We start from the raw sequence: 51,851 nt of genomic DNA, 5'->3' as shown, positions 1-51,851 counted from the left end.
ACTCACCGGCTGACCCGCATCGCGGGCGCGCAGAGCAGCGAGCGCCACCTCTTCGGCCAGCATGTAAGGCACGGTGCGGGCGTGTTTCTCCGGCATCGAGAGGCTGTAGCGCAGGGCGTAGCGGGCGATTTCCAGCGCGCCGGGGAGATCACCGGCATCGAGACGCCACAGCATCACCGTCACCAGAATGTCATCCTGCGCACCGGTGCCGTTTTCCAGTACGGCAGTTACCCACGGCAGATAAAACGGCAGCAGGTCGCGTTTTTTCTCTGCCTTGAGCTCTTTCGAGTGGATTTCTTTCAGCGTTCTGCGGTCTGCGGCCAGCTTGACGAGCATCTGCTCGTAAGGCGTGGCATGACGCAGCGGGGCGTTATCCCGCTGCGCGGCCTTCATGGCCGAGACCCGCATCATGTGGCGCTGCGCGGGGCTCAACATGGTTTACGCTCCTTCGCCGGTAGAGGAGGTGGCAGGGGCGTCACCGGATGCAATTGCTTTCATGGCTTTCGCCAGTTCCTGCGCAAACACCATCGTCGAGTCCGCTTCCGGCGTCTCTTTCTCTTCCGGCTCAAGGATTTCGATGTTCTCGATCAGGCACCCGGCTTCGTAATCCTCGATAACGAAATCGACTTTAACCTGCTCGTAGTTTTCCACCTGGTCGAGCTGCGGGTTTTCGATGAGGTGGCGGCGGTGTCCGTCCTCATACAGATAGATAGAGAGGTTATCCAGCGTGGTGATCAGAATGGCGTTAGCCGGGAAGAACGGCGCGCGCACCGCCTGCAAATGGCCGATAGTCTTCTGGCCGATAATCAGCTCACCGGCGAGCTGCTCGCTGTTGGGCTGGAATTTGTTGATCATCGGGAAATATTTGTCGGTCAGAATGCGGCGACCACAAATAACGACCATATCCGGGTTTTCGCGGTGGATTTCAGCAATCAGTGACTCTTGCGCATCCATAACCAGCGCATCGAGATTTTTGTAGTATCCCTTTTTACCCACGGTGACTTTTTCAGCAAGGATTTTCCCGGCCTCATCTGTAACGTTATGCATTACGCGCTCGGGCGCGTCGTTGCGGTATTTCTGCAACCAGCCCACCGCCACATCCTGAAGAAGCGGATTCTTCTGGCGGTCAGAGGTTGCCGCACGGCTTACGCCGTTAAAGCCGATGGTGATGTAGTCCAGCGCCTGACGTTTGACGATCGCGTCGCGGATGCGGGTCTGGAAGTCCTGAAAGCGCGCCCACAAATCAAGCTTGTTATATTTCAGGTGGTAATCGAAGTTCACCGGCTTGCAGAAATAGCGATAGGCATCCATCTTCGAAAAATCGGCGGTCTGGCGCTTCACACCGTTGTCGGTGTCAGCGGTGCTGGCAATGGTGCCGTTAACATCAATGCCGACTTTCTCCTCGGTCAGCTCGCGCACCACCACCATGTTGATCTGTTGCAGAAAGGAGGACGACTGCTGGATTTTTTCAAACAGCGTCTGCGTCACTGACGGCTCAACGCTGAATTTTTTATTCAGGTCTTCAACCCCGATGCCGTTGATCTCGGCAAGGCGGGTCAGGTACTGATTAAACTTGAAACGTGTCTCTTTGCGCATGGTATTTTCCTGTTATGAAATTGGTCGGATTAGCAGTCGGTCAGGGTGACGGATGCCCCTTCGCCGCCGGTGCTGAGCGTGCGGCGCGGCTGCGTCCCGTCCGGTGTTTTGTCCAGGGTGGCGGTGATCGCACTGAGCTTCGCGCCGGTAGTGGTTGCCTGGTCAGTCAGGCGCTGATTCAGCGTGGCGATTTCGCTTTCGAGAGATGAAAAGCGCGTCTCAGCGCTGTCGGTGCTGGTCTGCACACGCTCGGCGATGGTGGTTACCGCTTCATGCACGTCGCTGAAACGCGCGTCGTCGCTGGTCTGTTTGCGGCTGAAAATGGATTTAACCGAGTCGGTCAGTTTGTTAAGGAGGGTGTCGGGCACGTCCTCAAACTCCAGTTCGGCAAGGGAGGCGACAGAGAAGAGATTCTCCGGGTTCATCTTGAATCGCTGTAGCGGGTTATGTTTCGCCTTGCTGCAGAACTCCAGATACTCCGTGCCGAGGCTTGCCGGGTCATCAGTGACGGCCAGACCGACCAGATAGCACTTGCCGCTGTTGGCAAAGTTCGGCTGAATTTCCATGGAGGTGTAAACCTTCTGGCCTTTCGCCACCATATCGACCAGGGTGTCGAGCGGCGCGATTTTGCCAAACAGCGCCAGTTTGCCGTTAAGCGCGGAGTCGTCCTCGATTGTCTCTGCTTTCAGCTCGATCACATCGCCGTAACGGGCAAGCGCGCCATCCGGCAGAAGCCCGCGCAGATGCTCAAGGTTGATGCGGCAACCGTAAACGCGCGGGTCGAATGAATCGGCCATTTCCTGAATATCCGTCGCGCTGATTACACGCCCGTCGCAGGTGTCGCCCTCTACGCCGATACGAAAGAATTTTGATACTTTTTTTGCCATCGTCAGGAGTCCTGATTGTGTGAAGGATTGCGTTTTGTCGGGGGGTAGTTTCCCGGCTCGTCCGCTGGTTCGCCATCAGTCACAGATGGCTTGCCGCCTGCACATCAGCCCCTTAGCGAATCGCTGCCCGCGCTTCAGTAGCCTTACCCTGTACTGATTACGGCGAGGCACGCATGACCATAACCACCGACACCACTCTCCTGAACGACCCGCGACGGCAGGCCGCGCTGCTTTACTGGCAGGGGTTTTCCGTGCCGCAAATCGCGGAGATGTTGCAGACCAAACGCCCGACGGTGCAGAGCTGGAAACAGCGCGACGGATGGGACGAGACCGCCCCGCTGGACCGGGTGGGGAACACGCTTGAGGCGCGCCTGATTCAGCTTTACGCCAAGCCCGAGCTGACCGCGCATGATTTCAAGGTTGCTGATTTTCTCGCGCGCCAGCTGGAGCGCCTCGCCCGCATCAACCGTTACGGCCAGACCGGCAACGAGGCGGATCTCAATCCAAACGTGGCGAACCGCAACAAGGGCGAGCGTAAGAAGCCGAAAAAGAACTATTTCAGCGAGGAGGCGATCGGGAAATTACAGGAGATTTTTTTCGACCAGTCATTTGAGTATCAGCTCAACTGGCACAGGGCGGGGCTTGAGCACCGTATTCGCCATATCCTGAAATCCCGCCAGATTGGCGCGACATTTTATTTTGCCCGCGAGGCGCTGCTGCGCGCGCTTACCACCGGCCAGAACCAGATATTTTTATCGGCATCGAAAACACAGGCGTATGTGTTCCGTAAATACATCATCGCGTTTGCGAGGCTGGTTGATGTTGACCTGAGCGGCGACCCGATTGTCATCGGCAACAACGGCGCAGAGCTGTTATTCCTCGGCACTAACAGCAATACCGCGCAGAGCCATAACGGCGACCTGTATGTCGACGAGATTTTCTGGATCCCCAACTTCCAGAAATTACGCAAAGTTGCCTCGGGCATGGCCTCACAAAAACACCTGCGCACGACCTATTTTTCGACCCCGTCCTCACTCGGTCACGGTGCTTACCCGTTCTGGTCAGGCGACCTGTTTAACCGCGGGCGCGCCAGCGCCAGCGAGCGGGTCGAGATTGATATCAGCCACGCCGCACTCGCGCGAGGTGTGGCATGCGCCGACGGTCAGTGGCGGCAGATTGTCACCATCGAGGACGCACTCGCCGGGGGCTGTACCCTGTTTGACCTGGACACGCTGCGCCGCGAAAACAGCGCGGACGACTTCCGCAACCTCTTTATGTGCGAGTTTGTCGATGACAAGGCGTCGGTATTCCCGTTCGAGGAGCTGCAACGCTGCATGGTCGACAGCATGGAGGAATGGGAGGACTACACGCCGTTTGCTGACCGGCCATTCGGGCATCGCGTGGTGTGGATTGGTTACGACCCGTCGCACCGGGGCGACAGCGCCGGGTGCGTGGTTATCGCGCCGCCGGTGGTTGCCGGGGGCAAGTTCCGCATACTGGAGCGCCATCAGTGGAAAGGCATGGACTTTGCCACCCAGGCCGAGTCCATCCGCGCCCTGACGCAGAAATATAACGTGGAATACATCGGCATCGACTCGACCGGGCTCGGTCAGGGCGTGTTCCAGCTTGTGCGCTCGTTCTACCCGGCGGCGCGCGATATCCGCTACACCCCGGAAATGAAAACCGCCATGGTGCTCAAGGCAAAAGACACCATCACGCGCGGTTGCCTGGAGTATGACGTCAGCGCAACCGACATCACGCAGTCGTTTATGTCGATTCGCAAAACCATGACCAGCAGCGGGCGCAGCGCCACCTACGAGGCCAGCCGCACCGAGGAAGCCAGCCACGCGGATTTAGCCTGGGCAACCATGCACGTACTGATTAACGAACCGCTGACCGCCGCAACCGGCCAGCCGTCATCCTCCATTCTGGACTTCAACTGATGAGCAAAAATAAAAAGAAATACACACCGAAACCGCGCCAGCAGACCGCCGCACCTGCGCAGAGTATGGAGGCATTTACCTTCGGCGAGCCGGTGCCGGTGCTGGATAAGCGCGACATTCTGGATTACGTGGAGTGCATCGATAACGGTCAGTGGTACGAGCCGCCGGTCAGCTTCTCCGGACTGGCGAAAAGCATGCGCGCCGCCGTTCACCACAGCTCGCCGATTTACGTAAAGCGTAATATCTTAGCCTCAACGTTTATTCCTCATCCCTTACTTTCACAACAAGATTTCAGTAGGTTTGTGTTAGATTTTCTCGTTTTTGGTAATGCATTTATAGAGAAACACTTCAGTGTTTCAGGGAAAATTCTAAATCTTCAAACCTCACCGGCCAAATACACGCGACGTGGGGTAAAAGACGATACTTACTGGTATATTCAGAATTTCACAAAGCCACACCAGTTTGCGCCCGGTTCGGTGTTTCATCTTTTGGAGCCAGACATTAACCAGGAGCTTTACGGAATGCCCGAATACCTGAGCGCACTTAACTCGGCGTGGCTGAACGAGAGCGCAACGTTGTTTCGCCGCAAGTATTACCAGAACGGGGCGCACGCTGGCTACATCATGTACGTCACCGACGCGGCGCAAAGCAGTACTGACGTTGAAGCACTGCGCAAGGCAATGCGCGATTCGAAAGGGCTCGGCAATTTCAAAAACCTTTTTTTCTACGCGCCGAACGGAAAGGCCGACGGCATTAAAATTGTGCCGTTGAGTGAGGTCGCCACAAAAGACGATTTTTTTAACATTAAGAAGGTCAGTGCGGCCGACCTGCTCGATGCCCACCGCATCCCGTTTCAGCTAATGGGTGGCAAGCCTGAGAATGCGGGCTCGATCGGAGATGTTGAAAAGGTTGCAAAAGTTTTTGTCCGTAATGAGTTAGCTCCATTACAAAACCGCTTTAAAGAATTGAACAACTTTCTTGGAGTTGAAGTAATAAAATTCAGCGATTACAATCTTGATTAGTGAATATAAATGGCGCGACCATTACGCGCCATTTTTTTGAGTTAAATTGTAGGTATTTTATCTTTGTATTGATTTTGTATGCTACGACAAATCCCTTGTTTGTAATTACGCAAAGAATACTCAAAAAAAATCCTTGCCAAATTTATAATGAATTTATTGTTATTTATTAGTTTGATGATCTTATCATCAGAAGTTGTTAGGTTATAATCGTCAGATAAAATTTCCTTAGTGATTAAGTTTAATTTTGAATTTGTTTTTTCTTCAAAGCACCATGCATCACCTTTAAATTGATAGTTAACCTCACCTCTAATTTCTGCTGGATTAAACTTTGCATCATTGACGGCAATGAATTTTCCATGTGATATTAATTCAATTTCCAATGCTGAATACTCTACCGTGTCTTTACTACACTCGCCAATGAGTGCTTTAACTATTTTTATCCAAATTGCCCATGCGTCCTTGTGGGAACCTCCACCTTTCTCCGCTTTTTTTATAATCGTAATTTCTTTACAATCTTGTGAGAACTCTAAGGTAGACAAGCCAGAACGTATTGAATCAGTATTAACCACAGATGAGAGTTTTATTTTTCTTAATGCTTTTTCGTCAATATTGGTCAGGCTAAACCCAGCTATTCTCATAAGATAATGAACAGAATAATAAGCGGCATAATAATGCTCGACTACTTGCCATGCCAAGTTATGCTGCTGAGATTGCCGAGATCTTTCAAGTGAAATCATAGCGGCTAGAAAAAATTTATGCGCTTCACCTGAAATATACTTCCCGAATTTAACATCATCCAACATTAGCAAATCAATCAATTGTGGCCTTGCTGGCTGGGCTGAAGTGGTTGCAGTCGGCTTGATTTTCTCAGACGCAGGAGAAAAATCCTTAACTATGAAGTCAAGATTATCTAAATTTTCGCTAAATTTAGTCACACTTTTTTTCCGTGCGCCAGCTACTAATTCTCTTGCTGAAAAGGAAAATAAGCGAAGCAATTTATCATTGTTGCTCATATAGTTAAATTAAGTTTCAATAGTTTTTTGTCAAGCATTTCAATGGATTTACCCGTTGTCCTGCTATTTAATATGCTTTCAGCGTTATTATCAATACTTCTATTTAAGTAACGCTTGTGCTCACTAATTAGTGTGAGTTTTTCTGGCGCACTATCAGAAATAACTGTAATTATCGCTTTGCTATGTCCAATTAATATTTTGAAAGATGTGGGCTTGGTTATGATGACATTAAAATCCAATGAGTAGTGTTGCATCAAATCTTTTGCGGCATATAAATAAGCATTGATTATTTCGTAAAGCTTTTCTGGGTTGTCGATATTAAAAGTTTTGATCAAAGGCTTGAATGCCTCGTAGAATGTCACTTTAGATAATTTCGACCGTTGTTTTTCAAAGCGTGAAAGCTTGTTTTTTAGACAGCTGTCATTTTGTTGTTCGAATAATGTGAAAATTACATCAAGCAGTGCTTCTTCGCTGGTTTCAGTAGCAGCCAACTTTTTAATGTCAAGTAGTAACTCTTTTGGGACTGGCTTTTGAAGCGTATTGACATCAATAAATATTTTCGCTTCTTGAATCGGTGTGAGATCAGTAAAAATAACAACAGGAACTCGGAGTTTTATTTCATCCAAGCCCATTTCACTTAACTTGCGGAAACCATAAACGCGATGCTGACCATCAATGATCAAGAAAGACGTAACATCAACATTGAAACCAAGTGTTTTATTTTTACTAACATATTCAAAGCCTGCTTTTGATTGAGCAGAAAGAATGATGCTTGAAGGAATAACATGACCTTTACGAATATATTCAGCAATACTTAATGCTCTTTTTTCATCTAAAGAGCGCTGAAAACCTGAGACAGGGTCCTGATCCCTTGGATTCGTTGAGCAACATGCGGCAACAACATCAATTGGTAAAGTAAGTGTATAAAATTTATGCTGGCCTTGTGTTACCAAAGAGGCGCTAAAGTATTCTCGTTCTGCCATAACCTTTCCTAGTTTTAGGGATTTCGATATTCAACATTGTTAATCGATTTACTAGATAAAAACAAGTTGTGAAAATCATTAGCGCGCAGTGCTTTCCCCGCCTCGCCTGCCCGCTTCACGTGTCGGTTCTCATGCAGTTGCATTGGGTCACCAGATCCTTGCCAGCGCTGGCGCTGCCCATGCTCAAAAAAATAACCTTCCGCATGCGAAATAATGCGCCTCATGCATGCGAGCGGGTTTAGTCAAGCCAAGGCGCTATTAACGGGTTTTGATCAACCACTGGAACGGGATAAATAACGGTAGATTTTTTTCGTTAAGAATATGGCAAGCACACCGAGTAAAGCAGAAGTTAAACCAAGAAAAATCAGCACTGAGAGAATATGGCTAAAGATCCCACCTAGGCTTGTGAAGTCGCTCAACCGCGCGAACTGCTCAGGTGTCAGCACACGTATCACTACTTCCGGAATAGTTAGAAAGAAAATAATTACAACTAAAACATAAATTACTCTTCTACCACCTTTTTTCATGATCTTCCTTGCTCCCTCTGACGATGATGATCAATTATTGATGGGTAATGTTACAACAAGGAGAATAGCAATGGCAGAAGGTTACGCCAAAATGCAGGCGAAGGCACAAAGAAACTTAGCTATCGCATTAACAAGAGCATTGCGGGAGATCAACAATACAACCAAGAGCACGATTGAAAGTGTGAGGCTCGGCTCTGAACGTATGATTAATTATGGTTCATGTTTGGTGCCCGATGAATACTACCGGAACACATGCCGTGAGCTCATTAATGAGGATCGCCGACTCGCACTGTCCCTTGCCGAAATTTACAATCGAAATGATGTTGCTCTGGATATGGTCGAGATTTATTTCAGGAAAACTCTTAAAAGACTCGGTGAGCAAAAGACCATAAGCCTCGTGGAATACCTCAAGAAAGCTGTAGGTGATAAGGCTTATGAATATGCTGAGAAATCCAGTAAACTTGCCATCTCCCTAACTATTGCAAAGTTGATACTCAGTAGCGGCGATTTTCATGAATCACATGTAAGAATGGTCAGTAGATTATCCTCGATGTTTGTTAATGGTGCTGTTATCTATTCTAAAGCTCAAATAGCCTCGATGGCTGCGAACAAACTCAAGTTTCAGGATGCGGCTTATTATCAAGCTCTCTATAAAGAAAATCTTGAGATGCTTTATTTTCTTATTGAACCACAAATGACAAAAATAATATATCAAATTGAATCTGGCGGGAATAATGAGGAGATAATTGGTGATGCTTTATATGAGTTATTAAAGAAATGAAGAAGCCTGCATTATGGTTTCTTCAGTCATATATTTATTTAATCCCTCTTGCATTCATAGGTGTAGGTGCTTATCTATTTGCGCGATTCATACCTGACTATTTTGGGGTTTTAACTTTTTTATGGATTATTATAGTCACTTATCTTAATGTGAAATATAACCGATGGTTCTGAACGCAAGCAAGAAAGCTGTTGATTTATAAGAGCTTTCTTGCTTGCCCTAGTCAATATAATGACAATTTTAATAAGAGTTAGAGGGGCTGTAATTCACTCTTATCTTCAATAAAGGGCGCGGCGAGATTTATTGCATAACGTTTCGTTAATACGATTTTTTTCTAGTAGTTTTAGATGGAACATTATTACCCTATTAAAGCAGACGAAAATTTCTCTTGCATCATCTGTAGAGATAATAAACGATTCGCCATTGATGTTTGGAATATTTAAGTTCATAGATAGTTCATCGAATGCCTCAGAGTTTTTTTTATTTCTGTGCATTTCTTTAATTCTATTTACTTGCTCTTGATTTACCATTTCTACGCAAATCAAATATTGATTAGATAATATTTCGCCAGTTTTTTCGAAGTAAACACCCTTGGCAAGCCAGATTCCATATTGGTAAATCTGCCTTCCATTCAAAGGTATTTTTATGCTCCAGCCTTTTGGCGAAGAGGTTTTGCTACGTTCTACTGTTATGAATCGATAGTCACCTTTATTAACTTTTTCTTCATACTCTACTTTGGCCTCATTACGACTCTGCACATTGTCACCGGCCATACGACATAACAGTCCTAATACTTCATCTATTTTGCCTTTTGTACCATTGCATTTTCTACAAGCATGATAATCTCCTTGCCCATTATTTCTTACTATTGAAACAGAGACTTGAGGAATCATATGCTCAACAGAGCGCCCATCATCATGATTTGCAATACGGTTCATTAAAACACCGCAATATACGCAATACTTGCTAGCTCGCATTTTGATGGGATCTCCCGCTAAATTAATCGTTGAATTTTTTATTTTCCATCATTGACGAAGTAAAGCCTAAATACGCAGACTTAAACAATAACTTCACTTTAAATCGCCATTGTAGGATTAATTTTTTGTTTTATTACCCCACAAACCAGCTTTTACAAGTTGGTTCCATACGCTTTTCATATGTTGTCCGGTATTTTGATTAACAAACAAAGAAGAGCGAGCACCGTGCGGAGCACCTAAAATCTGTGTTTTCATATTATCCCAGCTTTCATTAAATTCTGACCATCTCCAGGCTGGGACTTCTCTCTCAAGCATTAAGCCAAGCGCAGCTTGTAGACGAATAGTTCCATCATCTTCTAATCCATCGAACCATTTGCATCTAATTAACAGTGGTGTAGCCTGAGGATCATAAAAGACAATGTCTTCCACTGTATCAATAGTTATATGAACTATTTCTCCGTCATACAGGTTTCCACTAAAATCTTCAATAGATTTAATTAACTTATCTGCCGCGTGGTTAAACGGGCAGGTTAAGATTCCGTTCGTCATGTATATTGTATGGTCGAGTTCTTTAAAGCTAGGAGAATAATCAGGGATTCCGGAGGAAAATTTACTCGGGTCTGACTCCATCAAAAAAGGGTGCCAAGCAGGGTATTCATCAATCACCGGCCCACATTCAGAAACTATTTTTTCTAATTTCGCACGAACCTGTGCCCTTTCATCAGAGCTGGCACCGTGTGGTGTTAAACGTCTACAAGCTCTTTCGAATCCACTTTGCATACTTTCATCAGAACGAAACATAACTATTCCTCATAATCTATTATTTATATGCATAGATTATCATTTTCATGCAAGCGATCAAGTTTTTATGTTTTTTTGATTTTAATTAATTATTTCAAATGGATATAGATAAAAATAAATTCAAAAGAGCGATAGGTTAGGATCATCTTCTTGGGTTAGAACCTCCATGTACCTTGCCTCTGCTGAATTCACTGCGATCATAAATTGCATACCCTCAATAAGAGAAACTGGTCTTTCTATGCCGAAAATGAAGGCATCCGTATAGGTTCGACCGACCCAAAACCCGCCGCCGTATTCTCTCAGACGCTGGAAAAAAACCCAGCCACCATCGACAAATCGTGGCAGGCTTTCGCCACGTTTAACTACCTGATAATTACTATCTTTAACGCCCATAATTTTCTCCTGTCGCCTCGCTATGCTCGTTGCCCAATCCTGCAACACGATAAACAAGTTATCATGTTGCCGGGTTAATAATCTCAGCTTACCTTCTTAGTATTTTCAGCATCGTCCAAACATAAGTTATTCAGCATTATAAAAAATATCTTCTTCTCTTTTGCTATGTTCGTCATTAGCTAATTCAGCAATAAGAGCAAGTGCAAGCTTTAAGTCTGCCGGGCGGCAATCTGCATTTATTGCCACATCAGCGATGAATTGTACAAAAGACCATTTCAGCTCTGCCCGGCTGCTTTGCTCACTAAACATCAAACCCCCACAAAATCCTTTACTGTATGCATATACAGTATGCATGTAATCTCAAAAATTGTGAAGAAAAATTAACAATTCAATAATTCTCTAGGCACTTGAAATAGCATATTAATTCGTATTGATGCTGTTACGAGCTAATGAGTTGAAGCGTCCTAATATCTTTTTTGAGCGTTCGTTATGCGCAGGTGACGCAGGGAAAATGTCCCCATTAACAGATCCACGATACCACTTGCCACCGATTCGACTTTTTCCGTGCGCTATGAGGTGCAGCGCCTCGCCTCGATTCAAAGTGATCCCGGTTAATAGTTGAATCTCGTCAATTGTTCTGGCTATCGCTCCTTCTTGCTCTGCCGTCCCGTGTGTAAAGTGGCGGTGAACACTGGTTTTTTTGCCCTTTAAACGGTTCGTTAGCTGGCGTCGCTCATAACGGTTCAGGGGGTTAGATAAGTTCAGTACCGGTGGATCGCTTTCGCCTCCCGTACAGTTATTGACAGAACTCCGAGAGGGCGCGGCCGCGCCCTTAAGGTCAACATCCAAATCAACGGCACGCTTCGGAACAATTTTCCACTGCGTGAGGCGGGTCAGAACAGGGGAGGCAGCGCCGACCGTTGCGTCGTAGACGCCACGAATGCAGACAGTCTCCTCACCGTACTGGTTAAACTCAGCGCGTGGCTCGTAAAGCGTGCGCACCTGCAAATCGTCACGACGCACAAACGCGCCGCCCTGCGCATTGACATAGCCTGCCCAGTCACCTGCATCAGCGGCATCATGTACCGCTGCAAATTCGACACTCAGACCGTGGGCGGTCTCGGTATCAGCCAGACGCCGTAATTCACGGTATACGGTCACCGGTGCGCCACCGATAAACTGAAACTGACGAATGTGCCAGCGAGCTGCCCAGGCAGAAACTGCGGGAGCCGTCTCTTTCAGTAGCTCACCGCTTTCATCGTCTTTCTCACTGTCGAGAGCGTAACCATCAATATTTTTTGAGATGTATTTAGCAATATACCCCGTTGCGCTTCCCTTCTCCGGATCGATGGCTTCAGCATGAAAACGTGCTTTTTTCGCCTTGTCACTCCTGAGCTCACTTTCATCTTCCTGCCATGCATAATCACGGATGACCTTACGCACGCGCTCAACATCTTCCGGCAGCATAAACATCAGCATGTGCCAGTGCGGGGTGGCGTCGTGGTGTGGTTCCGCGACGCGGATGCCAAATATGCGGATATCTTCCCGATGGAGTTTTGCGCGGATGCGCGCCCAGAGTGAGGTTAAATAGCCCTGAGTGTCGGAGGGGCTCGCGCCGTTCCACTTATGGTTACGGTAGCCCGCTTTTGTTGTGGCGTGATATTTCGACGGCGCGGTCAGCGTGTAGAACTCACCCACATAGCCCAGCTCGTTGCAGATATTTTCAAAGCCACGGATGCGGGTCATCAGCTCGCAGCGGCGAATGGCCGGATTAGCCACCGAGCCGTCATATTTATCGATGAGGCTGATGCGGTTCCCGTCTTCGTCCTCAAGCTCCAGCCCTTTCAAAAATTCGCGGGTGCGGCGCTTCTGCTCGCGCCAGTCAGTCACGCAGTTTTTACTCGCGTAAACATGCTTTTTCTTGCTGACGTTACCGACGGCAATTTGCAGATGTTCACGCCATGCAGCTGCGACCCGGCGCAACCGGCCACGCCACCACGTTTCGTTAAACATGCGCATGACAGCCGGGGCGATTTCGTCCTGGCCTGCGTATTTTTTTGTCACGCGCTCCCAGTGGGGCGGCGTTACGTTGAACTGCAACGCAATCATTCCGGCGCGCATATACCAGCGATACAGCGTTTTAAGCTCACCGGCTTCGGTGTCGTCATTGTCTGCCAGTTCTGAGCGGATAAAATTGGCGATATCAGCCGACAGCAGATCGATATCGGCTTTCGACATATCCGGGAGCCGGTTGTAACGCGCGACCATATTGACCAGACGCGACGCCATATACTGCTGATCTTTTGTGTCGAAATGTCCGTTGAATACAGCGGCAGAAACGTCGCTCCTGATGCCGGAGGCCTGGTATTTTCTTGCGACCAGTTCAAGGCGCGGCAATGCTTTTTTGCAGAAGCTGATTAAAAAGGCATTGGCTCGCTGACTGTCGTGATGTTGCTCCAGCGTGGAAGCAGTGCGTATCACGTCATAGCGCACGCATTCAGGCTGGAGGGATAACGCTTTGCGCGCATGCAGCAACGCCGCAATCATGCGATCGCGGCGATGCTGTTCTGAATAGGTCAGATAAGGGCTGGCTATTGCTGAGCGAGGAGCATTCCAGGCGTAAGCGTAAGAAATTGCCACTTACACGCCCCGGTAATGTCTGGTTTTGAGCTCTGCTATCTGCTGGCAGGTCACGCAGAGTACGACGCCGTGTATCGCCATACGGCGGGCTTTCGGGATTGGTGCGTCGCAATCCTCGCAGGTAAAACGGGAAGGTGCAGAGATACGGCTGCGCGCGATGCTGATAAGGCGCTCGCGTTCTTCCTGCTCGCGTTGCTGAATGAGATCCATTGCATCGGCCATTAGTGGATCTCCATAGCCTGATGGCGATAAATTTCGCTTTCCTGCAACAACAGTTCCAGCGCTTCGTTAATGTCGAGTTGGTTGGTTTTAATATGGTTAGCAAGGTTAACCATACGGCTTGCCATAACTTCCGCACGCGCACGGCGCTCTTGCATCCGCGCGTCCCTCAGCAGCTGGTTAAGGCCAGACTTATCAAGTGTGGTTTTAGTGGTACGAGTAGTGGTATTACACATAATTGACTCTCCTGATTGCGGGCAATAAGAAGCCCGGCGGGTTTACGCCATTAATTTCGGGTTTATTTATTTAGCTAAGATGCATTCATGAATTGAAAATCGGCGTGGCAGGATGCTTCCCCAACGTGCGATTTCATTCATAGCGATAATTATCATTTTGCGGCGGTTAACATCGAAATATTCAAACGGTTTGCCGATCTCCTCAGTACGAAATGCGCAGGGATTAGCGCGATTAGCAAGCGTCATAACGACGAATTTAAAATTGTCATCAAGTTTATTAAAATTACGCAGCGCACGATTCTCAGTCATTTTTAATTTCTGATGAAAGCGGGCGAGGCATTCTTCGCCGCTCATTGCCTGCGGCTCTGCCTTTGTGCAATCAGAATTGTTAAATAACTTTGTCGCCGGAATATTTCCAGCAGTGCTATTTAATCCGTTCATTTTGACCTCTTAATAATTCTCAGCAAAATTTCAACCGCTGACGGTTTGCGCTTCGTCTGTAAACTATTTAACAGTTCTGACTGACCATGTGATGGGTGCCAGCGCTTACCGTTTTTTCCTGAGATCCAGCCATGCCCGTAATGCATGGAAGGACTTTTCTTAATCAGGAGGGACGCGAACGACGGTTCATTACTCATCATCGCCTCACATATACCCTAAAGAAGCACCGAGGCCGTTTACTGCATCAACCATGCTCGACATGGCCGGGTTAGCCTGGAGGCGCGCCTGCAATGCCAGTGCGGTCAGCGAAAGCATGCGAATGCCCGAATTAACGCTTTCTATCATGCTGTTTTTACGTGATGGAGTAAGGCGCTCTTGCGAAACCGCATTGCCGGCCAGTTGGCCGAGCTCACTCATGGCGCGCATTACATAGGTTTGCAGCTTTTCTTCAGCCAGCTCATTAACCGGCACGCATGGCAGACAATGAATCTGCGCGAGAAAACCATCAACGAGAGTTGAGTCTTCGGTCAGGTCTGTAAGCGTCCAGATTTCGCGGGGCGTTAACTGGTGCGGTTGTCCAGGGTTGAGCTTATTCCAAAGAGTGTGCGGCTTGATGCCCGCCCTGTCTGCCAGCTCTCGGACGTTATGTGATGCAGAGAATTTCCGACACGCGTCATCAAAGTGATCATGTGAGGAAACACGAAAATCTAACATGCAGTAAATCCTTTTATCTTACAAAATTAAGTTACTGAAACACGGCGTAGCGTGAATTCATTGCCTGAGCTAACAACTTTGCACGAAAGGCAATCATGTTGATGCGACCAAGGCCACCCTCGCGGGTGCGCGGCACAAGGAGCAATTCACCGCGCTTAACCATCTCTTTAACAGTGTTCAGGCTGCAACCGTATTGCTTTGCAAACTCGTCATATGAGAGGAAGTCGGGGCCTGAGGGGATTGCAATTTGAAGATTCATAGGTGACTATCTCCGGTTAACTATGTTTTTTAGTACGTTTTGGCACATTTGCGGTGTGCTGAGGCAAAGATTAATCCCATATGAGGCTTATGTAAATGCCGAAATGCGATATTTATAGGTGCTCACATGAGTAATGGTTCGGGTGATGTTAAGCAAGTCATTGAAAGGATTCTTGTTTCTTACGGAGTTAAGAGCCGCTACGCTTACTCAGAAATAACAAAAGTTCCTCTTTCGACCGTTAGTAACTGGGTTGCACGCGGAAATGTACCAGGAGATTACTTGGTACAGTGCGCCCTTGATACTGGCGTTGATCTCAAGTGGCTTGTTGAAGGAACCGATCTTACAAATGTAAGTTACTCTTCGGAGAAATATCCGTTGGCGGGTAAGAAGCTGATGGAGGTTATGAAGAGCTCAGGCGGCAAAAATATTTTGCAGCGCATTATGCAGGCATACGGATTCACTTTGCAGAAAGAACTGGGCGATCATCTTGGTATACCTTCAGCAACAATGAGCGCATGGGTTCGCCGAGATCATTTCCCTGGGGATGTAGTAGTAATTTGCGCGCTTGATACTGGTGCATCTTTGTACTGGCTTGCTACTGGAAATGGTGGTGTAAGTGAGAAAAAGACAGAAGAGGGGTCTGCTCTACCTACTGGCTTAAAGCAGCTACCAAAATACACTATCCACACCGGAAAAATGGTCGAGTCAGGATTGTGGTTTAGCGACGAATCAATAATTGAGCAAAACATCCTTAATCCTGCTCTTATCGAGAAAAACGGCTTGAGATGGCTTATTGATCTTGATGTTAAAAATGTTGCTAATGGCCGTTGGCTTATTGATGTTGACGGTACCTGCGATGTTTATGACATAGCTCGCCTGCCAGGCAATAAGTTGATTGTTAAAAACAACACCTCACAGTTTGAATGCAAGGTCGATGAGATCAATTGTGCAGGCATGGTTTTTCTAACACTGAGTAAAAATATCTAAACATGGCCGTAAAAAAACTCCCGTCAGGTGAATGGCTCTGTGATTTTCGCGTTGATGGCCGCGATAGTCGTCGAGTGCGGAAGCGCTTTGCAACCAAAGGCGAGGCCGTAGCTTATGAGCAGTACTATCGCGATGAAGCGCAGAATAAGCCCTGGCTTTCGGAGAAAGAAGACAGGCGCAAATTAAGCGAGCTGATAATGCTTTGGCATAATCTCCACGGACAAGCCCTAGTGGCTAATAGGTCGAGACTGGCAAAGCTGAAAATAGTCTGCAACGGGATGGGTGATCCTATTGCATCGCAAATTACCGCCAAGGATTGGGCGCACTATCGTGACCGGCGTTTAAGAGGTGAAATCGACAACGGTTTTCATAAAGACAAAAAAAAATGGATCGCAAAGCCGATAACGGTGAACCGTGAGCAGCACTATCTGGACGCCGTATTTAACGAGCTTAAAAGGCTAGGGGAGTGGAGTTTACCTAACCCGCTGGAGGGGATTCGCATATTTAAGGAAGCCGAAAAGGAAATGTCATGGCTCACCCTTCAACAGATCCCGCAACTCCTTGATGCCTGTAAAAGATATGGCAAAGAAGATCTGACGATGATAGTGAGGGTCTGTTTGGCTACCGGGGCGCGATGGAGTGAGGCCGAAAGGTTAACTCGCTCGCAGCTGTCGCCCTGCAAACTCACGTTCACCAAAACTAAAGGCAAAAAAAACCGCACTGTCCCTATCCCTAAATATCTATACGAGGAGCTGGTCAACCGGCAGGGTCGTATGTTCAAGCCCTGCTATCAGGATTTTAAGAAAATGCTTCTGCTGACCAATATCGAGCTCACTGAGGGGCAAAAAACTCACGTTCTACGTCACACGTTTGGCGCACATTTTATGATGCAGGGCGGGAACATTTTGGTTTTGCAAAAAATTCTTGGGCACGCCAACATCCGCGAAACTATGAAATATTCGCATTTTGCCCCTGATCATTTAGAGCAAGCTGTCGAGCTGAATCCCCTTAGCGCGGCAATGTCCACTGAATGACCACAGAGGATGTGCCAGGCTGGTCTAAAGCATATTTAGGATGTGCGTAACTTATTGAAAAATTTATAAATGATTGATTTTATTTAATGTCAATTGAAAGCGTCTTAACTAAGATAGCGCACGCGCTACATCCAAAGCGTGTTATAGAACAAGGGGTTAGCGTAATGCTAACCCCTTTTTTATTGTCTGTGGCGGCAGAGTGGCGGCAGAAAAATGGGCGATCTACAGGCATAAAAAAAGCCTGCGGATGCAGGCTTAATGAGGTGGCGACGTTAGCGCAGGCTGGCAGGCGAAGCGGTGGGCGCTGCCACAGGCCGGACAATATAACGCGCCAGCGATTCATGGGTGACAAATGTACATCCGCACTCGACGTTCTGGCACTGGTGATAACGCTCTTTGGTTTCGGTACTGAGGTAGCGGCTGGAGCGCGCATGCGCCGCCTGCTGGCATACCGGGCAATGCATCATAGTGGGGTCTCCTTCGTGTTTATGCTAGCTATGATAGCCTCCAATCTTGCAAATACAAGTTAATTAATGCATTTGTGATTTTTATTTTGCATCATACTCAACATTATTAATGCGAACCTCCAGTTCCACACTGCTGACAAAACCCTGCGTGTTCATGGTATGGGTCACTTTTTTGACGACCCACATTCTGGCGTTAATCACATTTTTGAACCCAGTCACTATCACTGGCGTTTCGGGACGCAGGTCTGCTCTGCCCTGCGCAAGGGTAATTGAAAATTTCGCCGCGTTGCGCTGGATCTCGCTCCATTGGGCTTCAGCTGCCAGCTTCGCCTCCTCTTTATTCGCGAACGTAGTGGAGAGAATCAGAACGTTATCTTTTGAACCTGCCGTGTAGTCTGTCGGCTCGCTTTTCCCATTTGAGGCTGCCTGGCTACTGACCGCCTGCGGATGGGTAATCGGTGTGGGCTTCTGTTGCGATGATTTTCTCTGCAGTTGAACCGTATTCTGGTTTTTTGGCGTGGCGGTATCTTGCCAATGTGCCGTAACGCCAGAGTAGTTGATGCGATCGGCGATCGAGAAATCATGGCTGTCGCCATCGCTACGGGTTATCGTGGCGGAGGGCATTGTTTCGCCGCCTACTACGCACATGCCTGGGACGATGAAAAACAGTTTCCCCGATTTGACGGCGATCTCGGCACCGTTACGCCGCGCCAGGCGCGTCAGAAAGTTTGCGTCGGACTCATTCGACTGATCGATATGCGCAATCTTAATCTGCGCCAGCGAGGGTGGCAGACTGGTGTCCAGCTTATTACGTTTAGCGATTTCCTCAACGATGGCGCCGAGCGTCGTATCATGCCAGGAGCTATCCTGTGGGCTGTTCAGGCTGCCACGAAAATCTGCGCTTTTAGCGGTGACGCTAACCTGATCCGGTGTGCCTTTGTGGCTTACCTGGTCGACAATAAAGGTGCCCATTTCAGTCAGCGCAGCACCCTGCCAGCCGATGGCCAGCGTGATGACATTGCTCCGCTCGGGCATCTCGATTTGCCCGTCAGCATCATCAAGTGTCAGCGTAAGCGTATCCGCTTCGAACCCCCGGTTATCCGTCACCGTCAGGGCAATCAACCGGGACTGAATATTGCCCGTAATATCCTTCTCCCCGAGCTTTAATGAAAATGCCGGCGTTTTTACCCGTGCTAAGCCGTTTGTGAATGCATTAAGCATCAGAACCTCTCCAGCATGTTGGTCGCCAGCTGCTTACCCTGGTCATAAATATCGCCAAACATCACTTTCAGCGACTCATCGACGCGAGTCAGCTTCAAGGTGAAGTTGATTTTGCGTGGCGAACCGTCCGGGTAAAAAAGAGCGCCGGTTTCGCTAACGTTATTAACAACATACATGCCGTAAATCATGCCTGTGCCATCAATCAGCGGCCAGGCCTTGCCCTGTTCCGCCATCAGACGTACCGCCGAGAGCGACAGCGTACCGCCAGTGAGCTCCGGGAAGAGTTCACCAGTAATATCAATTGTCTCGCTCCCGGGGCCGGTGAATTGATAGGCATCGCGCTTACCGACCCGCGCGTTGCTGGCCCAGCTAAAGTTGCTCTCCCTTTTCATGCTCTGGTAAGGGAGGGTCTGGCGCATAAAAACAAAAAGCCCAAGTGCCAGCATCATGAGGCAAATCCTCCTGCCGCGCTGAATTGTGAAAGGGAGTTAGTGCGTTTCTCCTGCTCATGCTGTGCCAGCAGATCTCTTAACTGGCGTGTGCCATCGCCGCCGGGTGACATATCTCCCTGCAGAGTGATGTTGTATTCGCTCTTGCTTTGATCGACATAGGATCCGCCGGTCGCAGGGCGCGCCGCCTGATAATTGTCTAAGCGTGGAGGTTGCACCATGCCAAACGCTGCACCGCCAGTGGTCGGTTGGGTTTGCTTATCCGGGCTGGCATCAGCGGATTGTTTATTAATAACGCCGAGCTTATTCAGTAACCATTCCACCCCCTCGTTCAGCAACTTTAGCGATTTAAGGGGCCACGTCAGTGCCGTAACCAGCACCTGGCCGAACATTTTCCCGGCGTTACCGCAGTTCTCCAGGGTTTGCTGGCTGGATTTGACGGGGGTGAGCAGATCGCCGAACCACCCGGCAATATTACTGATTGCTTTACCTATGCCGTCGAAAAGCGGCTGGAACGGCGCAAACAACTCGGCAATCGGGGCAAACGCCGTTTTGATACCTTCAATAACGCCGCCAAAGAAGGCGCTAATCGGCTCCCAGTATTTGTAAATCGCAAACACAATGGCGGCGACAACCGCGATAATCGGCAGGGTGAGTGAGCCAAATAGTGCCGCTATCCCGCCGAAAATAGTGGTAAATACGCTGCCGAGCGTCGTTGCGATGGTGATTAGCGTACTGATGCCGGTGAACACCGGCGCGATAACGCCCGCCACGGTGCCGACAGCGCCTGCAATGCCCACCACGACCGTGGCGATAAGCCCAAAACTCTGCACCAGGCCCTGATTATTTTGCACCCACTCCTGCAGCTTCCCGACATAGCGGGTCGCGGTCTGCACCAGCGAGCGCAGGGATGACTCCTGGGTACTGAAAATATCAACGCTCAGGGACTGATAAGCCGCCTGCAGCGCCTCAAGATCGGTACCCAGGTTGCCGACACTGCTCTGCATCGCCGCGGCGGGGCCGGCAGCGCTATTCTGCAGTGCTGCGACCACCGTTCCCGGAGCACCGGTACTGTTTTGCAGGGTAGCAACGGCTGTTCCCGAGCCATTTTGCAGCGTAGCGACCGCTGTTCCTGAAGCGGGGGTACTGTTCTGCGCACCGGGCTCTGCGTTATCGGAGGCCGCAGCCGGTGCAAGCGGGCTGTTTTTCAGCGACGCTTCATAGCCCGGCTGCATAATTTTTTTGCCGAGCTCGAACCCGGTTGTGGCAATCGACTTGCTTTTCTCGCCAATGGTCGAAATCTTTTCGCCTGCGCCCAGAATACGCTGCTGCACGGCCTGGATTTTTGCCGCACGCAGCTGGCGCTTCTGATGCTGCTCCTGTTTGAGCGCCTGGCGCTGGGTGATCAACTGTGCCGACTCATCGCTGATACGGCTATTGAGCTGGAGTCGCGCGGATAACGGCGTTCTTGCCTCAATACCGGCCGTCTTCAGGGAGGTCTTATTAGCTTTGATCGTTCTGCGCAGGGTAAGACGTTCTTTTTTGAGCGCTTTTTCCGACTTAGGTTTTCCGCTCCAGGGATCGATAATCGCTGGCGCTGCTGTGCCGTTAGCGGCATTTTGCCTGTTCTGTTTGATGTCGCTCAGCTGCGCATTGACGGAGGCAAGGGCTTTTTCCGCGCGCATGATGTCGTCGACCTGCGCAAGCTGGGTGTACAAGCCGCGCAGGTTTTTCTCCGTTCCTTTCACGCTGTCAGACAGAGAGAGACTCTCTGTCTGCAACGATTGAAACGGGCGCGTCGCCTGATCAACAGCCGTGAGCAATTCCTCTAATTTTGCGCTGTTACTCATATCTGTTTCCGCTTCGCTGTAGCGCTTTCTCGCGCCAGGTGATGAGTTCTGTCAGGCTCAGGGGGTAGAGTTCTGACGGCGGCCAGTGAAAGATCACCGCGATATCCGCCATCAGATCGTCAACCGACAGAGAGGCCGGAAAAGTTACTGTGCCGAAGCCGGTGACAAAAAACCGACCACCTTGCCCGCCAGCGCAACCATATCGACCAGGTCGAGAGCGCCCACTTCCTGCTCCGTCAGCGACGGGGAGGTGATGCGCGGCAGCACTTTGATCAGCGCGTCGACATCGGCGTTCGCCACCGACGCCAGGCTCAATCCGCGCAGCGTACCGGCGTTGGGTTTCATCAGCGTCACGCTGTTAATCAGCTGCTCACCGCGCTTAATCGGCGTTTCCAGGGTAATCACGTTGTCAGTTTCGTTGCTCATGGCATCCTCACTCTCTTCTTCGCGGGAAAAGGTACCCGGCCAGCAGGCTGACCGGGCGGTTGTTACAGGCCGATGTTACGGCGGTGCTGCTCAAGGCGATCGACGCCGTTCACTTTCTCCACCATGTTGACGGTGTCGATTTCCACCAGCTCCTTGCCATCCATCGTCAGCTTGAAGTAGCTGCAGACCACGGAGATTTTGGACTCGGTATCTTCGCCCGGCTTGTTCTCACCGGTGTCGATCTCTTTCTGACGACCACGCATCACCACTTCAACGGCAACCGTCTCGCCGGTGTCGTCGCGCTGGTAGGAACCGGCAAAGCGAATCGGAACCGCATCCGCGGTGGTGGCACCATAGAGTTCCCAGATGGCAGCATCCGGGAAGCCGCCCAGCGACCACTCCATCGACAGGGCTTCGTCATCGAGACCCATATCAATCGGCGCCACGCCGTTCATGCCTGCGCCACGGTAGTTCTCCAGCTTGCGGGTCAGCTTCGGCAGCGTGATGGATTTGGCGATCCCCTGATAGCTAAAGCCATTGAGGAACACGTTCATATATTTAAGTTTTCGCGGCATTGCCATCTATCTGTTCCTTACTTGCTGTTAACTGAGGAGACCAGGTTCGCCAGATACTTATCCGTGATGCGCTGGCGCAGGGTCAGGTTTTCCAGAGGCGGCACCGGCGTATAGTCGTAATCGATATAGAGCTTGCCCGCCTTCAGCGATGCGGCGTCGTTAGCCTCTTCATCGAACCAGCAGGTGGCATCGATGATGTAGCCATTGCTTTTCAGCTCGCGGAATTTGGCATTGATGCCGTCAATGATGTCGCGAATCAGCGATGCGGTGATCGGTTTGTCCACTGCCCACATATGCGCATCAGCCATGGTGTCGGCAATCACCTGCGCGGTACGGGTGTAGTTTTCAAACAGGAACAGCGGATCGTCGGAGCAGGTGCGGTTGCCCCAGAAACGGAAGCCATCTTTGCGAATCAGCGTGGTGACGCCCGCTTCGTTCAGCAGATCGGCATCGGTGCCCGACTCCTGCAGATCCCAGAACACCGGGGTGCTGATGCCGGTAACGCCATTGACGCCGACATTGGAGAGGGTTTTATGCCAGCCGGCGGACTGGTCGATCGCCGCACGCAGACCCAGCGCGCGAGCCGTCGAGTAAGCGACAGAAGAGCTGTTGCTGGCGGTATCCCAGGCGAGGAAATCTGGCCAGATGACCATCAGTTCGCGCTGGCTGAAGTTTTCGCGATACTTGATCGCTTCAGAAATGGTTTTACAACCCCAGGCGCTGACATAACCAAAGGCGCGCAGCTTCTGGCAAATCGGTGCCAGCGCGGTAGCGACTTCGAGGCTATCGAGACCCGGTACGCCAAGAATGCGCGGTTTCACGCCGGTCACCGCTTCGGCGGTCAGCAGCGCTTTCAGGCCGGTATATTTACCGTTTTCGTCGGTGGTGCCGATGATGTTGGAGAGGGTCTGCGCCTGCGCATCCTCACCGCTGCCTTCAGCAACGCGAACAACAATAATCACCGGTTTCGCCTGGTCAGCAATCGCCTGCAGCGATGCCGCCAGTGTGCCTTGCTTGCCCGCTTTGGCGATCGCGCTCTGCACGTTAGTGATCAGAACCGGTTCATTAAGAGGGAACATCCCTGCGTCTGCATCGCTGGCGGTACAAACCATGCCGACAATGGCCGTTGAGACTGTGGAAATGACGCGCGTGCCATCGTTGATTTCGACGACCTGAACGCCATGATGATAATCACTCATCCGTTTAACTCCGTGGTGTTGGGGTGAGTGCTATTTTCGAGTGTCTGAAGAGCGGGTGCGAGCGGAGAGGATTGGCTAAAGGATGGCACAACCGGTGATGGCCTCTGGGATGCATAATATAAAACGCCGTGGGTTTTCCACGGCGTCGTTGTCATGTAATTCACTCTTTGAGGTTAAAGGGGCGGCATTCCATCGCTCTCCGGCGCAGTAAAATTATGTCCGTCATATAACCAGCCCGGGCTTACCGGAACGCCGGGATGGATAACATCTCCCGCGTCGGGTTTCCATGCAGATTGTCCATCCCACTCGACGATATTTGTCACTACACCTTTTTCAACTACTGCATAAATTGCCATTACGCGTACTCCCAAACAATTACGTAACCTGAAGTCCCTGCATTACCGGTTTTTGCCTTCTCAGATTCATTACTTACCAGCCCATCACCACCCATACCGTATCGCCCCAGCGGCGTGGGTGTGGTCGCCGTAAAATTACTGCCCTGACCGACGGCCACTACGGTCGGCCAGGGGGAACTGATGCCATAAAGGGAGTAAAGAATACCGACCCCAGTAGGCTGGGCGGAGCCTGTTGCACCACCGTTGTTAAAGGGCGGCAAATTTGAGTACCCCACGCCGGAGCCTTTGCCGCCAGGGCAAATCACCAGCGAGCCAAATGACGTTGTTCCGCCATTGCCGCCATTGCCACCAGCGCCACCATTAGGCTGGCCACCGGAGCCGATAGTCACATTAACTGAGCTGAAACCTGCCGTAATAAGCGCTTTCGCATACGTACCGTTTGAACCTGCTGCGCTAATCGCATTCTCACCTGTGCTGGTTGCGGTTAAATTGCCGCTTGCGCCGCCCGCGCCTGTCTGTTCAACAATAATCCAGCGGGTTCCCGCCGTAGGCGTGTAGATCCCAGAAGTAGTCATTTTTCGGAAATTCAATAAACGTCCGGGGATCGCATCGAGGCCAAGGTATTCCACCATCTCACCGGCGTTATTTTTGCCAATAAGTTGGCGCCCTGCCGGGGTGGTATGTGTAAAGTCAAGAAGAGGATTCCAGCCGGAGAAATCATCACCGGAAAGCGCTGCGGTCGCGATTTTTCCCGACTTGCTTACGGCAATAAATGTCACTTCACCACCGTTGTTTTCTGAGTGCCGCATGGCCATGACATCGAAAAACTCGCTGTCAAACTCCGGCTCGTTAGTGTAAGTGCCAGGCGATGTTGCGGTATAGATCAGACCCTGCGTATTGCGGATATGAAAGGGGATGTTATATCCGGCCGGCAGTATTATCCCTGTTACGGCCTTATCCAGCTTCTTCTCCAGTTCGGCTGCCATTGCTTTCACAGATGCATACTGCGCATGTGGGTTATCGGCAGCCAGATGTTTTTTCATTACCTCATCAGTATAGACCTGTACTTCAAGCGCTCTGTCGTCGACATACTTGCGCGTCGCGAGCACCACCGCCGGATCAATTTTCAGGCTTACCGCCGAGGTTGCGGAGACCACCAGCGCCATACGCAGGGTTTGCGTGCGGGCGCTGCCCTCCAGCAGAAGCGGTTTGTAGGTCTCCGGGCAGTTGGCAACGGCAATCAGCGTGCCATCGGCGTCATAAAGGCCTATTTCGCGGATCCAGAAACCGCCTTCGTTCTCGGGGATGACCTGCTCGGCGATAATCTGGTTCGCGTCACCAGGGTCGACGAAGAGCATATTCAGTGGCGCAATACGTTTCTGGTTAACCAGCTTCGTTTGTGCAGGATCGGGAGTAGGAAGGCTACCGTTACCGTCGCCGGTAGCCATATGGGTCAGCTTCAGCTGCGTGCCGAGCGCGGTGGCGTTGGCAAGCTTCGCGGCACCCTGGTTAGTCAGAATGGCAAAATATTTCATAGTCAGGCGTTCACTCTCAGTTAGCGATTGAGTAAACGCTATTGTCGTGGTCAGTTTGGGGAAGGTGCTATCGAATGCGGTTGGCTGCCAGGCGGGACAACCCAACGGAAAAGGCCTGATGGCGACGTCGCCTTATCAGGCCTGGGGATGTTGTAGGCCGGGTAAACGCAGTGCCACCCGGCAAAACGGGCCGCAGCCCGTCATTTTTTATTGCGGCTGTTCAGGCCAGGCGATATCGGGCGCAGTCTTCGTGTCGACCTTTTGCAGCGCCTGAATATAACGCATCCAGACGATGAGCTGCGCTTTATCATCATCGCTGATGATGCCGAGTTGCAGTTCGGTCTGCCACAGGCTGATGGTATTTTTCGCCTTGTTGAGCAGATGGGTCTTAGTCTGCTCTGCCAGCGTGATTTGCGCGGCCTGCTGTGCGACCTCATCCGTTACCCAGCCGCTGCCATTCCAGACATCATAGGGTGTGGCGGGGGCAAGCGGAGTGACATCATCCGGGTAATCGCCCAGCTGCGCCAGCGTCTTTTTCTCGCCAGTGATTTTGTCATACACCTCGCTGCCGCGATGGTCAGGAGCATACTCCCAGCCATCCAGCGCTGCGTTGCGGCGCACCGCAAAACCCGGTTTCGCCGCTAAAGGCTCATCAAGCGCTGAGTTCGCCGGAATACCGACGCCGACGGCAAGATACTCGATGGTGTTGCCAAGGTACTCGCGGCTCAACGCGTCAAAGTTATAGACGGTGACAGTGCCCGTCTGGCTGGCCAGGTGGTTTTCGTTCAAAATTGCGGTGGTCATTATGCGGCTCTCACGATGTAGTTAAAGGCAATGTTGCGTGGACGGGTGCTGCCATAACCTCCGGCATACCCGTTGGCATCTATGTCGATGGCTGCCTGCGGTGTGTTAAAAAAAGCATTCATCACATTTGCATAATCGCTTTTCATCACAGGATCTAACCCGAAGTCACTCCTGGCAGTGGCTACGTTGTCATTGGCATGAATCGGGCTTGCTATGCCTACCGAAGTGATTGAAGGGTCGTTGAGGTTTATGGTTCCTTTCTGCCAGCTTAATAATGCACGTGCAGGATCCACATTACGTCCTGCATCCCAGCCGCGAATAAACTCGCCGCGCAGATCCGGCAGTAAACCCGCCGGGTAAGCTGCCGCCAGACGCGGATATTTTGTCTTATTGAACAAGGCACCATTACAGACGAACCAGCCTAGTGGTGGCTCCGCGAGCGGCCAGGCGACCGGCACACCTACCGGCAGAATGTAGACATCACTTGCCACGACATCATGCACATATTTGGTATTGGCAATCTGCTGACCGTAATTACCGATCGGCGTATCCGGAACCTTCGGGATGCCCGTGAATGCTGGGCTGGCGAGCAGCGCATATTGCGGATGTGGATTGGCGGCCTTGAGGTGGTTATCAAGTAGATCATCAGCATACTGGCGGGTGGCCAGCACCACCGACGGATCGATTTTCAGCGTCACCGCCGCCGTTGAGGAGACCACCACCACCATCCTGATGGTTTGCGTGCGTCCGCTACCCTCCTGCAGCTGCGGTTTATAGGTTTCCGGGCAGTTCGCCACCGCAATCAGCACGCCAGCATCGTCATAGAGGCCAATTTCACGGATCCAGAAGCCACCTTCGGTTTCCGGAATCACCTGTTCAGCAACAATCTGGCTGCTATTTTTTGGATCAATCGAGAGCCGGTTTAGCGGCGCGATACGCTTCTGGTTAATCAGTGTGGTCTGCGCTGGGTCGGGCGTGGGCAACTGGCCATTGGCATCGCCGACGGCCATCTGCGTCAGGTTGATTTGCGTGCCCAGCGCGGCGGCGTTGGCAAGCTTTGCTGCCCCCAGGTTAGTCAAAATAGCGAAAAATTTTGCGGTCATGCATACGCTCTCAGGTTGTTTGTTGAGAAGTGAACGATGGCGATATTTTCCGTTCAGCCGCAGGCAAACACCATTAAGGGGCGTTGGTTGCGAACTCACACAACAGGGCGGGCAAAAAAAAACGGGCGATGCCCGTTGGGATATTGAGAGGATTACTCTGCTCTGACGATGTAGTTAAAGGCGACGTTGCGCGGTCGGGTTTCCACACCGCAGGTATTGCCAACTCGTCCTTTACTATGAAGCGTTGGCGAGGGGATTAAATCGCCTACAGAAGATGATGCATCCAGGCCGCGGCCCTGCGTATAGGTCGAATTATAGATAACACCGATATCCCACTCTTCGGTTTCCTCATAGCGTGTATTAGCGACAATAAAATGGCGGTGTTTTTCTAACATCCCGAGTTGAGTACTGAGTAACGCACGCCCGCTATCCACTGCGCGCCCATCATCCCACCCGCGAATAAACTCCCCACGCAGATCGGGCAAATTGCCTGAGGGAAACAGGGCCGCCAGCTTTGGATACTGCCCTTTGTTAAAGGCCGCGCCGTTGCATTTAAGCCAGCCGGCGGGCGGAGTGGCAGACGGGTAGGGCAGCGGCACGCCCACCGGTGTGAAGGAGGCGATATCGGCAATCTGTAGATACTGCGGATGGGGGTTCGCCGCCTTCAGATGTCCGGCCAACAGATCGTCGGCGTATTTACGCGTTGCCAGCACCACCGACGGATCGATTTTCAACGTTACGGCTGCCGTTGAGGAGACGACCACCACCATGCGAATGGTCTGCGTGCGTCCACTGCCCTCCTGTAGCTGCGGTTTGTAGGTCTCCGGGCAGTTCGCCACCGCAATCAAGACCCCTTCGTCATCGAACAGACCCAGCTCGCGGATCCAGTACCCGCCCTCATTCTCCGGGATAATCTGCTCCGCTACTATCTGGCTTGGGTTCTCCGGGTCGACCGACAGGGCATTGAGCGGCGCGATGCGTGTCTGATTAATGAGCCGGGTTTGCGCCGCGTCCGGTACCGGCAGCGTGCCGTTACCATCGCCGATGGCCAGCTGCGTCAGGTTAAGCGTCGTGCCGAGCGCGGTGGCGTTCGCCAGCTTTGCCGCGCCCTGATGGGTTAAAATCGCGAAATATTTTACAGACATGGGATTCTCTCAGGTTTGTTGAGCAGTGAACGGTAGGGATATTTTCCGTTCAGCACCTGGCGGACGCCACGCGGCGGCGTTGGTCTGAGGGGTACACAACAGGGTAGATAAAAAAAACGGGCCGTAGCCCGAAGGGGAGGATTAAACCGTGATAGTGAGGCTATCAATCAGGTGGATCGCCGATGCCGCATAGCTTTCGCCGCCAACAACAATCTCTTCCGGGCTGTAAGGGTAGACCGTCAGCTCCTCGCCAAGGTAGCAGGCCGCGCCAACGTAGCACTCGCCCTGGCTGCTGAGACTGATATTCAGCTCCGTCAAATGGCGGCTTGCCGGTTTGGCATCGTTAATCAGCCGCTCCAGCTCCTGGTACGTCTCCTCGGTAATGCCGTTCTCCTGGACGCCAATCACCAGCCGGAAGGTGCCGGGTTCGGCGTTATCCTGCCACCACTCGCGCAGTTCAATCAGGAAGCCAAGCGGCTCAACCACCCGGTGAATGGCGCTGCGCGTCCCTTTATGTTGATGGACGAAAAAGGAGGAGGCGATCACCTTACGTTTGGTCGCTTCCGGCCAGTTAAAATCCCAGCGGTCAACGGAGAGCGCCCAGGCGAGGTAGGGCAGCAGCTCGGCCGGGCAGGTTAGCGGATCCCACAGCGTGCGCAGCGGCACCGGTACGCGTTCAATCTGCGCCGCCGCGTGTGCTGTCGCCACCTCAAGAACCGATGAGCCAACAGGCAACAGACGGTCGTCACTCATCGGTACCTCCGGTGGTGATTTTCCACGCTGTACACCAGGAGGCCTGGCTCTGATCGAGCACAATATCTTGCTGCGGTGCATTCAACACCACCCGCTGCACGCCCTCAACGTGGAGCGCTGCGTAGATTGCCGACAGGCGAATATCGCGCCCCAGTCGGCGCTGGGCAGTGATATAAGCTTTCAGCTTCTGCTCAGCCGCCTGGCGAATCGGCTCCGATTCAGGTCCGGGATAGAGAAAAAGCGTGGCATCAATCTGGTAGGGCACAATTTTAGCGCTCTGTACCGTCACGCGATCGCCGACCGGGCGCACATCCTCCGCGTTAAGCGCTTTATTGATAATCGCCAGCAGTTCAGGGCTGGCGGTACCGTCGCCTTCGCGGGAGAGCACAGAGATGGTGACACAGGCGGGGGATGGGCTGACGGCAGAGATATCCGCCACGCGACCATCGGCGCTGCGGCCGTGATACTCATACGCACCCACCGGCCCGGCCACGCTTAGCCCTTCAAAAGCCTGCTGCGCGCGCAGGCGTAAATCGGTATCGGACTCCATTACTGCCGGCGTGGGCGGTATCGTGCTCTCATCAGCAGGGGCGATCACCAGCCGCGCGGTGTTGCTGTTCGCCGCGATGGCATCGAGATCGCTGCGGGAGGCATACGCCAGCATCACCGCGCGGGCCGCTTCGTTGACGCGCTGGCGCCAGATCACTTCGCGGTAAGCATTCTCTTCGAGAAACTTGGTCAGCGGCTCGGACTCCAGCGCCAGCGTACGGGCGATGGCCTCCTGCTGATCGGCGGGAAAGAGTGAAACAAGGGTTGTTTTGCGCTCATCCAGGATGCGCTCATAATCCAGCGCCTCGACAACATCGGGCGCGGGCAGTTGGCTCAGATCGATAATCGGCATGGTATCAACTCACAGGAAGGGTTAAAGAGAGGGACTCGCCGGTGCTGGCAAGCTGACCGGTCAGATTGACCACCATCTTGCCGTCGAACTGACGTTCGGCCGTCACCGCGCTGAGGGTGATGCGCGGCTCCCATTGCAGCAGCGCCATATAGCAAGCCACCTGAATTTGCAGCGCCAGCGCCGGGGTTTGCGGCTGATCGAGCATATCGAACAGCAGCGAACCGTAATCGCGGCGCATCACGCGCGAGCCCACCGGCGTGCGCAGAATATCGCTGATACTCTGGCGGATATGGTCGACGTCCGTCAGGCTGCGCCCGCTGGTGCGATCGAGGCCGAAATAACGTGCTGTCATAAAGGTGCTCCTGTGGTGCCGCCGCTGTCGCCGGGGTGTTGATGGCTATGCAGCACTTTGCCGTTCGAGGTAAGCGAGCCGCCGCTGTGCGTCACATTGCCGCTCATGGTGCCGCCTTTTTGCACCTCCAGCGTGGCGGTGATCAGCTTATTGGTGCAGACCACTTCCGGCGTATCGAGGGTGATGCGCGTAGACGCTTTCACCAGCACTTGTGGCACGCTGGCGGTAATCGACTCGGAGGCGGTGATATCGGCGGTTTTAATGCCGCTTACCTTCAGCGCGCTGCTCTGCGGTTCATATTCAAACACCGCGCCATCCGGGAAGGTGACGTGCCAGGCGTCCGCCGAAGCGGAGGGGGCCGGATAATCGTTGGCATAAATCCCCGGCATCACAAAGGCGGTCTCCAGCTCGCCGCCGACGGCGAGCAATAACACCTGCTCATCGACGGAGGGCGCCCACCAGCTGCGCGAACGCCCGGCGCGGTGGGTTAACCACTGTAGCCAGTCGGTCACCATACCGCCGGTCTGCACCCGGCAGCGCCCGGCTTTCAAGTCGACCTCAACGATAATTCCGGTGCGGATCATATTGCGAAGCTGGCGGGCCAGCTCGTGAAGCGAAAGTTGTCTGTTCATAAGCGAAATGATGCTATGCGTCCCCGGTTTTGAAAATTGAACAAGGCTGTCCGGCTTTTGGCACAACGCAGCCCGTGGCGTATGGCGCAGGCGATCACGCCTGCCAGCGGCTCACCAGCTCGCCGTTGATATAGAGCTCTTTTGGGCGGGTGACGAAGGCCGGCGGCAGCGGCTCTGGCAGCGTCTCGGCGATAAGTGTCCCGTTGAGTTCTTTCACCTGGGTGCGCTCGGTCAGTTGCAGCACCATCGTCACATCCTGTGTACCGTCGGCGTTGGTCAGCAGCGTCCAGCTAAAGCCGCCTTTCTGCCCCGCCTCGATGGAGAGAATGTCGGGCTGGTTATCGCGCAGCCACGCCATCACCGGCACAAACAGCGTGTCGATATCGCCACTGAAACCGGTGATGGTGACGTTGAGGCTGAACTGTTTTTCAAACGATAAGGAGCTGGCGAGCGTGGCGATATTGCTGCCTTTATCGACCCACAGACGCAGCATCGAGGGGGTATCGTGCAGCGCCGGGACGGCGTTAATCAGGGCGCTGCGCAGAGAGTTGGGTTTTAGCATTGATCTCATCCTGGCAATGTTTAAGGGTTTCAACTTGCAGCGCGCACTGCACCAGCGCGTGCTCAAGCTGGCGGATATCGGCGCTCAAATCGCCGTTAGTTTGCGGCGCGCTTGCCGGCATCGGGCAGAGGCTGACCTGCGGGCAGCTGTTGTAGACAATGAGCGGCGGAGGGGCAGGCGGGGCGCTGGTGCACCCGGCGCACAGCATCAGGTAACTCAGTGCGATACCAGTGGCGAAAAGCCTCGTTCTCATTTAATAACCTCGCGATCGCGTTTTCTCGTTGCAGCGCCTGCGCGCTGGCGGCATCGATCTGCTGGCGCAGTGTGACCTGCGCCTGCTGGTTCTTTGCCGCCAGTTCGGCGGTGGCGTTGAGGGCGGTTTTAAGGCGCGTCAGCGTGGCGTTCTGATCCCGCGCCAGCTGCTGCGCGTTGGCTAAAGACGCACGCAGAGCGTGGTTTTGCTCAAACAACCACAGCCCGGTCAGCGTCGCCAGGAGCGCTATTACCACCACCAGGCGGGCACTCATTTCACCCCCTGCAGGCACCGGTCGCGCTCGCGCTGGCGGCGGTTTTCCAGCCCGCGGTTGCGTACGCCATCGACATAGACCCAGCGCGGCAGCTGATCGCAGGCCTGTTTCCACGCCTTCTGGCGCAGGTGCCAGGCAAGCGTTGAGGCGCACGCCGCGCCGCTGCCGACGTTAAAGGTAAAACTGACTACCGCGTCATAGACCGGTTGCGGCATCTCCACCGGCACGCAGTGCGCCAGGCGGCGCTCAACGTTCAGCACGTCGGCAACCAGGTTGACGGCGGCCTCTTTTTCGCTGATATCGCGCGCAGGGAAAACTTTCGCCGTGTGGCCAATCCCCGAGGTCCAGACTCCCGCGCTGCACTGATAGGGGCGCAGACGGCAGCCTTCGAGATCGGTAATCAGCGCCAGCCCCGCCTGCGAGGTGTGCAGCAGATGAAAATCGGGCAGCAGCAGCGCCAGCGCCAGCACGGCCGCCGCGCTACAGCGTTTAACGGGTAAGCCCATTGACCACCTCCTGGCTCACCGCACAGGATTTGAGGAACAGATAGCTTTTACGGCGGTAATACCAGTTCACGCCGACGGTCATGGCGACGCCCAGCGCGCCGAAGTAAGCAGCAAAGTCTTGCGGCGTCATGGCGCCAAAAAAGGTCAGGGCGACGCTAATCCAGTAGGCCAGCGACGAGCTGATTCTCTCGATACTTACGCCCATAGATTTACCGTCTCCTGCATGGTCTGCACCGCGACATCGGGCAGGGTGAGGGTGGTGCCATGCGGGAGCACGACGCCCAGTTCGGCAAGACCAGGATTGGCGGCCAGCACGCGTTCGACGACGCCCGCCGTTCGCCCGTAGTAGCGCAGGCAGATCAGATCGAGGGTGTCGCCCTGTTGTGTTATCGCATTCATCGTTTTGCGTCTCTTACCATCCGGAAGGTTTTTTCCATGGTTAAGTTTCCGCAACAGAGAGGCTAAGGGCTATGAATTGGTGCTGGCGCGTGGCTGGTACAACAACGGGGAGGAAAAAGCGACGCACCGGGCGAGGGAAACGCTAGCCGGTGCGTAAGAGTACGGTAAAGAGAGTGGCCGGAATGGCGTTCGGCGGGCTATTCGGCTTTGTAATAAATATCCTCATCATCGGGAGTCGTGTTCTCGCTCTCTGCCAGATCCGCGATCAGGCTTAAGGCCAGCTTCAGGTCGGAAGGCTTGCAGTTGGCGATAAGCGACACCTCGGCAATGAATTGCACGCATGCCCATTTGTGCTGAGTCTTATTTAGTCGTTCAAAGACCATGAATTCCTCTCATGAATTCTCTTACTGTATGTATATACAGTATCATAGGCTGGATATTTATGGGAAGCGAAGATTATTTTGTCTAATCACTATGTCGCTGATAAAAAAACAGTATTGTGAAGTGACAAATATTCTGACCATCTATTGCTTGCCAAAAAGTCATTATTCTTAATGATGTTGAGATCGGTTTTTAACCTCCCGTTTCGTTCACTGAGGATCCCTTCCCGCAGCCGGTGGGTGAGTTGCCGCCGCTGGTAATCCGTTAGCGGTTTACCCGGCTCGAAGGGCGTACAGTTATTGACAGAACTCCAAGCGGGCGCAGCCGCGCCCTGAAAAACCGCCGCTGCGCGCTTCGGCACAATGGTCCACTTCTTCAGGCGCGTCAGCACCGGCGAACCGCTACCGATTACCGTGTCATACACGCCGCGAATACGAACCGTCGGTTCGCCGTACTGGTTAAATTCACCCTCTGCTTCATACAGGGTGCGTACCTGCAGATCGTCACGGCGGACAAACGGGCCGCCCTGAGCATTAACGTAGCCAGCCCAGTCGCCGTTATCGGCGGCATCGTGGACGTCGGCGAACTCCACGCTCAGCCCTTTGGCCGTGGCGCTGTCGGCCATCTTGCGTAACTCCCGGTAGACGGTGACCGGTGCGCCGCCGACAAACTGAAACTGGCGGATATGCCAGCGCGCCGCCCAGGCGGAGACCGCGCAGGCGCTCTCTTTTAGCGGCGCGTCCGTTTCGTGGTCGATTTCATTCTCCAGCGCGTAGCCGTCGATATTCTTGGCGATATACTTCGCCACATACCCCGTCGCGCTCCCCTTTTGCGCATCGATCGCTTCGGCATGAAAGCGCGCTTTTCGCGCCTGGTCGTTGCGTAACTCTTCACTATCTTGCTGGTGGGCAAAATCGCGCAGGATCTCGCGCACCTTCTCTCGGTCCTGCGGCTGCATAAACAGCAGCAGATGCCAGTGCGGGGTGCCATCGTGATGCGGTTCCGCCACGCGAATGCCGAAAATGCGCAGGCCGTCACGGTGGAGCCTGGCGCGAATGCGCGCCCACAGGCGGGTGAAGTACCCCTGGGTTTGCGCCGGGCTTGCGCCGTTCCATTTCAGATTGCGATGCCCGGTATGGGAGGTGGCATGAAAGGCGGCAGGTGCGGTCAGCGTGTAAAACTCGCCAACGTAGCCAAGGGACTGGCAGATGGTTTCAAAACCGCGAATGCGCGTCATCAGCTCGCAGCGGCGGATCGCCGGGTTGGCTATCGACCCGTCATGTTTATCAATCAGGCTGATGCGGTTTCCCTCTTCATCCTCCAGCTCCATACTTTTGAGAAAGGCCCGGTGGCGGCGCTTCTGCTCGCGCCAGGTGGTGATGCAGTCCCGGCTGGCGTAGGGCTGCGTTTTCCGGCTCACCAGCCCTAGCGCGATGTGCAGATGTTCGCGCCACTGGGCGGCGGCGCGGCGAAGATGGCCACGCCACCACTGCTCGCTGAAAAGACGGATCACCGCCGGGGCGAGATCCTCCGCGCAGACGCGGTGTTGCGTCACGCGCTGCCAGTGCGGCGGGATGACATTAAATTGCAGGGCGATAAGACCAGCGTGGTGGTACCAGCGGTGCAGGGTTTTCAGCTCGGTCTGCTCATCGGCATCAATATCCGCCAGCTCGCCACGGATAAAGTGGGCGATATCTTCCGCCAGCCGGTCGACGCTGGCCCGGTTGCAGTCCGCGAGCTGGTTATAGCGGTTAACCAAATCGACCAGCCGGCCAGCCAGCGCCTGCTGGAAAGCGGTATCAAAATGGCCATTGAATACCGCCTTTGAGACGCGTGATTGCAGACCATCGATCTGGTAGCGGGCATTCACTGCTTTCAGACGTGGCAGCGTTTGCCTGGCGAAGCGCAGCAGAAAGGCGTGCGCCCGCGCCGCGCCGTGCGCCTTTTCCAGCGCTTGCTCTGTGCGGCTGATGGAGAGGCGTACGCAGGTGGGTTGCAGCGCCAGTGCGTGACGCGCCTGCAGCACCGCCGCAATATGCTGATTGCGGCGGTGCTGTTCGGCGTGGGTCAGGTAGGGGCTGGCGATAGCGCTGCGCGGCGCGTTCCAGGGGTAGGCCAGGCTAACAGCCACTTATGTTCTCCTGAAGTGCTTATCTTTTAGTTCGGCGATCTGCTGGCAGCTGACGCAGCAGGTCACGCCCGGCAGCGCCATGCGACGCGCCTCAGGGATCGGCATGTCGCAGCATTCGCAGGTTAAGCGGGAAGGGAGGAGTAAACGGCGGCGGGCGTGCAGGATATGCCGCTCGCGCTCCTCCATTTCGCGTTGTTGAACGCCATCCATTTCATCGGCCATCAGTGCAGCTCCAGCGCCTGGTTATCAATATGGGTCGCCTCCTGGCGCAACAGCTCAGCGGCGTCGCTCCAGTCGAGGCGCTGGGAGGCAATAAAGCTCGCCAGCGTAGCAAGGCGGGCAGAAACGGCACCGGCGCAGCGCAGGCGTTCGTTATTGCGGGCTTCAGCCAGCAGCAGCGTGATTTCATCGCCGCTGCGGGCGGGGGAGGGGATTGCGGTCTTTCTCATGGTACTCTCCTGATTTTGGGCAAAGGGATGCCCGACGGGTTGACGTCCTGGGTTGAAAGTTGGGGTTAAAGCGGCATGGTTAGCCGTTTCGGAAACAGGCTGACAACGACGCGAAAGTGGTTCATGGCGGCAATCAGCGCGCGCTTCTCCTCGAGGGTGAGCTGTTGCGGGGCGAGCGCCTGACGGGCAGTAGGGACGCGGGCGAGAAAGAAGATCGCCGCCAGCGCCCGGGCATTTGCCTCATACTGCTCGTCGCGTCTGTCGCGCATATCGTCGATAAAGCGCGCCACCTCGCTCCAGCTGTCGCCCCAGTGGCGACCGCGAAGTTCGCTGATGTGGTTTAACCCGGTAAGCCGCTGGCCGGCACTCAGCGGTGCGCTGGCGGCAGGTGAGGTGATCGCCATAGATCCTCCTGCGTGAGCGTGAACTCGCAAATGCAAAATTAACCGAATGAGGTGGCGGAGCGCCGGTCGATGTAACGGCAGTCGATAGCCTGCTGCGTTAATTTATCGCGCCAGGCTTTGACGTTAATCAGCGTGCGGCTGCGTTTACCGGCGTCGGTATGCTCGCGGGTCGGCGCTTTCAGCAGCACCCCTTCATCCAGCCACTGCCACACCAGACGCTCGCTGATACCGCGCATTGCGGCGAAATCCTTCACCGTCATCGCATCGGACATCGCCGAGCGGATCAGGGTTTGCAGCGCCGGTAGCAGGGCGGACATCAGCTCATCCATCTGCCCATGTGAAAAGGTGCTGAATTGCATTTGAGAGCCGGATAACGGATGCGACGGCATTGATTTTGCATCTGACATATCGCATTATCTCCTGTTGTTTGAAATGTAGTGCACTGCTGTGCATTTTGGTCGATGAACAGCAATATAAATCGCAAATGCGATTATGTAAATCACTTTTTCGATGTTGGTGTCCATGAGTGAAAACAAGATGAGTGTTCAGGATGTGGTGGATCGCATTGCGTCGTCCTACTCCGTATCCAGTCAGAAAGCGCTTGCCGAGGCGCTGGATGTGCCGGCGAACAATATCAGCAGCTGGATCCAGCGGGAAAGCGTGCCCTATAAAGCGGTGGTCAAATGCGCGCTGGATACCGGCGCGGATCTGCACTGGCTGGTAAACGGTGAGTTTGCAAATGCGAATCTGGTTGAGAAGCCGCAGGTAAAAGGCAAGGCATTGTATGAGGAGATCCTCTCGGCGGGCGGACGCCCGGTACTGCGGCGTATCCTTGATGCCTATGGCTTCCAGATGCAAAAGGATCTGGGCGATTTGCTCGATATCTCTTCAGGCACCATCAGCACCTGGGTGCGCCGCGACTTCTTCCCGGGTGATGTGGTCGTCACCTGCGCGCTGGATACCGGCGTCTCCCTGAAGTGGCTGGCAACCGGGCAGGGAGAGATGTACCCGGCACCGGCTGCTGCGCAGAACGATGCCGTTATTACCATTCCGAAATTCCGCCATGAGTCTGGCGAGCTGAAAGAGGCGGGCGTCTGGGTATTGGATCCGTCGCTGGCACCTGCCGCTACCGATAGCCTGCGCTTTATTGACGGGCTGCATGCCGGCTGGCTGGTGGATACCGCTGCGCAGAAGATTGGTAACGGGCGCTGGGTGATTGCCATTGATGATGCGCTGGATGTCTTTGATGTCGTGCGCTTGCCCGGCGGCAAAGTGCGCCTGAGCAATAACGCGGTCGATTTTGAGTGTGGCGTAGCGGAGATCGCGCCGTTCGGCGTGGTGCTCTTTACGCTGGAAAAGCATGTGTAAGCGGCAATGACGGTCAGCAAACAGAAGAGCGGGAAGTGGCTCTGCGAAGTCTATCCGCAGGGGCGCGACGGGCGGCGCATTCGCAAACAGTTCGCCACTAAAGGCGAAGCGGAAGCCTTTGAGGCGTGGGCGAAGCGGGAAGCGGAAGAGAAACCCTGGCTCGGCGAGAAGGCCGACCGCCGCCGCTTAAGCGAGCTGATTGCGCTGTGGTACAAGCTGCACGGTCAGTCGCTGGCGGCGAGCAAATCGCGGCTGGCGAAGCTGGAGATTGTCTGCCGCGGGCTGGGCGATCCCATCGCCGCGCAGCTGACGGCGAAAGCCTGGGCGCACTACCGCGATAAGCGCCTGAGCGGTGAGATCGACAATGGCTATACGCCGGACCCGGCAAAGTGGAAAGTGAAGCCCATCACCGTCAACCGCGAGCAGCACTACCTTAGCGCGGTGTTTAATGAACTCACGCGGCTGGGCGAGTGGTCGCTGCCTAATCCGCTGGAGAGCGTGCGGCCGTTTCGCGAAAAAGAGCGCGAGATGAGCTGGCTGACGCAGGCGCAGATCGCCGAACTGCTGGCGGCCTGTGTCCGTTTCGGCAATGTCGATTTAACGCGGGTGGTGAAAATTTGTCTCGCCACTGGCGCGCGCTGGCGCGAAGCTGAGTCCCTCACCCGCACGCAGCTGTCACCCAATAAGCTCACCTTTGTCAAAACCAAAGGCGGCAGGAACCGCACCGTGCCGATCCCGCAGTGGCTGTTCGACGAGCTGGCTCCGCTCGAGGGAGCGCTGTTTCAGCCCTGTTATCCCGACTTTACCCGCATGCTGGCCACCACCTCTCTTGCCCTGGCCGAGGGGCAGAAAACCCACGTTCTGCGCCACACCTTCGCCTCACACTTTATGATGAATGGCGGCAATATCCTCGTACTGCAACGCATCCTTGGCCATGCCAATATTCGTGAAACCATGCGTTATGCCCACTTCGCTCCCGATCACCTCGAAGAGGCGGTGACGCTCAACCCGCTGGCGGCGTTTAATGGCGGCAATGTGGCGGCAGAAGATGCATAACCCTGCATTTCACTGCACTTAACTTGCCTGGCGTGCCCGAAAAATAAGGGCGCAGGCCAGATGGCACGGTGGGGCCTGCAAAAGCGGCTTAACTAACTTATCTGGCCCTTTTACGCCGCGCCGTTTTGCCTCTTCGGGTAAAATGATTAACCTTCTGGTGATGTTTAATTTACAATGCCGCTTCGACCTGAAGGAGATGCGGTGAAGCACGTTTTTCATCATACGAGAGCCCAACGCTCAGCCCTGTGGCTGGCGCTGTTTGCGATCCTGCTGATCCTTGTCGCTCCCCTTATCTCTACCGCGCTGCAAAAAGATCCGATGAGCGCGATGCCCGGTATGCATCATGAGATGAGTATGCCGATGCCCGCGCAGAGCGATCATGCACGCCACGATCGTTCACACCATGCGATGTCGCCGCCAGAGAGCCCGCCGCCTGCCATGCCGCTCGATCACGCTGAAGCGTGTGGTTACTGTGTGCTGCTGGCCCATGTTCCCGGCCTGATTTTCCTGCTTGTTCTGCTGCTGCTGGGACGCGTGCTGCGCGTGACCTGCCCGCCCGCACGCACGCGCCCTCGGCTATGGCACTTTATCCCCTGGCTCTGGCCGGACACCCGCGCGCCGCCATCTTTACGCTTTTCCTGACCCCAAAATAGTGTTCCGCCTGCGCGGAATGGCACACCTTTGCGCTTTTTGAGGAAAAGTATGACTTCCTGCACCCCTCGCGCGGCGTGGCTTAATCTGCTACGACGCCTGCATTTCTATATTGGCCTGTTTGTCGGCCCCTTTATCTTTATCGCTGCGCTGAGCGGCACGCTCTACGTTGGCACGCCGCAGCTGGAGAACTGGCTCTATCACGATGCACTGTATGGCGTGGAGAGTGGCGAGCGGCAACCGCTGGCTGACCAGCTTCGCGTCGCCGAACAGGTGACGGGCGGGCATCTACGCTTGCAGGCCGTGCGGCCTGGCCTGAGCGATAGCGAGACGACGCGGGTGATGTTTGCTGACCCGCAGCTTGGCGTCTCGGAGAGCCGGGCGATTTTTGTCGATCCGGTGACGCTACAGGTGAAAGGGGATATGACCGTTTACGGCACCAGCGGTATTTTGCCGCTGCGCCAGTGGATTGATTACCTGCACCGCTCGCTGCTGCTGGGTGATACCGGAAGGCTCTACAGTGAGCTGGCGGCGTCGTGGATGTGGATCGCCGCGCTCGGCGGCATTGCGCTGTGGTTTTTTACCCGGCCGAAGCGGCGCATCAATAACCGCGTGCAGAACCATCGCCGCCTGCACGTCACGCTTGGCTGGCTGCTGCTGGCCGGGATGCTGCTCTTCTCCGCCACCGGCCTGACCTGGTCGCAGTGGGCGGGCGGCAACGTCGATAAACTGCGCGCTGCATTTAACTGGATGACGCCGCAGGTGAATACGCAGCTTCAGGGCGAAGCCGCACCGGCCGATCCACACGCTGAGCACCATATGCATCATCAAGGGATGGAGATGCCCGGCATGGCGCTCAACCCGGCGCAACTTGACGCGGTGCTCGCCCGCGCGCAGGCGGCCGGGATCGCGGCGAAGAAAATTGAAATCCGCCCGCCGCGCGATATGGAGCACGCCTGGACGGTTACGGAGATCGATCGCCGCTGGCCGACGCAGGTGGATGCGGTCGCCATTGCGGGAAGTTCGCTGGCAGTGATCGATCATGTGCACTTCGCCGATTTCCCGTTGATGGCGAAGCTGACGCGCTGGGGCGTTGATTTCCATATGGGCGTGCTGTTCGGCATCTTAAATCAGCTGGTGCTGATCACCTTTGGCAGCGCGCTGTGCGTGATGATTATCGTCGGCTATCGTTTGTGGTGGATCCGCCGCCCGGCGGCGAGCGAGACGCTGCTCCACGCCTGGCTGCAACTCCCCGTCGTGGGCCGCTGTGTGGTGCCGATCATCGCCCTGCTGCTGGGGTTGGCAATGCCGGTCATGGGCGGCAGCTTACTGCTGTTTATGCTGGTCGATGCCCTGCGCTGGCAGCGGAAAACGCACCCGGTTCGCGCGGCGTAAAGTGCCAGAGGCTGCTGCCTGTAAAGTAAATATTACATATGGCAGCCATATAAACGCTATTAAAGTTGGTTGTGTAACGATATCTGTACGATTTGTGGATTGAAATCTTTACCTGATGTGATATGGTGTCAGCTCCCTCGCTTGAGGAAACCTATCGCACACGAGCCATACAGGATTTGATCATGCAAAAAGACGCGCTGAACAACGTACACATCACCGACGAGCAGGTTCTGATCACCCCGGAACAGCTGAAAACCGCTTTCCCGCTGACCGGCGAACAAGAGGCGCAAATCACGCAATCCCGCCAGACCATCTCCAACATCATTGCCGGGCGCGATCCGCGCCTGCTGGTGGTCTGCGGTCCTTGTTCGATTCACGACCCGGAAGCCGCGCTGGAGTATGCCCGTCGATTTAAAACCCTTGCCGCAGAGGTCAGCGATAGCCTCTACCTGGTGATGCGCGTCTATTTTGAAAAACCCCGTACCACCGTTGGCTGGAAAGGGCTGATTAACGATCCGCACATGGATGGCTCGTTTGATGTGGAAGCTGGCCTGAAGATTGCGCGTCGTCTGCTGGTGGAGTTAGTCAGCATGGGTCTGCCGCTGGCGACCGAAGCGCTCGATCCGAACAGCCCGCAGTTCCTCGGCGATCTCTTTAGCTGGTCGGCGATTGGCGCGCGCACCACGGAGTCACAAACCCACCGTGAAATGGCCTCCGGTTTGTCGATGCCGGTCGGCTTCAAAAACGGTACCGACGGCAGCCTCGCTACCGCCATCAATGCGATGCGCGCGGCTGCGATGCCGCACCGCTTCGTTGGCATTAACCAGGCCGGACAGGTCTGCTTGCTGCAAACCCAGGGCAACCCGGATGGCCATGTGATCCTGCGCGGTGGCAAAGCGCCGAACTACAGCCCGGCGGATGTCGCGCAGTGTGAAAAAGAGATGCAGCAGGCGGGACTGAAACCGTCGCTGATGGTAGATTGCAGCCACGGGAATTCCAATAAAGATTACCGTCGCCAGCCTGCCGTTGCCGAATCCGTTGTCGCGCAGATCAAAGATGGCAACCGTTCGATTACCGGCCTGATGATTGAGAGCAACATTCACGAGGGCAATCAATCATCCGAGCAGCCGCGCTGTGATATGAAGTACGGTGTTTCTGTTACCGATGCCTGCATCAGCTGGGAGGCGACCGAAGCGCTGCTGCGTGAAATCGACAGCGATCTGCGCAATAGTCTGGCGGCGCGTTTTGCATAAGAGGGTGTTATGGTTGCTGAACTGACCGCGCTGCGCGATCAAATTGATGAAGTGGATAAGGCGCTGCTGGGGCTGCTGGCGCGCCGGCTGGAGCTGGTGGCGCAGGTGGGCGAAGTCAAAAGCCACTACGGGCTGCCGATTTATGTTCCCGAGCGTGAGGCTTCAATGCTGGCCTCGCGGCGTAAAGAGGCCGAGGCGCTGGGCGTGCCGCCGGATCTAATTGAGGATGTGCTGCGCCGCGTGATGCGCGAATCCTACTCCAGCGAAAACGACAAAGGATTTAAAACGCTCTGTCCTGCGCTGCGTCCGGTGGTCATTGTTGGCGGCGGCGGCCAGATGGGGAAACTGTTCAGCAAGATGTTGACGCTCTCTGGCTACCAGGTGCGTACGCTGGAGAAAGAGGATTGGGCGCAGGCAGAGACGCTGCTGGCGGATGCGGGCATGGTGATTGTCAGCGTACCGATCCACGTCACCGAAGCGGTAATTGCGAAGCTGCCACCGCTGCCGGAGGATTGCATTCTGGTCGACCTGGCGTCGGTGAAAAGCGGCCCGCTGCAGGCGATGTTGTCGGCGCATAGCGGCCCGGTGCTTGGTCTGCACCCAATGTTTGGCCCGGATAGCGGTAGCCTCGCCAAACAGGTAGTCGTGTGGTGTGATGGTCGCAAACCAGAAGCGTATCAGTGGTTCCTGGAACAGATTCAGGTCTGGGGCGCGCGGCTGCACCGTATCAGTGCCGTCGAGCACGATCAGAACATGGCCTTTATCCAGGCGCTGCGCCACTTTGCCACCTTCGCTTATGGTCTGCACCTGGCAGAAGAGAATGTGCAGCTTGAGCAGTTGCTGTCGCTCTCATCACCGATTTATCGTCTTGAGCTGGCAATGGTGGGGCGGCTGTTCGCCCAGGATCCGCAGCTCTATGCCGACATTATTATGTCCTCGCCCGATAATCTGGCGCTGATCAAGCGTTACTACCAGCGCTTCGGCGAAGCGATCGGCCTGCTGGAGCAGGGCGATAAGCAGGCGTTTATCGACAGCTTCCGCAAAGTGGAGCACTGGTTCGGCGATTATGCCCAGCGTTTCCAGAGCGAGAGCCGTACCCTGTTACGCCAGGCCAACGACAGCCGGGCGTAACTTCAAAAGCCGTTTATACTGAAAAGCCAGTGGTCACCCGCTGGCTTTTTTTATTTAAGGGATGCGCAATGGCTGAGTTGCAGAGACTGTTTGATTACACCGGACATTTACCTGAGTGTCCGACCTGGAGCGAAGCCGAACAGGCGCTCTACTGGGCTGATATTCTCGAAGGTGAAATCCACCGTTACCGACTAGAGACGGGCGAGCATACGGTGCTCTCGTTCCCGGAAGAGGTGGGCTGCTTCGCGCTGCGTGAGAAGGGCGGTTTTATCGTCGCCATGCGGCAGGCTATCTGGCTGACGGACGAGCGCGGGCTACTGCGACAGAAAGTGTGCGATAACCCCTCTAACCCGCAGCTGGCGCGTTTTAACGATGGCGGTACCGATCACCATGGTCGCTTTTATGCTGGCACCTTCTGGGCGCCAGGGGATTATAACGGCGCGCTGCTACTGCGCGTGGATAACGATCTGACGCCGAAAGTGGTGCAGTGTGATATTCACGGCGCAAACGGGCTGGCCTTCAGCCATGACAAACAGTGGATGTTCACCTCTGATACACCGCACGGCGTAATTTACCGTACGCCGCTGGATGAGCAGGGCGAGCCGGGGCGGCGCGAGCTGTTCCGTCGCTTTAACCCGGGCGAAGGTATTCCGGACGGTGCGGCAATGGATGTCGAAGGGTGCTACTGGAGCGCGATGTATGACGGCTGGCGAATTGCGCGTTTCTCACCGCAGGGCGAACAGCTGGAAGAGTACCGTTTGCCGGTGCGCTGCCCGACGATGGTCTGCTTTGGCGGGGCGGATATGCAGACGCTGTTTATTACTACTACCCGCGAAAATATGGATGAGCAGGAGATTGCTGATTATCCGCTTTCGGGGGCGATCTTCACCCTGCCTGTGTCGGTGGCAGGGATGAAGAAAGCGCTCTTTATCGAGCGTTAAACCGGGTCGACCGGCACGACGTTTTCGCTGGGGTAGCAGCCCAGCACTTTCAGCGAGCGGGTGATGCTGCCCAGCTCGCGCAGCGCTTTTTGCATCGCGCTGGCGTGCAGGTTGGCCTGAATATCCAGGTAGAACATCTCTTCCCACGGGTTGCCGTGGATCGGGCGCGACTCCAGCTTGGTCATGATCAGGTTGTGGTTGCGCAGCACCAGCAGCGCTTCTACCAGCGCACCCGCCTGTTGCCCGGTCGCCATCAGCAGCGTGGTTTTTGCCGGTACCTGCTCGGATACGTCAATCGCTTTACGCGCCAACACCACAAAACGGGTAATGTTCTGCGTCTGGTTTGCCAGGTTGCGCTCCAGCACCTGTAAACCATACAGCGCGCCACCCGGTTCATTGCCCAGCGCCGCGACGTGCGGTGAGTTCAGTTGCGCGACTTTTTCCATCGCCGCCGAGGTGCTTTCGCAATACTCAATCTTCCAGTGCGGATAGCGGTTCAGGAACTGGCTGCACTGCTGGAACGGCTGCGGATGGCTGTAGACCGTCTGGATCTGCTCAAGAGTGGTGGTACCTGATACCAGCACGCAGTGATCGATGGGAACGGTTAGCTCGCCGACAATCGACAGGCTGGTGTGCTGCAACAGATCATAGACATCGTTAATCGCGCCCGAACTGGTGTTCTCCAGCGGCACGACGGCGTAATCCGCCTGCCCGGTTTCAACCTGACTAAAAATATCCTGAAAACGTGCGCAGCCGCTCTCGATAAACTGCTCGAAATGGCGCGCGGCATACTGGCGCGCTGCAAGATGCGAATAGGAGCCTTTCGGCCCAAGAAACGCGATACGCGCAGAGCGTGGGTTGATGTTGTTGAGGTGGTGCTGGAGCAGGGCTTGCTGGGTGAGAACAGAATCTTCAATGATGAGCTGAAACAGGCGGGTGATGTAATGGGCATCTAAATGATGCGTTTTGCCAAGCTCGATTAAATGTTCCAGCAGGGCCCGCTCTCTGTCGATATCGCGTACCGGGCGGTGGGAGGCGAGTTTCGCTTTGCCAACTTCAACGGAGAGCTGGCGGCGCTCGGCCAGCAGCGTCAGCAACTGCTCGTCGAGCGCGCTGATCTTCACGCGTAAATCCAGTAAGGGGTTTTCAGCCGTCATGTTGTTGCCTTTCATTGTTATCAATAAAAAAGCCTCCCGGTTTGGGAGGCTTTATTGTTCGTCTTCGCACTTTTTCTCACAAAACGAATCGCCTCCCTAACTGGGGAAGGTAAAAAAGAGTGCGAAGAGAAACGGGGTGGTTTTCATCATTTTTCCTGTTGAGCGAGGGAGTTAAAGTAACTGCTCTCTTTTCGCTCTGTCAATAAAAAACGCGCCCGCAGGCGCGTTGGAAACTCAATGTAGAGACTACTCTTCTTCTTCTTCAACGAAGTTGGCATCTTTCACCGATGTTGCGGCGCGACGCGCTTCGCCTTTGTGCTGCACTTTATTGAGCTGCCGTTCCAGCTTGTTGATCAAATCGTTGATGGCGATATACATATCATCATGTTTAGCGCTGGCGACAAGCTGCCCGTTAGGCGTACTGATGGTCGCATCGGCGGTAAAACCCTGTGGCTCTTTAGAGAGGACGATATGGGGATTAATCAGCTGAGTTTGCCATTTATCCAGTTTGGCGAGACGGTCGGTGACATGCTGGCGGATTGCCGGAGTAATTTCCATTTGTTTACTGGTAATGTTCATTGTCATACATCTTACCTCTCTGTCTTTCCGTCTAAGTCACTTCAGCATAGCGCGCCTAATGTCAAAATGTGTGATTAAAATCACGTAATTTTGTCACTTTTTGTCAAAGGCGAGGGGTTTGTGAGGCAGGGCAGGAAGAGGGGAAATATAGCTTGTCGGATGAGAAGTTAACGGTCATAGTTGATAGGTTGCATTGGCGCGAAAGCACGACAGCCAGGCATTCAACGGATAAAAAAACGGCAGCCCGCGGGCTGCCGTTTTGCGTTTACAGGCGTTATGCGTTGCTGTTATTGGCGGCGATAATTTTCGCCACTTTGTCAGCCTGCGCATTGAGCTGCAGCTCGCGGTAAGCGTGCTCCATCAATGGCAGCGCATCGCGCGTCGCTTTGGTATCCGGGAAATCACGCAGCATGCCTTCCACGCGATTGGTCACCGCAACCCAGGCACCGCGATCGGTGTAGTACTGCGCGACGGAGTATTCATACTTCGCCAGACGATCTTTCAGGTAGACCAGACGCTTGTTGGCATCGGTCGCATACTGACTTTGCGGATAACCGCGCACCAGACGTGAGAAGTCATTGAACGCATCACGCGCATGAGCCGGATCGCGATCGCTACGGTCAACGCCGAAGAAGCCCTGCAGCGCACTGTCATCAAGCGCCATGTTGGTCAACCCGCGCATATACATCACGTAGTCGATGTTCGGATGCGTTGGGTTAAGACGAATAAAGCGATCGATAGCGGCCTGCGCCAGCGGCAGATCGGCGTTTTTGTAGTAGGCGTAGATAAGATCTAACTGCACTTGCTGGGAGTAAGGACCAAACGGATAACGATTATCCAGAGCTTCCAGTTGCGTTATTGCCGCCTTCCAGTTACCGTCTTGCAGCTTTTGCTGGGCGGTCGCGTAGATTTCGTTTGGTGGATTATCAGGTACCTCTTCCTTAGAACCGGAGCAACCTGCCAAAGCCAGACTTAACGTGGCGGCTGCCACCAGATATTTCAAGCGCGTCATAACGTTTAGACTTTCCTCAGAATGTTCATGCGGGAGATTCTTTACTCCTGCTCCCGACTAAGACCAGCTACAATAGCACACTATATTAAACGGCGAAGCCGTAAAACCCAACGTTAACGAAGAAGCTGTATATGGCACAACTGGTACAACTCACCGCAACGGTATCCGAGAATCAACTCGGTCAACGCTTAGATCAGGCTTTGGCCGAATTGTTCCCTGATTATTCACGTTCGCGTATAAAAGAATGGATTCTTGATCAGCGCGTGCTGGTCAATGATGTCGTTAGCGACAAACCGAAAGAGAAAGTGTTGGGCGGTGAGCGCATTGCTATCAATGCGGAAATTGAAGAAGAAGCGCGCTTTGAGCCGCAGGATATTCCTCTCAATATCGTCTATGAAGATGACGATATTCTCGTCATTAATAAGCCGCGCGACTTTGTCGTGCATCCCGGCGCCGGTAATCCTGACGGTACCGTGCTGAATGCGCTGCTTCACTACTATCCGCCGATTGTCGACGTACCGCGCGCTGGTATTGTGCACCGTCTGGATAAAGACACCACTGGCCTGATGGTCGTGGCGAAAACCGTTCCGGCGCAAACCCGTCTGGTTGAATCTTTGCAGCTGCGTGAAATCACCCGTGAATATGAAGCTGTTGCCATCGGTCATATGACCGCGGGCGGTACGGTGGAGGAGCCTATCAGCCGCCATCCGACCAAGCGCACCCATATGTCCGTTCACCCGATGGGCAAACCGGCCGTCACGCACTACCGCATTATGGAGCATTTCCGTATCCATACGCGCCTGCGTCTGCGTCTTGAAACTGGCCGTACGCACCAGATCCGTGTGCATATGGCGCATATCACCCATCCGCTGGTGGGCGATCAGCTCTACGGCGGTCGTCCTCGCCCGCCGAAAGGCGCATCGGATGAGTTCATTGATGCGCTGCGCAAGTTTGACCGCCAGGCACTGCACGCGACCATGCTGCGTCTCTACCATCCCATTACCGGTATTGAAATGGAGTGGCATGCGCCAATTCCACAGGATATGGTCGATCTTATTGCCGCGATGCGCGCGGATTTTGAAACCCATAAGGATGATGTCGCCTGGTTATGACCAAACTGATCGTCCCGGACTGGCCGCTGCCGAAAGGCGTGGCGGCATGCAGTTCAACGCGTATCGGCGGTGTAAGCCTGCCGCCCTATGATGCCATGAACCTCGGCGCGCACTGCGGTGACAACAGCGAGCATGTCGAAGAGAACCGCGCGCGCCTGTTTGCGGCGGCGGGTTTGCCTTCAAAACCGGTCTGGCTCGAGCAGGTGCACGGCACGGCGGTATTGAAGCTCGACGGCGAGCCCTATGCCTCAAAACGCGCGGATGCCTCATACAGCAATACGCCGGGCACGGTGTGCGCGGTGATGACTGCCGACTGCCTGCCGGTGCTGTTTTGTAACCGGGATGGCAGTGAAGTGGCGGCAGCGCACGCTGGCTGGCGCGGGTTATGCGCAGGCGTGCTGGAAGAGACGGTGGCCTGTTTTGCTGATAAGCCCGGCAATCTTCTGGCGTGGCTTGGCCCGGCGATTGGTCCGGAGGCCTTCGAAGTGGGCCCGGAAGTGCGTGAGGCATTTATGGCTCACGATGCTGAAGCCGAACGCGCATTTCGCCCGCAGGGTGAGAAATATTTTGCTGATATTTATCAGCTGGCGCGTCAGCGGCTGGCAAGCGTCGGCGTCGAGCATATCTACGGCGGCGAGCACTGCACCTTCAGCCAGCAGAGTGATTTTTTCTCATACCGTCGGGACAAGACGACCGGGCGTATGGCAAGTTTCATTTGGCTGATATAACCTAACGAATCAAGACGATCCAGTACGCGTGAGTTTTCTTCACATAAATCAGGTCAATCACCTTGAATAATTGAGGGATGACCTCATTTAATCTCCAGTAGCAAATTTGACCTGTTATGGGAGGAGTTATGCGTCTGGATCGTCTTACTAATAAATTCCAGCTTGCTCTTGCCGATGCCCAGTCGCTCGCACTGGGGCACGACAACCAATTCATCGAACCACTTCATTTAATGAGCGCCTTACTGAACCAGGAAGGCGGTTCGGTTCAACCTTTATTAACCTCTGCCGGCGTCAATGCTGGCCAGTTACGTATTGCCATTGAACAGGCGCTGAGCCGCTTACCGCAGGTAGAAGGTACCGGCGGTGATGTGCAGCCTTCGCAAGATTTGATGCGCGTGCTTAACCTTTGCGACAAGCTGGCGCAAAAACGGGGTGATAACTTTATTTCGTCAGAGCTGTTTGTTCTGGCTGCGCTGGAGTCACGCGGCACGCTGACGGATTTGCTGAAATCCGCTGGCGCAACGACTGCGAACGTGACTCAGGCTATCGAGCAAATGCGTGGGGGAGAGAACGTGAACGATCAGGGGGCTGAAGACCAACGTCAGGCCTTGAAAAAATTTACCGTCGATCTGACCGAACGTGCCGAGCAGGGCAAGCTTGACCCGGTCATCGGCCGTGACGAAGAGATCCGCCGTACCATCCAGGTGCTGCAGCGCCGTACCAAAAACAACCCGGTATTAATTGGTGAGCCGGGTGTCGGTAAAACTGCCATTGTTGAAGGGCTGGCGCAGCGCATTGTGAACGGTGAAGTGCCGGAGGGGCTGAAAGGCCGCCGCGTGCTGGCGCTGGATATGGGTGCACTGGTCGCTGGGGCAAAATATCGCGGTGAGTTTGAGGAGCGCCTGAAAGGGGTGCTCAACGATCTCTCCAAACAGGAAGGTAACGTGATCCTGTTTATCGACGAATTGCATACCATGGTCGGTGCCGGTAAAGCCGACGGCGCTATGGATGCCGGGAACATGCTGAAACCGGCGCTGGCGCGCGGTGAGCTGCACTGCGTCGGCGCAACCACGCTTGATGAGTATCGCCAGTACATCGAGAAAGATGCCGCGCTGGAGCGCCGTTTCCAGAAAGTGCTGGTGGCTGAACCCTCTGTTGAAGATACCATTGCTATTCTGCGCGGTCTGAAAGAGCGCTATGAGCTGCACCACCATGTGCAAATTACTGACCCGGCGATTGTTGCGGCGGCATCGCTCTCGCATCGCTACATCTCCGATCGCCAGTTGCCGGATAAAGCCATCGACCTGATCGATGAAGCGGCATCCAGCATCCGTATGCAGATTGACTCGAAACCGGAAGAACTCGACCGGCTTGACCGACGCATTATCCAGCTCAAGCTGGAACAGCGCGCGTTAATGAAAGAGTCTGATGAGGCGAGTAAAAAACGCCTCGACATGCTGAACGAGGAGCTGGAAGAGAAAGAGCGTCAATACTCCTCCCTTGAAGAGGAGTGGAAGGCCGAAAAAGCCTCTCTTTCCGGTACGCAGACGATTAAAGCTGAGCTTGAGCAGGCGAAAATCGCCATGGAACAGGCACGTCGTAATGGCGACCTGGGCAGAATGTCTGAGTTGCAGTACGGTAAAATCCCCGAGCTGGAGAAACAGCTGGCGGCGGCTACGCAGAGTGAAGGCAAAACCATGCGCCTGCTGCGTAACCGTGTAACCGATGCGGAGATTGCCGAAGTGCTGGCGCGCTGGACCGGTATTCCCGTCTCGCGAATGATGGAAGGCGAGCGTGAGAAACTGCTGCGCATGGAACACGATCTTCACCACCGCGTGATTGGTCAGGATGAGGCTGTCGATGCGGTCTCTAACGCCATTCGCCGCAGCCGCGCAGGGCTGTCCGATCCGAACCGCCCTATTGGCTCCTTCCTCTTCCTTGGGCCGACCGGGGTCGGGAAAACAGAGCTGTGCAAGGCGCTGGCAAACTTTATGTTTGATAGCGACGACGCCATGGTGCGTATCGACATGTCCGAGTTTATGGAGAAACACTCCGTGTCGCGGTTGGTCGGTGCGCCTCCGGGCTATGTCGGATATGAAGAGGGCGGTTATCTGACGGAAGCCGTTCGTCGGCGTCCCTATTCCGTCATTCTGCTTGATGAAGTAGAGAAAGCGCATCCGGATGTCTTCAACATTCTGTTGCAGGTGCTTGACGACGGTCGATTGACGGACGGGCAGGGCAGAACGGTGGACTTCCGTAATACGGTGGTCATCATGACCTCTAACCTTGGGTCCGACCTGATTCAGGAGCGTTTTGGCGATCTCGATTACGGCCATATGAAAGAACTGGTGATGGGCGTGGTGAGTCAGAGCTTCCGTCCTGAATTCATCAACCGTATAGATGAAGTGGTTGTGTTCCATCCGTTAGGTGAAAAACACATTGCTTCTATTGCGCAGATCCAGCTGCAGCGGTTGTATAAACGTCTTGAAGAGCGCGGCTACAGTGTGACGCTTTCCGACGAGGCCCTGAAACTGCTTAGCGCCAATGGTTACGATCCGGTGTATGGTGCGCGGCCGTTGAAACGTGCGATCCAGCAACAGATAGAGAACCCGCTGGCGCAGCAGATCCTCTCTGGCACCCTGATTCCGGGCAAGCCGGTGCAGCTTGTGGTGAAAGATGACCGCATTGTTGCTGTTCAATAAAAGATAAAAACTGAAAAACGGGCCTCTTGAGGCCCGTTTTTGTTTAATAAAAGAGCAGAAATAGACGCTTTTCACAGTTTCTGCCTGGAAAGTGAGCGAACGGTAACTTTTTTCAAATTAAGGGTTGTCAGCGGAAATTAACTCCCTATAATGCGCCTCCACTGACACGGCACAACGGCAAACACA

Annotated in this window: 64 protein-coding genes, 1 pseudogene and 1 other annotated feature (1 of these 66 running past the window's edge); of the genes and pseudogenes, 15 read left to right on the top strand and 50 right to left on the bottom strand. The window is 54.0% G+C overall.

All coding sequences use genetic code 11. The features are described from left to right. The 3 genes in view from IAE50_RS15020 to IAE50_RS15010 are tightly spaced (at most 29 nt apart) and all read right to left on the bottom strand, a layout consistent with a single transcriptional unit that may run on beyond the window. Nucleotides 1–435, bottom strand: the 5' portion of a protein-coding gene (locus tag IAE50_RS15020; protein WP_200580615.1) for a terminase endonuclease subunit. 324 nt of this gene lie to the left of the window's left edge; only the first 435 of its 759 coding nucleotides appear in the window; it begins with the start codon at nt 433–435; its stop codon lies beyond the left edge, outside the window. A 3-nt stretch (nt 436–438) separates the two neighbouring features. Next, nucleotides 439–1,596: a phage major capsid protein, P2 family gene (locus IAE50_RS15015; RefSeq protein WP_200580614.1), complete on the bottom strand. Its 1,158-nt coding sequence runs from the start codon at nt 1,594–1,596 to the stop codon at nt 439–441. Between the two features lie 29 nt (nt 1,597–1,625). Beyond that, nucleotides 1,626–2,483 carry a GPO family capsid scaffolding protein gene (locus tag IAE50_RS15010; RefSeq protein WP_200580613.1) on the bottom strand — a complete coding sequence of 286 codons (858 nt, stop codon included), beginning with the start codon at nt 2,481–2,483 and terminating at the stop codon, nt 1,626–1,628. Between the two features lie 173 nt (nt 2,484–2,656). Here IAE50_RS15010 and IAE50_RS15005 point away from each other — a divergent pair, with 173 nt between their 5' ends. Both IAE50_RS15005 and IAE50_RS15000 read left to right on the top strand, forming a co-directional pair. Further along, nucleotides 2,657–4,426 (top strand): terminase ATPase subunit family protein, encoded by a 1,770-nt coding sequence (locus IAE50_RS15005; protein WP_200580612.1) that lies wholly within the window; start codon nt 2,657–2,659, stop codon nt 4,424–4,426. Further along, nucleotides 4,426–5,448, top strand: a complete 1,023-nt coding sequence (locus IAE50_RS15000) for a phage portal protein (RefSeq protein WP_200580611.1) — start codon at nt 4,426–4,428, stop codon at nt 5,446–5,448. The genes IAE50_RS15005 and IAE50_RS15000 overlap by 1 nt, the downstream gene beginning before the upstream one ends. A 41-nt stretch (nt 5,449–5,489) precedes the next feature. Here IAE50_RS15000 and IAE50_RS14995 read toward each other — a convergent pair whose 3' ends face one another. From IAE50_RS14995 to IAE50_RS14985, 3 genes are all read right to left on the bottom strand, one after another. Then, nucleotides 5,490–6,461 carry a hypothetical protein gene (locus IAE50_RS14995; protein WP_200580610.1) on the bottom strand — a complete coding sequence of 324 codons (972 nt, stop codon included), beginning with the start codon at nt 6,459–6,461 and terminating at the stop codon, nt 5,490–5,492. Further along, complete coding sequence (locus IAE50_RS14990) at nt 6,458–7,444, bottom strand: DGQHR domain-containing protein (RefSeq protein WP_200580609.1); 987 nt, start codon at nt 7,442–7,444, stop codon at nt 6,458–6,460. The genes IAE50_RS14995 and IAE50_RS14990 overlap by 4 nt, the downstream gene beginning before the upstream one ends. A 272-nt stretch (nt 7,445–7,716) precedes the next feature. Next, complete coding sequence (locus IAE50_RS14985) at nt 7,717–7,971, bottom strand: hypothetical protein (protein ID WP_200580608.1); 255 nt, start codon at nt 7,969–7,971, stop codon at nt 7,717–7,719. 70 nt (nt 7,972–8,041) lie between these two features. On the opposite strand from IAE50_RS14985, the gene IAE50_RS14980 reads away from it, so the two are divergent. Next, nucleotides 8,042–8,752 (top strand): hypothetical protein, encoded by a 711-nt coding sequence (locus IAE50_RS14980; RefSeq protein WP_200580607.1) that lies wholly within the window; start codon nt 8,042–8,044, stop codon nt 8,750–8,752. Nucleotides 8,753–9,030: 278 nt separating this feature from the next. On the opposite strand, the gene IAE50_RS14975 is transcribed toward IAE50_RS14980, so the two are convergent. The 11 genes from IAE50_RS14975 to IAE50_RS14925 form a co-directional block, all read right to left on the bottom strand. Then, nucleotides 9,031–9,690 (bottom strand): hypothetical protein, encoded by a 660-nt coding sequence (locus IAE50_RS14975; RefSeq protein ID WP_234467194.1) that lies wholly within the window; start codon nt 9,688–9,690, stop codon nt 9,031–9,033. A gap of 156 nt (nt 9,691–9,846) precedes the next feature. Further along, nucleotides 9,847–10,530 (bottom strand): hypothetical protein, encoded by a 684-nt coding sequence (locus IAE50_RS14970; RefSeq protein ID WP_200580605.1) that lies wholly within the window; start codon nt 10,528–10,530, stop codon nt 9,847–9,849. Between the two features lie 120 nt (nt 10,531–10,650). Next, complete coding sequence (locus IAE50_RS14965; RefSeq protein WP_200580604.1) at nt 10,651–10,923, bottom strand: hypothetical protein; 273 nt, start codon at nt 10,921–10,923, stop codon at nt 10,651–10,653. Nucleotides 10,924–11,049: 126 nt separating this feature from the next. Next, nucleotides 11,050–11,232: a hypothetical protein gene (locus IAE50_RS14960; protein ID WP_200580603.1), complete on the bottom strand. Its 183-nt coding sequence runs from the start codon at nt 11,230–11,232 to the stop codon at nt 11,050–11,052. Nucleotides 11,233–11,343: 111 nt separating this feature from the next. Further along, nucleotides 11,344–13,563: a replication endonuclease gene (locus IAE50_RS14955; RefSeq protein WP_200580602.1), complete on the bottom strand. Its 2,220-nt coding sequence runs from the start codon at nt 13,561–13,563 to the stop codon at nt 11,344–11,346. Next, a complete protein-coding gene (locus IAE50_RS14950) occupies nt 13,564–13,785 on the bottom strand; it encodes a TraR/DksA C4-type zinc finger protein (protein WP_200580601.1) in 222 nt (73 codons plus the stop codon). Then, entirely contained in the window at nt 13,785–14,018 is a 234-nt protein-coding gene (locus IAE50_RS14945; RefSeq protein WP_200580600.1) for a DUF2732 family protein, read from the bottom strand. The genes IAE50_RS14950 and IAE50_RS14945 overlap by 1 nt, the downstream gene beginning before the upstream one ends. A gap of 66 nt (nt 14,019–14,084) precedes the next feature. Next, nucleotides 14,085–14,459, bottom strand: coding sequence for a hypothetical protein (locus IAE50_RS14940; protein ID WP_042715509.1), 375 nt, complete (start codon nt 14,457–14,459; stop codon nt 14,085–14,087). Next, nucleotides 14,456–14,659 carry a phage filamentation protein Fil family protein gene (locus IAE50_RS14935; RefSeq protein WP_200580599.1) on the bottom strand — a complete coding sequence of 68 codons (204 nt, stop codon included), beginning with the start codon at nt 14,657–14,659 and terminating at the stop codon, nt 14,456–14,458. Before IAE50_RS14935 ends, IAE50_RS14940 begins: the two co-directional genes overlap by 4 nt. Before the next feature lie 4 nt (nt 14,660–14,663). Beyond that, complete coding sequence (locus tag IAE50_RS14930; protein ID WP_200580598.1) at nt 14,664–15,173, bottom strand: phage regulatory CII family protein; 510 nt, start codon at nt 15,171–15,173, stop codon at nt 14,664–14,666. A 31-nt stretch (nt 15,174–15,204) separates the two neighbouring features. Beyond that, on the bottom strand, nt 15,205–15,336 hold the full coding sequence (locus IAE50_RS14925) for a hypothetical protein (protein WP_162722326.1): 132 nt from the start codon (nt 15,334–15,336) through the stop codon (nt 15,205–15,207). A gap of 222 nt (nt 15,337–15,558) precedes the next feature. On the opposite strand from IAE50_RS14925, the gene IAE50_RS14920 reads away from it, so the two are divergent. Then, nucleotides 15,559–16,419 (top strand): phage repressor protein CI, encoded by an 861-nt coding sequence (locus IAE50_RS14920; protein WP_200580597.1) that lies wholly within the window; start codon nt 15,559–15,561, stop codon nt 16,417–16,419. Nucleotides 16,420–16,421: 2 nt separating this feature from the next. Beyond that, on the top strand, nt 16,422–17,453 hold the full coding sequence (locus IAE50_RS14915; RefSeq protein WP_200580596.1) for a site-specific integrase: 1,032 nt from the start codon (nt 16,422–16,424) through the stop codon (nt 17,451–17,453). A gap of 272 nt (nt 17,454–17,725) precedes the next feature. Here the strand turns inward: IAE50_RS14915 and IAE50_RS14910 are convergent, their stop codons facing one another. From IAE50_RS14910 to IAE50_RS14770, 29 genes and pseudogenes are all read right to left on the bottom strand, one after another. Next, a complete protein-coding gene (locus tag IAE50_RS14910) occupies nt 17,726–17,920 on the bottom strand; it encodes an ogr/Delta-like zinc finger family protein (protein WP_054804241.1) in 195 nt (64 codons plus the stop codon). 81 nt (nt 17,921–18,001) lie between these two features. Beyond that, nucleotides 18,002–19,141, bottom strand: coding sequence for a phage late control D family protein (locus IAE50_RS14905; RefSeq protein ID WP_200580595.1), 1,140 nt, complete (start codon nt 19,139–19,141; stop codon nt 18,002–18,004). Further along, nucleotides 19,141–19,590, bottom strand: a complete 450-nt coding sequence (locus IAE50_RS14900; RefSeq protein ID WP_094421671.1) for a phage tail protein — start codon at nt 19,588–19,590, stop codon at nt 19,141–19,143. The genes IAE50_RS14905 and IAE50_RS14900 overlap by 1 nt, the downstream gene beginning before the upstream one ends. Then, nucleotides 19,587–21,440, bottom strand: a complete 1,854-nt coding sequence (locus IAE50_RS14895) for a phage tail tape measure protein (protein WP_200580594.1) — start codon at nt 21,438–21,440, stop codon at nt 19,587–19,589. The genes IAE50_RS14900 and IAE50_RS14895 overlap by 4 nt, the downstream gene beginning before the upstream one ends. Continuing rightward, nucleotides 21,433–21,552: a GpE family phage tail protein gene (locus IAE50_RS14890; RefSeq protein ID WP_034813568.1), complete on the bottom strand. Its 120-nt coding sequence runs from the start codon at nt 21,550–21,552 to the stop codon at nt 21,433–21,435. The genes IAE50_RS14895 and IAE50_RS14890 overlap by 8 nt, the downstream gene beginning before the upstream one ends. 32 nt (nt 21,553–21,584) lie before the next feature. Further along, the gene (locus IAE50_RS14885) at nt 21,585–21,866 is read right to left on the bottom strand and encodes a phage tail assembly protein (RefSeq protein ID WP_042713148.1); all 282 of its coding nucleotides are present in this window, start codon (nt 21,864–21,866) and stop codon (nt 21,585–21,587) included. 62 nt (nt 21,867–21,928) lie between these two features. Further along, nucleotides 21,929–22,447, bottom strand: coding sequence for a phage major tail tube protein (locus tag IAE50_RS14880; protein WP_023480575.1), 519 nt, complete (start codon nt 22,445–22,447; stop codon nt 21,929–21,931). 11 nt (nt 22,448–22,458) lie between these two features. Next, entirely contained in the window at nt 22,459–23,640 is a 1,182-nt protein-coding gene (locus IAE50_RS14875) for a phage tail sheath protein (RefSeq protein ID WP_200580593.1), read from the bottom strand. 173 nt (nt 23,641–23,813) lie between these two features. Next, nucleotides 23,814–23,996, bottom strand: coding sequence for a hypothetical protein (locus IAE50_RS14870; RefSeq protein WP_200580592.1), 183 nt, complete (start codon nt 23,994–23,996; stop codon nt 23,814–23,816). A gap of 998 nt (nt 23,997–24,994) precedes the next feature. After that, a pseudogene (locus IAE50_RS26030) lies at nt 24,995–25,537 on the bottom strand (phage tail protein); the annotation flags it as partial. A gap of 201 nt (nt 25,538–25,738) precedes the next feature. Then, nucleotides 25,739–26,335 carry a tail fiber assembly protein gene (locus tag IAE50_RS14860; protein WP_200580591.1) on the bottom strand — a complete coding sequence of 199 codons (597 nt, stop codon included), beginning with the start codon at nt 26,333–26,335 and terminating at the stop codon, nt 25,739–25,741. Then, on the bottom strand, nt 26,335–27,438 hold the full coding sequence (locus IAE50_RS14855; RefSeq protein ID WP_200580590.1) for a phage tail protein: 1,104 nt from the start codon (nt 27,436–27,438) through the stop codon (nt 26,335–26,337). Before IAE50_RS14855 ends, IAE50_RS14860 begins: the two co-directional genes overlap by 1 nt. A gap of 152 nt (nt 27,439–27,590) precedes the next feature. Then, complete coding sequence (locus tag IAE50_RS14850; protein ID WP_200580589.1) at nt 27,591–28,583, bottom strand: phage tail protein; 993 nt, start codon at nt 28,581–28,583, stop codon at nt 27,591–27,593. A 141-nt stretch (nt 28,584–28,724) separates the two neighbouring features. Beyond that, nucleotides 28,725–29,336, bottom strand: a complete 612-nt coding sequence (locus IAE50_RS14845) for a phage tail protein I (RefSeq protein ID WP_042713141.1) — start codon at nt 29,334–29,336, stop codon at nt 28,725–28,727. Continuing rightward, on the bottom strand, nt 29,329–30,237 hold the full coding sequence (locus IAE50_RS14840) for a baseplate assembly protein (protein WP_200580588.1): 909 nt from the start codon (nt 30,235–30,237) through the stop codon (nt 29,329–29,331). The genes IAE50_RS14845 and IAE50_RS14840 overlap by 8 nt, the downstream gene beginning before the upstream one ends. A 4-nt stretch (nt 30,238–30,241) precedes the next feature. Next, a complete protein-coding gene (locus tag IAE50_RS14835; RefSeq protein ID WP_023480652.1) occupies nt 30,242–30,589 on the bottom strand; it encodes a GPW/gp25 family protein in 348 nt (115 codons plus the stop codon). Next, on the bottom strand, nt 30,586–31,221 hold the full coding sequence (locus IAE50_RS14830; protein WP_200134640.1) for a phage baseplate assembly protein V: 636 nt from the start codon (nt 31,219–31,221) through the stop codon (nt 30,586–30,588). Before IAE50_RS14830 ends, IAE50_RS14835 begins: the two co-directional genes overlap by 4 nt. A gap of 94 nt (nt 31,222–31,315) precedes the next feature. After that, nucleotides 31,316–31,783 (bottom strand): phage tail protein, encoded by a 468-nt coding sequence (locus tag IAE50_RS14825; protein ID WP_200134641.1) that lies wholly within the window; start codon nt 31,781–31,783, stop codon nt 31,316–31,318. Continuing rightward, nucleotides 31,746–31,991: an Rz1-like lysis system protein LysC gene (lysC, locus tag IAE50_RS26025; protein ID WP_232045289.1), complete on the bottom strand. Its 246-nt coding sequence runs from the start codon at nt 31,989–31,991 to the stop codon at nt 31,746–31,748. Before lysC ends, IAE50_RS14825 begins: the two co-directional genes overlap by 38 nt. Then, entirely contained in the window at nt 31,879–32,310 is a 432-nt protein-coding gene (lysB, locus tag IAE50_RS14815; protein ID WP_200134642.1) for an Rz-like lysis system protein LysB, read from the bottom strand. The genes lysC and lysB overlap by 113 nt, the downstream gene beginning before the upstream one ends. Further along, nucleotides 32,307–32,816, bottom strand: a complete 510-nt coding sequence (locus IAE50_RS14810) for a lysozyme (RefSeq protein ID WP_200580587.1) — start codon at nt 32,814–32,816, stop codon at nt 32,307–32,309. Before IAE50_RS14810 ends, lysB begins: the two co-directional genes overlap by 4 nt. After that, nucleotides 32,800–33,021 carry an HP1 family phage holin gene (locus tag IAE50_RS14805; RefSeq protein ID WP_023480641.1) on the bottom strand — a complete coding sequence of 74 codons (222 nt, stop codon included), beginning with the start codon at nt 33,019–33,021 and terminating at the stop codon, nt 32,800–32,802. Before IAE50_RS14805 ends, IAE50_RS14810 begins: the two co-directional genes overlap by 17 nt. Then, the gene (locus IAE50_RS14800) at nt 33,012–33,215 is read right to left on the bottom strand and encodes a tail protein X (RefSeq protein WP_124967545.1); all 204 of its coding nucleotides are present in this window, start codon (nt 33,213–33,215) and stop codon (nt 33,012–33,014) included. Before IAE50_RS14800 ends, IAE50_RS14805 begins: the two co-directional genes overlap by 10 nt. A 197-nt stretch (nt 33,216–33,412) precedes the next feature. Beyond that, nucleotides 33,413–33,598, bottom strand: a complete 186-nt coding sequence (locus tag IAE50_RS14795) for a hypothetical protein (protein ID WP_023480627.1) — start codon at nt 33,596–33,598, stop codon at nt 33,413–33,415. Nucleotides 33,599–33,687: 89 nt separating this feature from the next. Further along, nucleotides 33,688–35,727 carry a replication endonuclease gene (locus IAE50_RS14790; RefSeq protein WP_200580586.1) on the bottom strand — a complete coding sequence of 680 codons (2,040 nt, stop codon included), beginning with the start codon at nt 35,725–35,727 and terminating at the stop codon, nt 33,688–33,690. After that, nucleotides 35,728–35,949 (bottom strand): TraR/DksA C4-type zinc finger protein, encoded by a 222-nt coding sequence (locus IAE50_RS14785; protein ID WP_023480592.1) that lies wholly within the window; start codon nt 35,947–35,949, stop codon nt 35,728–35,730. It abuts the gene before it with no gap. Then, the gene (locus IAE50_RS14780) at nt 35,949–36,176 is read right to left on the bottom strand and encodes a DUF2732 family protein (RefSeq protein ID WP_200580585.1); all 228 of its coding nucleotides are present in this window, start codon (nt 36,174–36,176) and stop codon (nt 35,949–35,951) included. The genes IAE50_RS14785 and IAE50_RS14780 overlap by 1 nt, the downstream gene beginning before the upstream one ends. Before the next feature lie 65 nt (nt 36,177–36,241). Next, the gene (locus tag IAE50_RS14775) at nt 36,242–36,580 is read right to left on the bottom strand and encodes a DUF5347 domain-containing protein (RefSeq protein WP_200580584.1); all 339 of its coding nucleotides are present in this window, start codon (nt 36,578–36,580) and stop codon (nt 36,242–36,244) included. A gap of 38 nt (nt 36,581–36,618) precedes the next feature. After that, nucleotides 36,619–36,987, bottom strand: a complete 369-nt coding sequence (locus IAE50_RS14770; RefSeq protein ID WP_042713132.1) for a hypothetical protein — start codon at nt 36,985–36,987, stop codon at nt 36,619–36,621. A 115-nt stretch (nt 36,988–37,102) separates the two neighbouring features. Here IAE50_RS14770 and IAE50_RS14765 point away from each other — a divergent pair, with 115 nt between their 5' ends. The 7 genes from IAE50_RS14765 (at nt 37,103) to IAE50_RS14735 (ending at nt 44,375) form a co-directional block, all read left to right on the top strand. Continuing rightward, nucleotides 37,103–37,948, top strand: coding sequence for a helix-turn-helix domain-containing protein (locus IAE50_RS14765; protein WP_094421647.1), 846 nt, complete (start codon nt 37,103–37,105; stop codon nt 37,946–37,948). Between the two features lie 6 nt (nt 37,949–37,954). Next, nucleotides 37,955–39,004: a site-specific integrase gene (locus IAE50_RS14760; RefSeq protein WP_200134646.1), complete on the top strand. Its 1,050-nt coding sequence runs from the start codon at nt 37,955–37,957 to the stop codon at nt 39,002–39,004. A 174-nt stretch (nt 39,005–39,178) separates the two neighbouring features. Next, entirely contained in the window at nt 39,179–39,646 is a 468-nt protein-coding gene (locus tag IAE50_RS14755; RefSeq protein ID WP_200580583.1) for a DUF2946 domain-containing protein, read from the top strand. Nucleotides 39,647–39,706: 60 nt separating this feature from the next. Continuing rightward, nucleotides 39,707–41,050 (top strand): PepSY domain-containing protein, encoded by a 1,344-nt coding sequence (locus tag IAE50_RS14750; protein ID WP_200580582.1) that lies wholly within the window; start codon nt 39,707–39,709, stop codon nt 41,048–41,050. A gap of 182 nt (nt 41,051–41,232) precedes the next feature. Then, entirely contained in the window at nt 41,233–42,303 is a 1,071-nt protein-coding gene (aroF, locus tag IAE50_RS14745; RefSeq protein ID WP_200580581.1) for a 3-deoxy-7-phosphoheptulonate synthase AroF, read from the top strand. A gap of 9 nt (nt 42,304–42,312) precedes the next feature. Further along, the gene (gene tyrA / locus IAE50_RS14740; RefSeq protein WP_200580580.1) at nt 42,313–43,434 is read left to right on the top strand and encodes a bifunctional chorismate mutase/prephenate dehydrogenase; all 1,122 of its coding nucleotides are present in this window, start codon (nt 42,313–42,315) and stop codon (nt 43,432–43,434) included. 68 nt (nt 43,435–43,502) lie between these two features. After that, on the top strand, nt 43,503–44,375 hold the full coding sequence (locus IAE50_RS14735; protein WP_094421636.1) for an SMP-30/gluconolactonase/LRE family protein: 873 nt from the start codon (nt 43,503–43,505) through the stop codon (nt 44,373–44,375). Here IAE50_RS14735 and pheA read toward each other — a convergent pair. From pheA to bamD, 4 genes are all read right to left on the bottom strand, one after another. Continuing rightward, nucleotides 44,372–45,532: a bifunctional chorismate mutase/prephenate dehydratase gene (pheA, locus tag IAE50_RS14730; protein WP_042718544.1), complete on the bottom strand. Its 1,161-nt coding sequence runs from the start codon at nt 45,530–45,532 to the stop codon at nt 44,372–44,374. The genes IAE50_RS14735 and pheA overlap by 4 nt on opposite strands. 22 nt (nt 45,533–45,554) lie before the next feature. Further along, nucleotides 45,555–45,680: a sequence feature (Phe leader region), on the bottom strand. Then, nucleotides 45,629–45,679, bottom strand: a complete 51-nt coding sequence (pheL, locus tag IAE50_RS14725) for a pheA operon leader peptide PheL (RefSeq protein ID WP_200134660.1) — start codon at nt 45,677–45,679, stop codon at nt 45,629–45,631. (Overlaps the previous feature by 51 nt.) 98 nt (nt 45,681–45,778) lie before the next feature. Further along, entirely contained in the window at nt 45,779–46,117 is a 339-nt protein-coding gene (raiA, locus tag IAE50_RS14720; protein ID WP_054804223.1) for a ribosome-associated translation inhibitor RaiA, read from the bottom strand. Nucleotides 46,118–46,385: 268 nt separating this feature from the next. Further along, nucleotides 46,386–47,123 carry an outer membrane protein assembly factor BamD gene (gene bamD / locus IAE50_RS14715; RefSeq protein ID WP_023480633.1) on the bottom strand — a complete coding sequence of 246 codons (738 nt, stop codon included), beginning with the start codon at nt 47,121–47,123 and terminating at the stop codon, nt 46,386–46,388. A 131-nt stretch (nt 47,124–47,254) separates the two neighbouring features. Here bamD and rluD point away from each other — a divergent pair, with 131 nt between their 5' ends. From rluD to clpB, 3 genes are all read left to right on the top strand, one after another. Continuing rightward, nucleotides 47,255–48,235, top strand: a complete 981-nt coding sequence (gene rluD / locus IAE50_RS14710; RefSeq protein ID WP_054804222.1) for a 23S rRNA pseudouridine(1911/1915/1917) synthase RluD — start codon at nt 47,255–47,257, stop codon at nt 48,233–48,235. Beyond that, nucleotides 48,232–48,963, top strand: coding sequence for a purine nucleoside phosphorylase YfiH (yfiH, locus tag IAE50_RS14705; protein WP_200580579.1), 732 nt, complete (start codon nt 48,232–48,234; stop codon nt 48,961–48,963). Before rluD ends, yfiH begins: the two co-directional genes overlap by 4 nt. Nucleotides 48,964–49,091: 128 nt before the next feature. Continuing rightward, complete coding sequence (clpB, locus tag IAE50_RS14700) at nt 49,092–51,665, top strand: ATP-dependent chaperone ClpB (RefSeq protein ID WP_023480639.1); 2,574 nt, start codon at nt 49,092–49,094, stop codon at nt 51,663–51,665. The last annotated feature ends 186 nt before the right edge of the window (nt 51,666–51,851 follow it).

It is taken from the genome of Kosakonia sp. S42 (assembly GCF_016624785.1).
GTDB classification, from domain to species: Bacteria; Pseudomonadota; Gammaproteobacteria; order Enterobacterales; family Enterobacteriaceae; genus Kosakonia; species Kosakonia cowanii.
The sequence above is the reverse complement of the archived record's forward strand: the minus strand, read 5'-3'. Positions and strand labels throughout refer to the sequence as shown.

What these genes read in the sequence shown, in the direction of transcription:
- IAE50_RS15015 (WP_200580614.1), bottom strand. Translation starts at nt 1,596, where the DNA reads ATGCGCAAAGAGACACGTTTCAAGTTTAATCAGTACCTGACCCGCCTT.
- IAE50_RS15010 (WP_200580613.1), bottom strand. Translation starts at nt 2,483, where the DNA reads ATGGCAAAAAAAGTATCAAAATTCTTTCGTATCGGCGTAGAGGGCGAC.
- IAE50_RS15005 (WP_200580612.1), top strand. Translation starts at nt 2,657, where the DNA reads ATGACCATAACCACCGACACCACTCTCCTGAACGACCCGCGACGGCAG.
- IAE50_RS15000 (WP_200580611.1), top strand. Translation starts at nt 4,426, where the DNA reads ATGAGCAAAAATAAAAAGAAATACACACCGAAACCGCGCCAGCAGACC.
- IAE50_RS14995 (WP_200580610.1), bottom strand. Translation starts at nt 6,461, where the DNA reads ATGAGCAACAATGATAAATTGCTTCGCTTATTTTCCTTTTCAGCAAGA.
- IAE50_RS14990 (WP_200580609.1), bottom strand. Translation starts at nt 7,444, where the DNA reads ATGGCAGAACGAGAATACTTTAGCGCCTCTTTGGTAACACAAGGCCAG.
- IAE50_RS14985 (WP_200580608.1), bottom strand. Translation starts at nt 7,971, where the DNA reads ATGAAAAAAGGTGGTAGAAGAGTAATTTATGTTTTAGTTGTAATTATT.
- IAE50_RS14980 (WP_200580607.1), top strand. Translation starts at nt 8,042, where the DNA reads ATGGCAGAAGGTTACGCCAAAATGCAGGCGAAGGCACAAAGAAACTTA.
- IAE50_RS14975 (WP_234467194.1), bottom strand. Translation starts at nt 9,690, where the DNA reads ATGAACCGTATTGCAAATCATGATGATGGGCGCTCTGTTGAGCATATG.
- IAE50_RS14970 (WP_200580605.1), bottom strand. Translation starts at nt 10,530, where the DNA reads ATGTTTCGTTCTGATGAAAGTATGCAAAGTGGATTCGAAAGAGCTTGT.
- IAE50_RS14965 (WP_200580604.1), bottom strand. Translation starts at nt 10,923, where the DNA reads ATGGGCGTTAAAGATAGTAATTATCAGGTAGTTAAACGTGGCGAAAGC.
- IAE50_RS14960 (WP_200580603.1), bottom strand. Translation starts at nt 11,232, where the DNA reads ATGTTTAGTGAGCAAAGCAGCCGGGCAGAGCTGAAATGGTCTTTTGTA.
- IAE50_RS14950 (WP_200580601.1), bottom strand. Translation starts at nt 13,785, where the DNA reads ATGGCCGATGCAATGGATCTCATTCAGCAACGCGAGCAGGAAGAACGC.
- IAE50_RS14945 (WP_200580600.1), bottom strand. Translation starts at nt 14,018, where the DNA reads ATGTGTAATACCACTACTCGTACCACTAAAACCACACTTGATAAGTCT.
- IAE50_RS14940 (WP_042715509.1), bottom strand. Translation starts at nt 14,459, where the DNA reads ATGAACGGATTAAATAGCACTGCTGGAAATATTCCGGCGACAAAGTTA.
- IAE50_RS14935 (WP_200580599.1), bottom strand. Translation starts at nt 14,659, where the DNA reads ATGATGAGTAATGAACCGTCGTTCGCGTCCCTCCTGATTAAGAAAAGT.
- IAE50_RS14930 (WP_200580598.1), bottom strand. Translation starts at nt 15,173, where the DNA reads ATGTTAGATTTTCGTGTTTCCTCACATGATCACTTTGATGACGCGTGT.
- IAE50_RS14925 (WP_162722326.1), bottom strand. Translation starts at nt 15,336, where the DNA reads ATGGTTAAGCGCGGTGAATTGCTCCTTGTGCCGCGCACCCGCGAGGGT.
- IAE50_RS14920 (WP_200580597.1), top strand. Translation starts at nt 15,559, where the DNA reads ATGAGTAATGGTTCGGGTGATGTTAAGCAAGTCATTGAAAGGATTCTT.
- IAE50_RS14915 (WP_200580596.1), top strand. Translation starts at nt 16,422, where the DNA reads ATGGCCGTAAAAAAACTCCCGTCAGGTGAATGGCTCTGTGATTTTCGC.
- IAE50_RS14910 (WP_054804241.1), bottom strand. Translation starts at nt 17,920, where the DNA reads ATGATGCATTGCCCGGTATGCCAGCAGGCGGCGCATGCGCGCTCCAGC.
- IAE50_RS14905 (WP_200580595.1), bottom strand. Translation starts at nt 19,141, where the DNA reads ATGCTTAATGCATTCACAAACGGCTTAGCACGGGTAAAAACGCCGGCA.
- IAE50_RS14900 (WP_094421671.1), bottom strand. Translation starts at nt 19,590, where the DNA reads ATGATGCTGGCACTTGGGCTTTTTGTTTTTATGCGCCAGACCCTCCCT.
- IAE50_RS14895 (WP_200580594.1), bottom strand. Translation starts at nt 21,440, where the DNA reads ATGAGTAACAGCGCAAAATTAGAGGAATTGCTCACGGCTGTTGATCAG.
- IAE50_RS14890 (WP_034813568.1), bottom strand. Translation starts at nt 21,552, where the DNA reads ATGGCGGATATCGCGGTGATCTTTCACTGGCCGCCGTCAGAACTCTAC.
- IAE50_RS14885 (WP_042713148.1), bottom strand. Translation starts at nt 21,866, where the DNA reads ATGAGCAACGAAACTGACAACGTGATTACCCTGGAAACGCCGATTAAG.
- IAE50_RS14880 (WP_023480575.1), bottom strand. Translation starts at nt 22,447, where the DNA reads ATGGCAATGCCGCGAAAACTTAAATATATGAACGTGTTCCTCAATGGC.
- IAE50_RS14875 (WP_200580593.1), bottom strand. Translation starts at nt 23,640, where the DNA reads ATGAGTGATTATCATCATGGCGTTCAGGTCGTCGAAATCAACGATGGC.
- IAE50_RS14870 (WP_200580592.1), bottom strand. Translation starts at nt 23,996, where the DNA reads ATGGCAATTTATGCAGTAGTTGAAAAAGGTGTAGTGACAAATATCGTC.
- IAE50_RS14860 (WP_200580591.1), bottom strand. Translation starts at nt 26,335, where the DNA reads ATGACCACCGCAATTTTGAACGAAAACCACCTGGCCAGCCAGACGGGC.
- IAE50_RS14855 (WP_200580590.1), bottom strand. Translation starts at nt 27,438, where the DNA reads ATGACCGCAAAATTTTTCGCTATTTTGACTAACCTGGGGGCAGCAAAG.
- IAE50_RS14850 (WP_200580589.1), bottom strand. Translation starts at nt 28,583, where the DNA reads ATGTCTGTAAAATATTTCGCGATTTTAACCCATCAGGGCGCGGCAAAG.
- IAE50_RS14845 (WP_042713141.1), bottom strand. Translation starts at nt 29,336, where the DNA reads ATGAGTGACGACCGTCTGTTGCCTGTTGGCTCATCGGTTCTTGAGGTG.
- IAE50_RS14840 (WP_200580588.1), bottom strand. Translation starts at nt 30,237, where the DNA reads ATGCCGATTATCGATCTGAGCCAACTGCCCGCGCCCGATGTTGTCGAG.
- IAE50_RS14835 (WP_023480652.1), bottom strand. Translation starts at nt 30,589, where the DNA reads ATGACAGCACGTTATTTCGGCCTCGATCGCACCAGCGGGCGCAGCCTG.
- IAE50_RS14830 (WP_200134640.1), bottom strand. Translation starts at nt 31,221, where the DNA reads ATGAACAGACAACTTTCGCTTCACGAGCTGGCCCGCCAGCTTCGCAAT.
- IAE50_RS14825 (WP_200134641.1), bottom strand. Translation starts at nt 31,783, where the DNA reads ATGCTAAAACCCAACTCTCTGCGCAGCGCCCTGATTAACGCCGTCCCG.
- lysC (WP_232045289.1), bottom strand. Translation starts at nt 31,991, where the DNA reads ATGCTGTGCGCCGGGTGCACCAGCGCCCCGCCTGCCCCTCCGCCGCTC.
- lysB (WP_200134642.1), bottom strand. Translation starts at nt 32,310, where the DNA reads ATGAGTGCCCGCCTGGTGGTGGTAATAGCGCTCCTGGCGACGCTGACC.
- IAE50_RS14810 (WP_200580587.1), bottom strand. Translation starts at nt 32,816, where the DNA reads ATGGGCTTACCCGTTAAACGCTGTAGCGCGGCGGCCGTGCTGGCGCTG.
- IAE50_RS14805 (WP_023480641.1), bottom strand. Translation starts at nt 33,021, where the DNA reads ATGGGCGTAAGTATCGAGAGAATCAGCTCGTCGCTGGCCTACTGGATT.
- IAE50_RS14800 (WP_124967545.1), bottom strand. Translation starts at nt 33,215, where the DNA reads ATGAATGCGATAACACAACAGGGCGACACCCTCGATCTGATCTGCCTG.
- IAE50_RS14795 (WP_023480627.1), bottom strand. Translation starts at nt 33,598, where the DNA reads ATGGTCTTTGAACGACTAAATAAGACTCAGCACAAATGGGCATGCGTG.
- IAE50_RS14785 (WP_023480592.1), bottom strand. Translation starts at nt 35,949, where the DNA reads ATGGCCGATGAAATGGATGGCGTTCAACAACGCGAAATGGAGGAGCGC.
- IAE50_RS14780 (WP_200580585.1), bottom strand. Translation starts at nt 36,176, where the DNA reads ATGAGAAAGACCGCAATCCCCTCCCCCGCCCGCAGCGGCGATGAAATC.
- IAE50_RS14775 (WP_200580584.1), bottom strand. Translation starts at nt 36,580, where the DNA reads ATGGCGATCACCTCACCTGCCGCCAGCGCACCGCTGAGTGCCGGCCAG.
- IAE50_RS14770 (WP_042713132.1), bottom strand. Translation starts at nt 36,987, where the DNA reads ATGTCAGATGCAAAATCAATGCCGTCGCATCCGTTATCCGGCTCTCAA.
- IAE50_RS14765 (WP_094421647.1), top strand. Translation starts at nt 37,103, where the DNA reads ATGAGTGAAAACAAGATGAGTGTTCAGGATGTGGTGGATCGCATTGCG.
- IAE50_RS14760 (WP_200134646.1), top strand. Translation starts at nt 37,955, where the DNA reads ATGACGGTCAGCAAACAGAAGAGCGGGAAGTGGCTCTGCGAAGTCTAT.
- IAE50_RS14755 (WP_200580583.1), top strand. Translation starts at nt 39,179, where the DNA reads ATGCCGCTTCGACCTGAAGGAGATGCGGTGAAGCACGTTTTTCATCAT.
- IAE50_RS14750 (WP_200580582.1), top strand. Translation starts at nt 39,707, where the DNA reads ATGACTTCCTGCACCCCTCGCGCGGCGTGGCTTAATCTGCTACGACGC.
- aroF (WP_200580581.1), top strand. Translation starts at nt 41,233, where the DNA reads ATGCAAAAAGACGCGCTGAACAACGTACACATCACCGACGAGCAGGTT.
- tyrA (WP_200580580.1), top strand. Translation starts at nt 42,313, where the DNA reads ATGGTTGCTGAACTGACCGCGCTGCGCGATCAAATTGATGAAGTGGAT.
- IAE50_RS14735 (WP_094421636.1), top strand. Translation starts at nt 43,503, where the DNA reads ATGGCTGAGTTGCAGAGACTGTTTGATTACACCGGACATTTACCTGAG.
- pheA (WP_042718544.1), bottom strand. Translation starts at nt 45,532, where the DNA reads ATGACGGCTGAAAACCCCTTACTGGATTTACGCGTGAAGATCAGCGCG.
- raiA (WP_054804223.1), bottom strand. Translation starts at nt 46,117, where the DNA reads ATGACAATGAACATTACCAGTAAACAAATGGAAATTACTCCGGCAATC.
- bamD (WP_023480633.1), bottom strand. Translation starts at nt 47,123, where the DNA reads ATGACGCGCTTGAAATATCTGGTGGCAGCCGCCACGTTAAGTCTGGCT.
- rluD (WP_054804222.1), top strand. Translation starts at nt 47,255, where the DNA reads ATGGCACAACTGGTACAACTCACCGCAACGGTATCCGAGAATCAACTC.
- yfiH (WP_200580579.1), top strand. Translation starts at nt 48,232, where the DNA reads ATGACCAAACTGATCGTCCCGGACTGGCCGCTGCCGAAAGGCGTGGCG.
- clpB (WP_023480639.1), top strand. Translation starts at nt 49,092, where the DNA reads ATGCGTCTGGATCGTCTTACTAATAAATTCCAGCTTGCTCTTGCCGAT.